The 57,671-nt window shown below is 45.9% G+C and carries 47 protein-coding genes; 25 read left to right on the top strand and 22 right to left on the bottom strand.

The window, feature by feature from the left end; translation table 11 throughout:
• The first annotated feature begins 262 nt into the window (after nucleotides 1-262).
• Nucleotides 263-6,103, top strand: coding sequence for a CARDB domain-containing protein (locus QT987_RS18515; protein ID WP_333242656.1), 5,841 nt, complete (start codon nucleotides 263-265; stop codon nucleotides 6,101-6,103).
• Nucleotides 6,104-6,350: 247 nt separating this feature from the next.
• On the opposite strand, the gene rlmN is transcribed toward QT987_RS18515, so the two are convergent.
• Complete coding sequence (gene rlmN / locus QT987_RS18510; RefSeq protein WP_333242653.1) at nucleotides 6,351-7,466, bottom strand: 23S rRNA (adenine(2503)-C(2))-methyltransferase RlmN; 1,116 nt, start codon at nucleotides 7,464-7,466, stop codon at nucleotides 6,351-6,353.
• Nucleotides 7,467-7,805: 339 nt separating this feature from the next.
• Here rlmN and lgt point away from each other — a divergent pair, with 339 nt between their 5' ends.
• The 4 genes from lgt to QT987_RS18490 all read left to right on the top strand — a co-directional run bounded on the left by lgt (nucleotide 7,806) and on the right by QT987_RS18490 (nucleotide 11,227).
• Nucleotides 7,806-8,699, top strand: a complete 894-nt coding sequence (lgt, locus tag QT987_RS18505) for a prolipoprotein diacylglyceryl transferase (RefSeq protein ID WP_333242650.1) — start codon at nucleotides 7,806-7,808, stop codon at nucleotides 8,697-8,699.
• 120 nt (nucleotides 8,700-8,819) lie between these two features.
• Nucleotides 8,820-9,599: a precorrin-4 C(11)-methyltransferase gene (gene cobM, locus QT987_RS18500; protein WP_333242647.1), complete on the top strand. Its 780-nt coding sequence runs from the start codon at nucleotides 8,820-8,822 to the stop codon at nucleotides 9,597-9,599.
• Between the two features lie 156 nt (nucleotides 9,600-9,755).
• On the top strand, nucleotides 9,756-10,592 hold the full coding sequence (locus QT987_RS18495; RefSeq protein WP_333242644.1) for a dienelactone hydrolase family protein: 837 nt from the start codon (nucleotides 9,756-9,758) through the stop codon (nucleotides 10,590-10,592).
• A 152-nt stretch (nucleotides 10,593-10,744) separates the two neighbouring features.
• On the top strand, nucleotides 10,745-11,227 hold the full coding sequence (locus QT987_RS18490; protein WP_333225004.1) for a flavin reductase family protein: 483 nt from the start codon (nucleotides 10,745-10,747) through the stop codon (nucleotides 11,225-11,227).
• A 49-nt stretch (nucleotides 11,228-11,276) separates the two neighbouring features.
• Here QT987_RS18490 and QT987_RS18485 read toward each other — a convergent pair whose 3' ends face one another.
• On the bottom strand, nucleotides 11,277-11,783 hold the full coding sequence (locus QT987_RS18485; RefSeq protein ID WP_333242639.1) for a pyroglutamyl-peptidase I family protein: 507 nt from the start codon (nucleotides 11,781-11,783) through the stop codon (nucleotides 11,277-11,279).
• A gap of 46 nt (nucleotides 11,784-11,829) precedes the next feature.
• On the opposite strand from QT987_RS18485, the gene hisH reads away from it, so the two are divergent.
• The 7 genes from hisH (at nucleotide 11,830) to QT987_RS18450 (ending at nucleotide 17,916) form a co-directional block, all read left to right on the top strand.
• Nucleotides 11,830-12,465, top strand: coding sequence for an imidazole glycerol phosphate synthase subunit HisH (gene hisH, locus QT987_RS18480; protein WP_333242636.1), 636 nt, complete (start codon nucleotides 11,830-11,832; stop codon nucleotides 12,463-12,465).
• 264 nt (nucleotides 12,466-12,729) lie between these two features.
• Complete coding sequence (gene rsmD / locus QT987_RS18475; RefSeq protein ID WP_333242633.1) at nucleotides 12,730-13,272, top strand: 16S rRNA (guanine(966)-N(2))-methyltransferase RsmD; 543 nt, start codon at nucleotides 12,730-12,732, stop codon at nucleotides 13,270-13,272.
• A gap of 256 nt (nucleotides 13,273-13,528) precedes the next feature.
• Nucleotides 13,529-14,989: a phosphoglucosamine mutase gene (gene glmM / locus QT987_RS18470; RefSeq protein WP_333242674.1), complete on the top strand. Its 1,461-nt coding sequence runs from the start codon at nucleotides 13,529-13,531 to the stop codon at nucleotides 14,987-14,989.
• Nucleotides 14,990-15,175: 186 nt separating this feature from the next.
• A complete protein-coding gene (gene hpsN, locus QT987_RS18465; RefSeq protein WP_333242630.1) occupies nucleotides 15,176-16,150 on the top strand; it encodes a hormogonium polysaccharide biosynthesis glycosyltransferase HpsN in 975 nt (324 codons plus the stop codon).
• Nucleotides 16,151-16,181: 31 nt separating this feature from the next.
• Nucleotides 16,182-17,351 (top strand): hormogonium polysaccharide biosynthesis glycosyltransferase HpsO, encoded by a 1,170-nt coding sequence (gene hpsO, locus QT987_RS18460; protein ID WP_333242626.1) that lies wholly within the window; start codon nucleotides 16,182-16,184, stop codon nucleotides 17,349-17,351.
• 41 nt (nucleotides 17,352-17,392) lie between these two features.
• A complete protein-coding gene (locus QT987_RS18455; protein ID WP_333242623.1) occupies nucleotides 17,393-17,740 on the top strand; it encodes a hypothetical protein in 348 nt (115 codons plus the stop codon).
• Nucleotides 17,737-17,916: a hypothetical protein gene (locus QT987_RS18450; RefSeq protein WP_333242621.1), complete on the top strand. Its 180-nt coding sequence runs from the start codon at nucleotides 17,737-17,739 to the stop codon at nucleotides 17,914-17,916. Before QT987_RS18455 ends, QT987_RS18450 begins: the two co-directional genes overlap by 4 nt.
• A 155-nt stretch (nucleotides 17,917-18,071) precedes the next feature.
• Here the strand turns inward: QT987_RS18450 and QT987_RS18445 are convergent, their stop codons facing one another.
• On the bottom strand, nucleotides 18,072-18,704 hold the full coding sequence (locus tag QT987_RS18445; protein WP_333242618.1) for an RloB family protein: 633 nt from the start codon (nucleotides 18,702-18,704) through the stop codon (nucleotides 18,072-18,074).
• Entirely contained in the window at nucleotides 18,697-20,088 is a 1,392-nt protein-coding gene (locus QT987_RS18440; protein ID WP_333242615.1) for an ATP-binding protein, read from the bottom strand. The genes QT987_RS18445 and QT987_RS18440 overlap by 8 nt, the downstream gene beginning before the upstream one ends.
• 12 nt (nucleotides 20,089-20,100) lie before the next feature.
• Here QT987_RS18440 and QT987_RS18435 point away from each other — a divergent pair, with 12 nt between their 5' ends.
• Complete coding sequence (locus tag QT987_RS18435; RefSeq protein WP_333242612.1) at nucleotides 20,101-21,459, top strand: glycosyltransferase; 1,359 nt, start codon at nucleotides 20,101-20,103, stop codon at nucleotides 21,457-21,459.
• Between the two features lie 12 nt (nucleotides 21,460-21,471).
• Here QT987_RS18435 and QT987_RS18430 read toward each other — a convergent pair whose 3' ends face one another.
• The 4 genes from QT987_RS18430 to QT987_RS18415 form a co-directional block, all read right to left on the bottom strand.
• The gene (locus QT987_RS18430; RefSeq protein WP_333242609.1) at nucleotides 21,472-23,448 is read right to left on the bottom strand and encodes a TerD family protein; all 1,977 of its coding nucleotides are present in this window, start codon (nucleotides 23,446-23,448) and stop codon (nucleotides 21,472-21,474) included.
• 408 nt (nucleotides 23,449-23,856) lie between these two features.
• Entirely contained in the window at nucleotides 23,857-24,417 is a 561-nt protein-coding gene (locus QT987_RS18425; protein WP_333242605.1) for a TerD family protein, read from the bottom strand.
• 232 nt (nucleotides 24,418-24,649) lie between these two features.
• The gene (locus QT987_RS18420; protein ID WP_333242602.1) at nucleotides 24,650-25,075 is read right to left on the bottom strand and encodes a DUF4359 domain-containing protein; all 426 of its coding nucleotides are present in this window, start codon (nucleotides 25,073-25,075) and stop codon (nucleotides 24,650-24,652) included.
• Nucleotides 25,076-25,397: 322 nt separating this feature from the next.
• Nucleotides 25,398-26,363, bottom strand: a complete 966-nt coding sequence (locus tag QT987_RS18415) for a M48 family metallopeptidase (RefSeq protein WP_333242599.1) — start codon at nucleotides 26,361-26,363, stop codon at nucleotides 25,398-25,400.
• 225 nt (nucleotides 26,364-26,588) lie between these two features.
• Between QT987_RS18415 and QT987_RS18410 the strand changes: the two genes are divergently transcribed.
• Nucleotides 26,589-27,140: an acireductone dioxygenase gene (locus tag QT987_RS18410; RefSeq protein ID WP_333242671.1), complete on the top strand. Its 552-nt coding sequence runs from the start codon at nucleotides 26,589-26,591 to the stop codon at nucleotides 27,138-27,140.
• A gap of 76 nt (nucleotides 27,141-27,216) precedes the next feature.
• Here QT987_RS18410 and QT987_RS18405 read toward each other — a convergent pair whose 3' ends face one another.
• On the bottom strand, nucleotides 27,217-28,836 hold the full coding sequence (locus tag QT987_RS18405; protein ID WP_333242596.1) for an NAD(P)/FAD-dependent oxidoreductase: 1,620 nt from the start codon (nucleotides 28,834-28,836) through the stop codon (nucleotides 27,217-27,219).
• A 305-nt stretch (nucleotides 28,837-29,141) separates the two neighbouring features.
• Between QT987_RS18405 and QT987_RS18400 the strand changes: the two genes are divergently transcribed.
• A complete protein-coding gene (locus tag QT987_RS18400; protein ID WP_333242593.1) occupies nucleotides 29,142-29,747 on the top strand; it encodes a chorismate lyase in 606 nt (201 codons plus the stop codon).
• A 143-nt stretch (nucleotides 29,748-29,890) separates the two neighbouring features.
• Here QT987_RS18400 and QT987_RS18395 read toward each other — a convergent pair whose 3' ends face one another.
• The 5 genes from QT987_RS18395 to QT987_RS29980 form a co-directional block, all read right to left on the bottom strand.
• Nucleotides 29,891-31,189, bottom strand: coding sequence for a cytochrome P450 (locus tag QT987_RS18395; protein WP_333242589.1), 1,299 nt, complete (start codon nucleotides 31,187-31,189; stop codon nucleotides 29,891-29,893).
• A gap of 336 nt (nucleotides 31,190-31,525) precedes the next feature.
• On the bottom strand, nucleotides 31,526-35,476 hold the full coding sequence (locus QT987_RS18390) for a GAF domain-containing protein (RefSeq protein WP_333242586.1): 3,951 nt from the start codon (nucleotides 35,474-35,476) through the stop codon (nucleotides 31,526-31,528).
• A 635-nt stretch (nucleotides 35,477-36,111) separates the two neighbouring features.
• Nucleotides 36,112-38,118, bottom strand: a complete 2,007-nt coding sequence (locus tag QT987_RS18385) for an ABC transporter ATP-binding protein (protein WP_333242583.1) — start codon at nucleotides 38,116-38,118, stop codon at nucleotides 36,112-36,114.
• Between the two features lie 29 nt (nucleotides 38,119-38,147).
• Nucleotides 38,148-38,450 (bottom strand): zinc ribbon domain-containing protein, encoded by a 303-nt coding sequence (locus tag QT987_RS29985; protein WP_445299613.1) that lies wholly within the window; start codon nucleotides 38,448-38,450, stop codon nucleotides 38,148-38,150.
• Nucleotides 38,434-38,661: an IS200/IS605 family accessory protein TnpB-related protein gene (locus QT987_RS29980; protein WP_445299612.1), complete on the bottom strand. Its 228-nt coding sequence runs from the start codon at nucleotides 38,659-38,661 to the stop codon at nucleotides 38,434-38,436. The genes QT987_RS29985 and QT987_RS29980 overlap by 17 nt, the downstream gene beginning before the upstream one ends.
• 933 nt (nucleotides 38,662-39,594) lie before the next feature.
• Between QT987_RS29980 and QT987_RS18380 the strand changes: the two genes are divergently transcribed.
• A complete protein-coding gene (locus tag QT987_RS18380) occupies nucleotides 39,595-40,413 on the top strand; it encodes a tetratricopeptide repeat protein (RefSeq protein ID WP_333242580.1) in 819 nt (272 codons plus the stop codon).
• A 201-nt stretch (nucleotides 40,414-40,614) separates the two neighbouring features.
• Here QT987_RS18380 and QT987_RS18375 read toward each other — a convergent pair whose 3' ends face one another.
• Together QT987_RS18375 and QT987_RS18370 are read right to left on the bottom strand one after the other, a co-directional pair.
• Nucleotides 40,615-40,851, bottom strand: a complete 237-nt coding sequence (locus QT987_RS18375) for a hypothetical protein (protein ID WP_333242578.1) — start codon at nucleotides 40,849-40,851, stop codon at nucleotides 40,615-40,617.
• Between the two features lie 326 nt (nucleotides 40,852-41,177).
• Complete coding sequence (locus tag QT987_RS18370) at nucleotides 41,178-41,963, bottom strand: TIGR01548 family HAD-type hydrolase (RefSeq protein ID WP_333242575.1); 786 nt, start codon at nucleotides 41,961-41,963, stop codon at nucleotides 41,178-41,180.
• A 177-nt stretch (nucleotides 41,964-42,140) separates the two neighbouring features.
• Here QT987_RS18370 and QT987_RS18365 point away from each other — a divergent pair, with 177 nt between their 5' ends.
• The 4 genes from QT987_RS18365 (at nucleotide 42,141) to obgE (ending at nucleotide 47,484) form a co-directional block, all read left to right on the top strand.
• Nucleotides 42,141-42,452 carry a 30S ribosomal protein PSRP-3 gene (locus tag QT987_RS18365; RefSeq protein WP_333056906.1) on the top strand — a complete coding sequence of 104 codons (312 nt, stop codon included), beginning with the start codon at nucleotides 42,141-42,143 and terminating at the stop codon, nucleotides 42,450-42,452.
• A gap of 1,067 nt (nucleotides 42,453-43,519) precedes the next feature.
• Nucleotides 43,520-44,452 (top strand): class I SAM-dependent methyltransferase, encoded by a 933-nt coding sequence (locus QT987_RS18360; RefSeq protein ID WP_445299614.1) that lies wholly within the window; start codon nucleotides 43,520-43,522, stop codon nucleotides 44,450-44,452.
• A gap of 418 nt (nucleotides 44,453-44,870) precedes the next feature.
• Complete coding sequence (locus QT987_RS18355) at nucleotides 44,871-45,767, top strand: Mo-dependent nitrogenase C-terminal domain-containing protein (protein ID WP_333242569.1); 897 nt, start codon at nucleotides 44,871-44,873, stop codon at nucleotides 45,765-45,767.
• A gap of 676 nt (nucleotides 45,768-46,443) precedes the next feature.
• The gene (gene obgE / locus QT987_RS18350; protein WP_333242566.1) at nucleotides 46,444-47,484 is read left to right on the top strand and encodes a GTPase ObgE; all 1,041 of its coding nucleotides are present in this window, start codon (nucleotides 46,444-46,446) and stop codon (nucleotides 47,482-47,484) included.
• A 552-nt stretch (nucleotides 47,485-48,036) separates the two neighbouring features.
• On the opposite strand, the gene QT987_RS18345 is transcribed toward obgE, so the two are convergent.
• From QT987_RS18345 to QT987_RS18330, 4 genes are all read right to left on the bottom strand, one after another.
• Nucleotides 48,037-48,510 carry a hypothetical protein gene (locus QT987_RS18345; protein WP_333242563.1) on the bottom strand — a complete coding sequence of 158 codons (474 nt, stop codon included), beginning with the start codon at nucleotides 48,508-48,510 and terminating at the stop codon, nucleotides 48,037-48,039.
• Nucleotides 48,507-48,902 carry a hypothetical protein gene (locus QT987_RS18340; protein WP_333242561.1) on the bottom strand — a complete coding sequence of 132 codons (396 nt, stop codon included), beginning with the start codon at nucleotides 48,900-48,902 and terminating at the stop codon, nucleotides 48,507-48,509. Before QT987_RS18340 ends, QT987_RS18345 begins: the two co-directional genes overlap by 4 nt.
• Before the next feature lie 65 nt (nucleotides 48,903-48,967).
• Nucleotides 48,968-50,593: a serine hydrolase gene (locus QT987_RS18335; RefSeq protein ID WP_333242558.1), complete on the bottom strand. Its 1,626-nt coding sequence runs from the start codon at nucleotides 50,591-50,593 to the stop codon at nucleotides 48,968-48,970.
• A gap of 262 nt (nucleotides 50,594-50,855) precedes the next feature.
• Nucleotides 50,856-51,812 (bottom strand): RNA methyltransferase, encoded by a 957-nt coding sequence (locus tag QT987_RS18330; protein ID WP_333242555.1) that lies wholly within the window; start codon nucleotides 51,810-51,812, stop codon nucleotides 50,856-50,858.
• 163 nt (nucleotides 51,813-51,975) lie between these two features.
• On the opposite strand from QT987_RS18330, the gene QT987_RS18325 reads away from it, so the two are divergent.
• Nucleotides 51,976-52,131: a DUF2256 domain-containing protein gene (locus QT987_RS18325; RefSeq protein WP_006631540.1), complete on the top strand. Its 156-nt coding sequence runs from the start codon at nucleotides 51,976-51,978 to the stop codon at nucleotides 52,129-52,131.
• 72 nt (nucleotides 52,132-52,203) lie between these two features.
• On the top strand, nucleotides 52,204-53,139 hold the full coding sequence (locus tag QT987_RS18320) for an isoaspartyl peptidase/L-asparaginase (RefSeq protein WP_333056878.1): 936 nt from the start codon (nucleotides 52,204-52,206) through the stop codon (nucleotides 53,137-53,139).
• A 218-nt stretch (nucleotides 53,140-53,357) separates the two neighbouring features.
• Here QT987_RS18320 and QT987_RS18315 read toward each other — a convergent pair whose 3' ends face one another.
• Both QT987_RS18315 and QT987_RS18310 read right to left on the bottom strand, forming a co-directional pair.
• Nucleotides 53,358-53,531: a hypothetical protein gene (locus QT987_RS18315; RefSeq protein ID WP_333242552.1), complete on the bottom strand. Its 174-nt coding sequence runs from the start codon at nucleotides 53,529-53,531 to the stop codon at nucleotides 53,358-53,360.
• Nucleotides 53,532-53,600: 69 nt separating this feature from the next.
• On the bottom strand, nucleotides 53,601-54,857 hold the full coding sequence (locus tag QT987_RS18310; protein ID WP_333242549.1) for a WD40 repeat domain-containing protein: 1,257 nt from the start codon (nucleotides 54,855-54,857) through the stop codon (nucleotides 53,601-53,603).
• Between the two features lie 187 nt (nucleotides 54,858-55,044).
• Between QT987_RS18310 and QT987_RS18305 the strand changes: the two genes are divergently transcribed.
• From QT987_RS18305 to QT987_RS18295, 3 genes are all read left to right on the top strand, one after another.
• Nucleotides 55,045-55,665, top strand: coding sequence for a hypothetical protein (locus QT987_RS18305; protein WP_333242546.1), 621 nt, complete (start codon nucleotides 55,045-55,047; stop codon nucleotides 55,663-55,665).
• 76 nt (nucleotides 55,666-55,741) lie between these two features.
• The gene (locus QT987_RS18300) at nucleotides 55,742-56,230 is read left to right on the top strand and encodes a hypothetical protein (RefSeq protein WP_333242544.1); all 489 of its coding nucleotides are present in this window, start codon (nucleotides 55,742-55,744) and stop codon (nucleotides 56,228-56,230) included.
• A 372-nt stretch (nucleotides 56,231-56,602) separates the two neighbouring features.
• The gene (locus QT987_RS18295; RefSeq protein WP_333056884.1) at nucleotides 56,603-57,355 is read left to right on the top strand and encodes a hypothetical protein; all 753 of its coding nucleotides are present in this window, start codon (nucleotides 56,603-56,605) and stop codon (nucleotides 57,353-57,355) included.
• Nucleotides 57,356-57,671 lie beyond the last annotated feature (316 nt).

Genomic DNA, 57,671 nt, shown 5'->3' with positions numbered 1-57,671 from the left:
CTTCAGAGGTTGGAATGGATGCGTCAATCTAGCGGGTTAAGTCGTTATGTCAACAAAGATTACCTCTATCTGGTTATCAAGCAGACCCAAGCGGTGCTGGTAGCCTTGGCGAATATTTGCAAGTAACTGCTGCGGAGGAGTTAGCTTTTTAGCGTCTCTACGCACCTAGCTTTAGGCTGAAATTTTCAATTTGACTAAATCCTATTAGCCCTGCTTAGGGCAATAGGCTTAGGTAATTTTAAAGTAATTAGGAATAGTAGCAATGCCAGTTAATTTTGCCGGATCGTACACTCAAAATTTTGACTCTTTAGCAAACACAGGTACACCTACTTGGACTAACGATACTACGCTTCCTGGATGGTTTCTTTACCGTCAACCTGCTACTCCTGCTGCTACGGCTATTACCGCCTACACCGCAAATAATGGAGCTATTGGTACCGGAAATTTTTATAGTTATGGCTCAACAAGCTCCACCGATCGCGCATTGGGGGGACTTGGTTCAGGAGGCGCTTATTTTGGTAGTCCGACATCAGGAAATATTGCAGGATGGATTGCTTTTTCTGCAACAAATACGACTGGTTCAACAATCAATAGCCTAAATGTTTCCTTTAATGGTGAACAATGGCGCAACAATGGGAATGCTACTGCCCAACCAATGGTTTTAGAGTATGGATTAGGAGCAACGTTTGATAGCGTAACTTGGACTGTACCCGGTGGAAACTTTGATTGGACTTCTCCCGTTGCAACTACTACCGCTGCTGCGGTTGATGGTAATGTGGCCGGTCAAGTAGCTGGTCGAGGTGGAGCGCTCACTGGCTTAAACTGGGCAAATAACAACACATTGTGGTTTCGTTGGGTTGAGCGTAACGACTCAGGTAACGATCACGGCTTGGCGATCGATGATTTTTCCCTCTCCCTACCTGCTCAGCCAGACTTAACCATCACGAGCAGCGCCCCTGCTAACGCCACCGTCAGCACTCCCTTCGACTACACGCTGACATTAACCAACAGCGGCACCGGCAACGCTACAGGAGTTAGCGCTCAATTCACTTTACCTGGGGGCGTTACTTACAATTCGGCCAGCGGTACGGGTTTTACTGCGACTCAAGCTGCTGGAGTCGTTACTTTTTCAGGAGGTGCGATCGCGGCTGGCGGCACCGTTCCCCTTACAATTAACGTTACTCCGACTGTTGCGGGTACTCTTACCAGTGCGGCGGGTGCGGCGGTTGCAGATCCGGCGAATGCGATCGCAGAAACCAGCGAAACTAATAACTCTTCTTCTACGATCGTCAATACAATTGTTGCAGCTACCTCTGAGCCAGACTTAACCATCACTAGCAGTGCCCCTGCTAACGCCACCGTCAACACTCCATTCGACTACACGCTGACGCTCAACAACGCCGGCACCGGCAACGCTACAGGAGTTAGCGCTCAATTCACTTTACCTGCGGGCGTTACTTACAATTCGGCCAGCGGTACGGGTTTTACTGCGACTCAAGCTGGGGGAGTTGTTACCTTTACAGGCACAGGTGCGATCGCGGCTGGCGGCAGCGTTCCCCTTACAATTAACGTTACTCCGACTGTTGCGGGTACTCTTACCAGTGCGGCGGGTGCGGCGGTTGCAGATCCGGGAAATGCGATCGCAGAAACCAGCGAAACTAATAACTCTTCTTCTACGATCGTCAATACAATTGTTGCAGCTACCTCTGAGCCAGACTTAACCATCACTAGCAGTGCCCCTGCTAACGCCACCGTCAACACTCCATTCGACTACACGCTAACATTAACCAACAGCGGTACTGCTGCTACTCCAGCAGGAGTTACCGCCAACTTCACTTTACCTGCGAACGTTACTTACAATTCGGCTAGCGGTACGGGTTATACAGTCACTCAAGCTGGGGGAGTTGTTACCTTTACAGGCACAGGTGCGATCGCGGCTGGCGGCAGCGTTCCCCTTACCGTTAACGTTACTCCGACTGTTGCGGGTACTCTTACCAGTGCGACAGGTGCGGCGGTTGCAGATCCGGCGAATGCGATCGCAGAAACCAGCGAAACTAATAACTCTTCTACTGCCGTTACTACAACTGTTGCACCTCCTCCTCAGCCAGACTTAACCATCACTAGCAGTGCCCCTGCTAACGCCACCGTCAACACTCCATTCGACTACACGCTAACATTAACCAACAGCGGTACTGCTGCTACTCCAGCAGGAGTTACCGCCAACTTCACTTTACCTGCGGGCGTTACTTACAATTCGGCCAGCGGTACGGGTTTTACTGCGACTCAAGCTGCTGGAGTCGTTACTTTTTCAGGAGGTGCGATCGCGGCTGGCGGCAGCGTTCCCCTTACAATTAACGTTACTCCGACTGTTGCGGGTACTCTTACCAGTGCGGCGGGTGCGGCGGTTGCAGATCCCGGCAGCGCGATTCCAGAAAGCAACGAAACTAATAACTCTTCTACTGCTGCCGTCTCAACGACAGTCAGTGCCGCACCTGCCATTATTCGCATTCGCGATATTCAAGCAGCCAGTCACCGATCGCCGCTGGTAAGTACAACTGTCACCAATGTTCCCGGTGTAGTGACGGGACTGATAACTGGCAGCGGTCGCGGTTTTTATATGCAAGACCCGACTCCCGACACCGGGCCTAATCCAAATTCTACATCGGAAGCGGTTTTTGTGTTCCTGGGAAGTTCGACAATACCCAATCCTACTGTCGGACAATCGGTACAGGTAACTGGTCGAGTTGACGAATTCCGCCCCGCTAACAACGCCACCAATCTTACTACTACCCAAATTAACGCTACGGTTTCTGGGGCTGCTTTAGGGGCGATCGCACCTTTAGGAACAATTACTCCAACTATTATCGGCAACGGCGGCCGCATTCAACCGACAACCTCCATTCAAAACGATTTCACTGCTGCTGGAAATGTCGAAACAGGAGGCGATTTCGACCCGACAACGGAAGGCATTGACTTCTACGAAAGTTTAGAAGGAATGCTCGTGCAAGTCAACAATCCGGTTGTTGTCGGCCCCACAAACAACTTTGGCGAATTCTACGTTTTGGCGGATAACGGTGCGAATGCTACCGGCCGAACAAGTCGCGGCGGGATTGCCGTTTCTGCTACCGATTTTAACCCAGAACGCATTCAAATTGACGATACTCTGCTCAATCCTCCCAGCAATACAAGTCTCTCGCCTCTGACTGATGTTGGGGACAAATTGGGTACTGTCTCAGGCGTTATCGGTTACAGTTTCAGCAATTACGAGCTTTTAAATACTGCTCAAATTCCTCAATCCAGCGTCATTTCCGGCGGACTGACCAAGGAAGTGACAAACTTAACTGGAAATGCCAATCAACTGACAGTCGGCAACTTCAACGTCGAGAATTTAGACCCCGGCGATACCGCCAAATTCCCTGCACTAGCGAGTCGAATTGTCACTAACCTCAAAAGTCCTGACATTATCAATATCGAGGAAATTCAAGACAACAACGGCGCGACTAATGACGGTGTAGTTGCGGCGGATACAACTTACAACACCTTAATTTCCGCAATTCAAGCTGCGGGCGGCCCGACTTATGAATTCCGGCAAATTAACCCGGTAAACAACCAAGACGGCGGCGAACCGGGCGGCAATATTCGCGTCGGATTTTTGTTCAATCCCAGCCGCGTTACTTTTGTCGATCGCCCGGGCGGCACTTCCACAACCGCAACTACAGTTAACACCGTCAGCGGCGCCCCGGCACTGTCAGCAAGTCCCGGCAGAATTGACCCGACCAATGCAGCATTTAACAGCAGCCGCAAGCCTCTAGTCGGGGAATTTCTATTCAACGGCCAGTCAGTATTTGTGATTGTCAATCACTTCAACTCAAAAGGCGGCGACCAACCGCTTTACGGCCCCACTCAACCACCTGTTCTCACCAGCGAAACTCAGCGCCTGCAACAAGCACAAATTGTCAACAATTTTGTCGATAGCATTTTGGCAGTAGATGCCAATGCGAATGTAATTGTTGCCGGAGATTTGAACGATTTCCAATTTTCCGAACCGCTGAATGTTGTCCGGGGAATTCCGGGCGGTAGCGGCACTGCTGTGCTGCAAAATTTAATCGAAACTTTGCCGGAAAATGAGCGCTATACTTACAATTTCCAAGGCAACGCGCAGGTTCTCGACCACATCTTAGCTAGCAATAACTTAGCCACCAATTTAGCCGGATTTGATGTAGTTCACATCAACTCAGAATTTGCCGACCAAGATAGCGACCACGATCCGAGTGTCGCCCGGTTTAACATTCCATTGCCGACGGTAACTATTACTGCTACAGACGCAGCTGCAGCCGAATCTGGAAATCCGGGTATTTTCCGCATCGCGCGATCGGGCAGTACCAGCCTGCCGCTGACAGTGAATTATACTACTGCTAGCGGTACCGGGTTTGCCACAAGCGATGATTTCACGCCGAATTTAACGGGCAGCATTATCATTCCGGCGGGTCAATCTTTTGCAGATGTTACTATTACTCCAGTTGACGACACAATTGTTGAAAGCAGCGAGGCTGTGAAGCTGACTTTAGTCGCTGCGGCTGGTTACAATTTGGGGACTGCTGGTACTGAAACGGCTTCAGTGGCGATCGCAGACAACGATGTATTCGCGCCGGGAACATTTAATTTCAGCAGCGGCACTTACAGCGTTAATGAAAACGGCGCAACCCAAACAATTACGGTTAATCGTACAGGCGGCAGCAATGTTTCCGCCTCTGTCAGTTACAGCACTTCTGACGGTAGCGCCACCGCCGGAAGCGACTACACTGCAACGTCGGGTACGTTCAACTTTCTCTCTGGCGAAACCACCAAAACTTTCAGTATTCTCATTACTGACGACACGTTATTAGAAGGGAATGAAACGCTCAATCTCAGCTTGAGCAATCCCACAAATGGTGCGAGTTTGGGAACTCAGAATACGGCGAGTTTGACTATTGTAGATACGACGCCGACAGGTACGCCGACACCCGATCCCAGTCCCTCGCCGACGCCGACAGGTACACCAACACCCGATCCCAGTCCCTCGCCGACGCCGACAGGTACACCAACTCCGACGCCTACAGGTACGCCAACTCCGACACCTACAGGTACGCCAACTCCGACGCCGACAGGTACGCCAACTCCGACGCCGACAGGTACGCCAACTCCGACGCCGACAGGTACGCCGACGCCCGATCCAAACTGCATTGGCGATCGCATTGAAAGGCCAAATCTCGATCGACCAAATCCAGTTGATAATATTATCAACGGCAATTCCGGCATCCTAATCGGTACTCCCAGAAATGACGGTTACTTTGGCAACAGTCCCAATATATTCAATGCCAAAGCAGGTAACGACAACCTAATTGGTGGCAACAGCCCAGACATTTTCAACGGCAACGAAGGCAACGACTTCATCAATGGAAATCGCGGAAATGATATCCTACTTGGCGGCAAAGGTAACGACATCATTATCGGCGGTGAAGACGAGGATCTCATCTTCGGAGATAAGGGGAATGATTCGATTAACGGTAAAGAGGGCAATGACTTCATTTATGGCAATGCAGGCGTCAACTTTATCGATGGTGGTAAAGGAAACGATATCCTAATTGGCGGCAAAGATAGCGATGCGATTGTCGGAAGTCAAGGCAGTGATTCTATCTTCGGACAATTTGGAGATGACACTCTGTGCGGGGATGCTGGCAACGATTTACTCTGTGGCAACGAGAATAATGACCTCATAGATGGCGGAGCTGGAAATGATACCATTTATGGCGGTGAAAACAGCGACACCCTCCTCGGTTGTACTGGCAGCGATTTATTGTTCGGAGATTTAGGAGATGACAGCTTGATTGGCGGGCTGGGCAATGACACGTTTGCGATCGGCAACAATCTCGGAATCGATATTATTTCCGACTTTGTTAAAGGCGAAGATGTGTTGGGATTGTCTCGCGGCTTGAGTTTCAACCAATTGGAAATTAGTCAGAGTAATAACAGCGCTTTGATTAAGGTGAATGGAATTGCGATCGCCTCTTTAACTGGAGTCAATGCTTCGCTAATTGATGTTAACGATTTCCGAACAGTTTAACCACAGTAATAGGATGCCCCGGATCGTAGTTTCTCAATCATTGAGAAAATAACGCACTCCGGGGCATCCTACGACAATAATTTTTGGCGGTTAAAAACCAATACGGTTCAGTTAACACTGCTAATTCCCCGGAGATCCCTTGCAGCATCCCCCGAATCGTTGCGGGGACTTTCACCCCCCCTTTTCCCCCCTTTTTTAGGGTGGCTAGGGGGGATTTGTTTTATCTGAACCGTATTGGGTTAAAAACCTAAGCCTCCACCTCGGATGCCCGCAATTGTCCGCAGGCTGCATCTGCTTCTAAGCCGCGAGAATACCGCACGCTAACTGCAATTTTCTTTTCCTTCAAAGTCGCAACGAAACTGTTAATTCGATTGGGAGTCGGTCGCTTATATTCAGCTTCCTGAATCGGATTGTAAGGAATCAAATTGACGTGACACTGAAAACCGCGCAACTGACTAGCCAACTCGGCTGCGTGTTCCGGCAAGTCATTCACACCTGCTAAAAGTACGTATTCAAAACTTAATCTGCGTCCAGTCGATCGCACATATTCCCGACATTCGGCGATTAACTCACCCAAAGGATAAGGGCGGGCGCTAGGAATTAACTCTTCGCGCAATCTTTGATTAGAAGCGTGGAGGCTGACGGCGAGGGTAACTTGCAGTTGATGTTCGGCTAGTTGGCTGATGCGATTGCGAATTCCTACTGTAGAAATGGTGATGTTTCGCTGTCCAATTCCTACATCTTGATTCAAACACTTGACAGCAGCTACAACATTATCGAAATTCAGCAGGGGTTCGCCCATTCCCATAAATACGATGTGGCTGACTCTGCGGCCGAAATCTTGCTGTACAGTCAAAACTTGATCGACGATTTCGTGTTTTTCTAAATTGCGCTTGAAACCGCCTTTTCCCGTAGCGCAAAAGTCGCAGCCCATCGCGCAGCCAACTTGGGCTGAGACGCACACAGTCAGCCGTTTATCGGTGGGAATGCCGACTGTTTCAATGATTTGACCGTCTGCCAATTTTAATAGATACTTTACCGTGGCGTCTGGTGCGACCGATCGATAATGAATAGTCGATCGCCCGATCGGAATTTTAGCAACAGTCTCGCGCCACTGTTTCGAGAATACAGAAATATCAGAGATCGATCGCGCGCCTCTCTCATAAATCCACTGGTACAACTGCTTTCCGCGATAAGCAGGCTGCCCGTTTTGCTGCACCCACTCCGTTAACTCAGCCAAACTCGCCCCCAACAGAGGCGGAATTTTATGCGACTCAACAGCCAAAGCAGCAGTCTTGCGAGACTGATTCGCACCCTTGGAATTACCAGAAGAGTACACTTGAGAAACGGAAGTAGGAGACATAGGTCATCAGAAAATTTAAAGCCACCTTCTATATTAAAACTTCTCGACCCAAGCTGCAGTTAATCGTCAAAAAGGAGAAGTCTCGATCCCCCTAAATCCCCCTTAATCAGGCGAACTTTCAGAATAATCCGGTTCCCCCCTAAAAAAAGGGGGGTTAGGGGGCATCTTATTGTGGACTCACAAAGAAAACTCCAGACATCAATGTCCGCAACAAAGTTAATATTTGGTAAAATTCCACAAAAATTGCATTTAAATGACGGCAGCCACCTAAAATAAACTCTGTAGTTTGTTCAAGGGTATGCAATCTGACTGCTTTCCATCACAATTAATGCAACTTTTATGGTGCTAAATATTCTTGCGTTGCCCTTAGCGTTTCAATTTACATCGCCGGGCCCAATTATCTTTCAACTTGGCCCCGTAGCCATTCGCTGGTACGGGCTGTTGATAGCTTCTGCCGTCTTGATTGGGGTCAGTCTGTCCCAATACTTGGCCCAAAAACGCCGCGTCAACCCAGAATTATTGGGTGATTTGGCAATTTGGCTGGTTTTGGGCGCTATTCCCTGCGCTCGAATTTACTATGTAGCTTTTGAGTGGCCGCAATACGCCCAGAGGCCTGAAGATATTATTGCGATTTGGAAAGGCGGAATTGCCATTCACGGGGCGATTTTGGGTGGCACGATCGCAGCTTTAATTTTTGCGAAAATTCAGCGAGTTTCTTTTTGGCAATTGGCAGATTTAATCGCGCCTGCGGCAATTCTCGGTCAGGCGATCGGACGCTGGGGAAATTTCTTTAACTCGGAAGCTTTTGGCAGTCCTACGGATTTGCCTTGGAAACTCTATATTCCGCCAAACAGCCGCCCGCCCGCCTACGCTAATTTTGAATACTTCCACCCCACATTTCTCTACGAATCCCTGTGGAATCTGACAGTATTTGGCTTGCTTCTGACTTTGTTTTTCCGCGATTTGCAGGGCAAAATTCGCTTGAAAATTGGTGCTTTATTTTTGGTTTATATCGCAGCTTACAGTTCCGGTCGAGTATGGATTGAAGGGTTGCGGACTGATAGTTTGATGTTCGGGCCGCTGCGGACGGCACAGATGGTAAGCTTGACTGGGATTGTGTTAGGGTTGGGCGGGTTAGCTTGGCTTTATCTGCTCGATCGACCTTTACCTGATGTTGTCTCCCCGAATAGCGATCGGGCAAAGATCACTCCGAAATTGCCAGAGGATCAATAAAAAACCCCAGAGAGGTTAGTCTCTAGGGTTCAAAACCAGGGTGCATCTACCATCTATTACTTCCAACCAAAATAGGTACATCCGGAAGCGTCCGTAAATTTAGCAAATTTTTTAGCAGCCATGAGTTTGACAGAGATTGAAGCCCTAATTCCAGGGGTATACATTGTAGGTGCAGGCCCGGGAGACCCGGATTTGTTGACTGTTAAGGCTCAAAAATTACTGGCTGCAGCCGATGTCATATTATTTGCTGATTCGTTAGTTCCAGAGCAAATTTTGCAGGGAGTACGCGCGGATGCTGAAGTGATCCAAACTGCGGATAAGACCCTGGAAGAGATTGTACCTTTGATGGTGGAACGAGTGCGCGAGGGTAAAAGCGTCGTCCGCCTCCATTCCGGCGATCCCTGTCTCTACGGGGCTGTGGGCGAACAAATGCAAGCTTTGGCCTCCGAGGGAATTGCTTTTGAGGTAATTCCGGGAATTAGCGCTTTCCAACTTGCGGCGGCTAAACTTAAAATTGAGTTGACAGTTCCGGGAGTTGTGCAGACAATTATTTTGACGCGAATTAGCGGCAGAACCGAAGTGCCCGATCGCGAAGAATTGGCGAGTTTAGCGGCTCATCAAGCGAGTTTGTGCCTGTATTTGAGCGCCCGCCATGTCGAAAAAGCTCAAGCTAAATTGATGGAACATTACCCATCTGATTTGCCTGTAGCGATTTGTTATCGGTTGGGCTGGCCCGATGAAAAAATTGTGCTAGTTCCCCTTGACAAAATGGCAGTTGCTACCCGCGAAAATAATTTGATCAGAACGACAATGTATGTTATTAGTCCGGCGTTGGGAAAATCGGCAGAAGGGCGATCGCGCTTGTACCATCCAGAGCACGATCGGCTTTTCCGTCAGTAGTCAGTTGGCAGTTGACAGTAGTCAGTCAGTAGTAGTCAGTAGTAGGTTGGGTTGAGGGACGAAACCCAACATCCAATTCATGAGTGTTGGGTTTCGTTCCTCAACCCAACCTACAGAATAAAAACTAATAATCAATAACCAATAACCAAATCACAAATGAAAGACTTAACTCGCAGACAATTTATCACTGTCACCGCATTAAGCGCCGGATTTACTTTAGCAGTTCATCCTCTGGCGGCTGCCGTCATCAATACGGATGCTGCTGGTTTAGTTGCCGGTGAGGTAAAAATTCCCGTAAAAGACGGCTCAATTCCAGCCTACAGAGCAATGCCAGCCAGCGGCAGCAATTTTCCAGTAATTTTAGTAATCCAAGAAATCTTCGGAGTTCACGCGCACCTTCAAGATATTTGCCGCCGTTTGGCAAAATTAGGTTATTTAGCGATCGCCCCTGAAATGTTTGCCCGTCAAGGTGATGTTTCTAAAATCACCGACATTCAAGAAATTAGGAGTAAAGTTGTCTCGAAAGTTCCTGACGAGCAAGTTATGTCCGATTTAGATGCAACCGTAGAGTGGGCACAAAAGTCAGGAAAAGGCAATATTAATAAGTTGGGAATTACAGGATTTTGCTGGGGTGGCAGAATTGTTTGGCTGTACTCTTCTCACAACCCGAAAGTCAAAGCAGGAGTGGCTTGGTACGGGCGTGTAGTTGGCGATTCTACGGCTTTAACTCCCAAACAGCCGATCGACATTGCAGCAACTTTGAAAGTGCCTGTCTTGGGGCTTTACGGCGGCAAAGACGAGGGAATTCCCAACGATACAGTCGAGAAAATGCAGGAAGTTCTCAAAACTGGTAGCAGCGGTTCCGAAATTGTGCTTTATCCAGATGCGCCCCACGCTTTTAACGCCGACTATCGCCCCAGTTACCGGAAAAAAGAAGCTGAGGATGGTTGGAAACGGATGCAAGATTGGTTTAAAAAGTATGGAGTTTCATAATAGTTGTGAGTTGTTAATTTTCACTTAAAACTGGTGTCAAGTTTGGGATCGAAAAAGGCAATATTAGCGAATAGCCCTTAAGACAGGTGGGTTTGTGGGCCCGACATTGGTAAACTGAGCGGTGTAGAATTATCGATCGAACAGGTAAGCCCGTGCTAGACGAACAAGCTAAAAAGACCATCTTGCGGAAAATCCCTCACGGATTGTACATCTGCGGTGTCAAAGACGGGGAGGAAGTCAACGGTTTCACCGCTAGCTGGGTGATGCAATCTTCCTTTACCCCTCCCTTAGTTGTCAACTGCGTCAAGCAAGACTCCAAATCCCACGCCATGATCAAAGCCAGCGGTGTCTTTGCTTTGAGTTTCCTAGAAGCAGGGCAAAAAGAGTTAGCCCAGAAATTCTTCAAGCAGCAGCGCCGCGTTGGCAATAAATTTGAGGATGTAGAATTTTATCCGGGCGCGGAAACTGGTTGTCCGATTATCTCGGATTCTCTGGGTTACATCGAGTGTAAAGTTGTCGGTTCTGTGGAACACGGAGACCACACAGTTTATGTGGGAGAAGTTTTGGCAGCCGGCGTCCACCGAGAAGGAAATCCGTTGCTGCTAGAAAGCACCGGTTGGAATTACGGCGGTTAGAAAGTTGGCAATTGGCAATTGGCAGTTGTCAGTTGTCAGTTGTCAGTTGTTAAGGGATGCGAGTTAAAATTAATAAAAAATCGGCGACAATTTTGTCGGCATTTTCTTCTGTCAAAATTGGTACGTGTACGAAAATACATTTGGTGCTAAGTTGAGAATCTGCAAGGTGTTTTAAAACTGCATAATAGAGGGCTTCGCATACAAATTTTCCGGCTTCGTGGCTGATTTCTGTTGCAGCTAAATCAGCGACTAGCGGTTCGAGATTAACTGCGGTTTTCCGAATGTCGCTATCGCAGCAAGCGCAAGATTCCACGGTTAATTTTTGCCGGCTTTCGGCCATGCCACAGCAGATAATAGTGTCGGGTTGGAGTTGGTTGATTTGGGCGATCGCCAAATTTGGTGCTAGCTGAAAATCTACGGGCAGTTTCCTCAAAAAAGTCAGGGAATCAGGCAAAGATTTCATCTGGGAAATCTTGGCTAATAAGTCGTCCGAAGAGTTGGATTGCTGATGGGGAAGCCAAGTATCAAATGAGGTTAGCAGGATTTTCGCTGTCATATTTGTGCAATAATACTGATATTGATAATATAAGGCAAGTAAGTCAATGTCTGTCATTGCAGTAGTAGACTATGACATGGGCAATCTGCACTCAGTCTGTAAAGGCTTGGAAAATGTGGGTGCAGTGCCAAAAATTACAGATTCTCCTGCTATAATCGAGCAGGCTGATGCGGTGGTTTTGCCGGGAGTGGGTTCGTTTGACCCGGCAATGCAGAATTTACGATCGCGCAATTTGATAGAACCGATAAAAAGGGCGATCGCCTCTGGAAAACCTTTTTTAGGCATTTGTTTGGGTTTGCAAATTCTGTTTGAAAGTTCCGAAGAAGGCGTAGAACCGGGATTGGGCGTTATTGCCGGAAAAGTGCGCCGATTTCGCTCGGAACCTGGTTTGACAATTCCCCACATGGGATGGAATCAATTGGAATTTCCTGGGCCGGATTTGCCGCTGTGGGAAAATTTACCGTCTGATCCTTGGGTTTATTTCGTGCATTCTTATTATGTCGATCCAGTTGATTTGGAAGTGCGATCGGCAATCGTGAGTCACGGTAGTCAAAACGTGACGGCAGCTATAGCTAAAGACAATCTGATGGCCGTGCAATTTCACCCCGAAAAGTCTTCGAGTACGGGATTGCAAATGCTGTCAAATTTTGTCAGTCTGGTGAGGGAAAAAGTACCCGCTTAGGTGGAATGAATCTTTAAAAACCCGGTAGATTGCCGAAACCGGGTTTGACATTTTTAAAAGTATTCTTTCTTCCTGACATCCGTTACATCTGAGATGTTGCACCATTCTCAATTACTTGTTTAGGAACAGGCAAGATGCCTGTTCCACAAGAAAATTCACTCTTTGTGGAACGGGCATCTTGCCTGTTCTTGAGAATGGTGCAAGATGTGAGTTACATCCGTTACATCCGTTACAGAATCCGTTGCCGAACTTCCTTCTTCCTAAATGAGTTTAAGAATCTGTGGCAATCGCCAAATAAAAACCCTGCCGGGACTCGCAACTCGCCCTACACCTTCGCGAGTCAGAGAAGCTTTATTTAATATTTGGCAAGGGACGATCGCAGATTGCAGATGGCTTGACATTTGTACCGGCAGTGGTTCCATGGGTGCAGAAGCTTTGTGTCGGCAAGCCGCTAGTGTCACTGGCATCGAACAGTCGGCGAAAGCTTGTGCGATTATCCGCGAAAACTGGGAGCAAGTAGCAGACTCGTCCCAAACATTCCAAATACTGCGGGGAAACGCGACGGCGAAATTGGCAACACTAGCGGGGCAGCAGTTCGATCGCATTTACTTCGATCCGCCCTACGCCAGCGACTTGTACGAACCTGTGTTAAACACGATCGCCAGCCAAGAAATGCTAGCACCAAATGGCGAAATGGCCGTCGAACACAGCCCGGAGCGATCGACACAAGCGATTTCCGGCCTAGAAATTTGCCGCCACAAAGTATACGGCAATACAGCATTAACTTTCTATAGCCGCAGTTGCTGATCGGCTCAAACCGCAGCACCGTCACGCCTGGAGGCAGAAAGAAACCGGGTTTCCGGGCGTGGGCGCCCCCGGTACTAAAAGTTTTTCCCTTGAATACCATACAAATTTTTCCGATGAAGTTAAGCTTTGTGCGTAGGTTGTCAGAGCAAGTTGCCTCAGCAATTGACGAAATAAATGAAGTTTAGGCTGAAAATAAAGACTTTCAGTTGTAACATGAACCCAAAGTGTGAGTGTGAATATTCCTAAAGGAGTGAATATGGTTCAGACACCTTCGCGCCCTCGTGGCAGCGAGTTTCCGGCTGCTAACTCGGTACAGCCAGTCAAACGCGATACGATTCTGCTGGGAGATAGCCTCCCCCTGCCCAATACCAAACTCTTCGGCACAGACGGCATTCGCGGGAAAGTTGGAGAATTGCTGAATGCACCCCTAGCCCTGCAAGTGGGCTTCTGGGCTGGACAAGTTCTACGCCAAAATTCCCCCAACCAGGGCCCTGTGATTTTGGGGCAAGACAGCAGGAATTCCAGCGATATGCTGGCAATGGCACTGTCAGCGGGTTTGACGGCCGCCGGTTTGGAAGTGTGGAATTTGGGATTGTGTCCCACTCCCTGCGTTGCTTATCTGGCAAGCGTTTCGGAGTCGGTCGGCGGAGTGATGATTTCGGCTTCTCACAATCCCCCAGAAGACAACGGCATTAAATTTTTCGACTCAAACGGCTCCAAGCTGTCGCAGCAGTTGCAGGAACAAATCGAAGCGGGAATCCGGGGGGCAAAGGTTCCAATTGCTAGCTTAGGTTGGGGACACCACTACCATCGCTCTGAGTTGGTTAAAGATTATGCCACTTCGCTCTGTGATTCGCTGCAACAGATGAATTTGGAGGGAATGCGGATAGTTTTGGATTTGGCTTGGGGGGCTGCCGCAGGTTTGGCGCCGGCGGTGTTCGCGCAAATGGGGGCGGATGTGATCTGTTTGCACGACTCTCCTGATGGATCTCGTATTAATGTTAACTGCGGTTCTACTCATCTCGACAGTTTGCAAGCGGCGGTTTTGGAACACAATGCCGATTTGGGATTTGCTTTTGACGGCGATGCCGATCGAGTTTTGGGTGTTGACAACCAAGGGCGAACGATTGACGGCGATTACATTCTTTATCTGTGGGGCCGGCAGTTGCGCGAGTCCCAACAGTTACCATCCAATTTAATTATTTCTACTGTAATGGCTAACCTCGGCTTCGAGCGAGCTTGGGAAGAATTGGGCGGCAAACTAATTAGAACGAACGTCGGAGATCAGTACGTTCACGCTGAAATGCAGCGCACTGGTGCGATGTTGGGCGGCGAACAGTCGGGACACATTCTTTGTCCGCATTACGGTATCAGCGGCGACGGTTTGCTGACGGCTTTGCATTTGGCTTCGCTGGTGCGCCAGTCCGGGGAATCTTTGGCACAATTGGTAAGTGGCAGTTTCCAAACTTATCCGCAGTTGTTGCGAAATATTCGGGTGGACGATCGCGAAAAACGCCTGAAATGGCACGAGTGCGAGGCAATGCAAAGTGCGATCGATCGTGCTACAACAGCAATGGGAGAACAGGGACGGGTTTTGGTTCGCGCTTCTGGCACTGAACCGCTAATCCGAGTTATGGTGGAAGCGGCCAGCGCCGAATTGGCTAATTTCTGGACTGAAAATTTAGTTTTAGCCGTTCAGCAACACATCGCTATCTGATGGAAATGGGGAAGTGCTAGAACTTTTGAATTTTGAGTTTTGAGTTTTGAGTTGAAATCTTTTAATTCAAAATTCATAAATCAAAATTTCTAACTATTAATTTCGAGTTTTAATCAACTTCTCCAAAAATAACGAGGGGGGCAGGCATCCTGCCTACCCTTAACTTTATTTTCACTCAATTGTGTGATGATGATTTCTGTTGTGATACCTACCTACAACCGCGAGCAACCTCTGCGAGAGACATTGGCTGATGCGATTAGGCAAAATTACCCGAATTTTGAAGTGCTGGTAATTGATCAAACTCGCACCCACGAATCGGAAACTCAAGTTTATTTAGAGGAATTGGCAAATGCTGGCCAAATTCGCTGGTTTAGAGTAGATTGGGCGAGTTTACCGGCGGCTCGAAATTATGCAGTGCGGCGCGCAGTTGGAGAAATTATTTTATTTATTGATGATGATGTACAATTGCCAGATGGTTTTTTGGCGGCTCACGCTGACAATTATTTAGAAAAACCCGATGTGGGATGTGTGGCGGGCAGGGTTTTTGACAGAATGAAACTCGATAATTCTGGAGGCGATTTGGCGATCGAATATTTGCCCTCAGAAGCTATGGATCCAGGCATTGCCTGGTATTTTATGGATTTGGTGCATACAGTAAAACCGCAGCAGGTGCTCTCGGCTAGAGGCTGTAATATGTCATTTCGCCGACAGGTTTTTGCCGAGTGCGGGCTGAGGTTTGACGAGCGGTTTGCAGGGAGTGCGGTGCGGGAGGAGTCGGATTTTTGTTTGAGATTGCGATCGACTGGCATGAAAATTTGGTACGATCCCAATGCGTGTTTAGTTCACTTGGGGGAAGAGAGCGGCGGGTGTCACGATGTCAGTACGCGATCGATCGAGTATCAAGTCACATTTTATCACAACCATTTCCTCATGGGATTGAAAAATTTAACAGCCTTTCAATGCCTGCGATTTTTCGCCAAACTCTTTGACTGCCACGTTTTGGGAAATCCACCTTGTTATAAAAGCGCCTCGCCTATTAAAATTATAACTAGATTTGCTTTTTATATCCTGGGTTTTCTCAGTGCTATAAATACACTAATTCAATCTCTGTGGAATGATGGACAAAGTTATAGCCATCAAGACCAGATTAACGATCAATAATTACCTATTCTCCATTCGCCCTTCCCAATAAATGAGAATTCTCGTGGCTAGTCACACCTATATTGTGGACATTAATCGGGAAAAATTCAAGATATTAGCCAACCTAGAACCCGATATTGAAGTAACAGTTGTAGTGCCGCAGCGTTGGAAACCCGGAGGCATACAAAATAAAATTATAGAAACGAAATTTTATCAAAAAGGCTCATTTAAAGTAGTCCCAGTCTCCAACTTTAGTCAAAACAATCAAGGATTGCTAACTTTTGGTACAGATTTAATTGGAGTTCTGCAGAAAATTAAACCGCAGATAATTCAAGTTGAACAAGGTTCAAAATCTATTGCTTGCGCTCAGTTAATTTTACTAAATAAACTGCTAAAACTGGAAGCAAAAAATATATTATTTACTTGGTGGAATCTGCCTTATCAATTGAATTGGCCGGTTTCAGTCTTAGAAAATTACAATCTTCAGCACACCGACGGAATTATTGCAGGTAACTTAGATGGAGCTAAAATTTTGCGGCAGCGGGGCTATGAAGGTGCGGTAAAAGTAATGCCGCAACTCGGAGTAGATGAAACTTTGTTTCGCCCCACTGGTAAAGACGCTGATTTATCGCGCAGGTTCGGTATTAAACCGACCGATTTTGTGGTAGGATTTGTAGGGCGATTTGTCGAAGAAAAAGGACTGTTGACTTTAGCTGAAGCCTTGGCAGGGTTGAAAAAAAGCTCTTGGAAGTGGCTGTTAGTAGGACAAGGAAAATTGCGGACGCACCTCGCCGAAAAATGTATTGAATGGGGAATCAGCGATCGAATAATCTGGGTAGAAAGCGTTTCCCACGAAGAAATTCCCCCTTACATTAACTTAATGAACTGTTTGGTATTGCCTTCGCAAACCAGCTATAAATTCAAAACTTTGACCACGGTGGGCTGGAAAGAACAATTTGGTCACGTTTTAATTGAAGCGATGGCCTGTAAAATTCCGGTGATTGGTTCCGACTGCGGGGAAATTCCCCACGTCATCGGCGATGCGGGCTTATTATTCCCAGAAGGAAATGCAGGGGTTTTGCGAGAATGTTTGGAGAAATTGATGAAGCGGCGGGAGTTGGCGGCCGATTTGGGCGATCGGGGTTATCATAGAGCGATGAGCAATTATACCAATAAAGCTTTAGCTGAGCAGTTATTGGAATTCTACAAAGAATTGTTGTAACTTTTAGCTATAATGCAAGTGTTAAATAAAAACTGTAGTAAATGTCTATTCCTCCCGACATACGCTCTTTGGTTAACGAACTCTACCAGGTATTAGACGATAGCGAGCGCCAAGCAACGCAGGGACTTTTTGCACTTAGAAGAGCCATGTCTCTTTTTCCCCAGAATGAAATACTGATGCAATACTTTTCTTCCATCACCAATTTTCAATTCAACGTAGCAGGTACTCGCTTACAAGCAGAGCACATTGTGGGCAATGTATTGATGGCTGGTGTGCCCGATGAAGATGTTCAAAAAGCAGGAGATTATTTAGCAGCCTTGCTAAAGATGGCTCCAGAAACTAAAGTTATGATAAAAAACGTAGTTGAGAAATTAGAAGTATTGCCATGAAACAATTACCTGATGAAAGCCAACTCCTGGAAATCCTGGAAATTGTGAAAGCGGCGGAAGCCAAAGCCAGTGAGATGTATGAATTTTCCAAGAAAATGGCTCACAATACCCAGATTACAGCAACAAAGAGAGAGGAAGCTGAACAGCTAGAGGGGCAGCCTTTTGCAGATAGATAATTAAATTTGTAATGGGAAATGTTGATATGTTGATTTAAATAACTATCCCTGATGCGGATTCTCCAAATTATCCCCTCAATTTCTCTCGTCTACGAAAGTTGCAGGGCTTACGCATGGGGCGGCTATAAACCCGGTTTCTACGACTTTCTCCTTCATCAATCAGGAATAAAACTGTTAAGTTCTTCGACTAGCAAATGTACTGTTGTTGAAGGATTATCACTTTCAGGGTTGGGGCGGTCGTATTCAATTAAAAGCCGTTTTGCGTGTTTAATTGCATCTTGCTGTTTGTCTTTTAGTTCCTCATAAATCGTCTTGCTGTTTTTCTTATACTCGTGTCCCAATTTATTGGTTAGCATATTTTGATAACGCTGGCGAGAAATTCCCGTATTATAAAAATCGAAGTGCAGCAAATACCACAATTCAAAAGCATCATTTGAATAAGCTACGTCAATGCCGTTATTTCTTGCAAGAGTTATGGCTGAATTAAAATTTTGCGAGTCGTTAGGATTTTTAGGGTTTTTATCGCGATCGAACACGCACCAAAATCGGTCTTTTTCGTCGGATTCTGTGTCGTTTTTTAACTCAATAGCTTTTTCTACTAAACTCTTCGTATTTTTTCCTTCTCCTTTGATATCCAGCTTAATTACCTTTGTGTCTACCGGGAAACTTCTAAAATAGTTGGGTTCTGTTTTCTCACCTTCGCACACGATTAAAAACCATCTTCTAGTTTTAACCTTTCTATTGTAGTAATCAATATTTGTTTTTCTAGACGAACTTTTTTTATTCATGAAGTTCACCTATTAGTTCTTTGAAATTACCAATAAAAGGGATAGCTCCATACTTACCCATAATGTAATCGCGCTCAAGTGAGGCATCTTTTCCTACTTTATACTCTACCAAAGAATACAAATCAGTAGCGCCCTTGTTGTCCTTTTCGGTAAACCATATTTGATCCTTGCGAAAAGTCTTGCTGCTGAGTAAGTTTGTGTCGTGTGTCGTGAATATAAGCTGTGCGTTGTGCGGATTAGTCTCGTTAGAATTGAATAAGCAGATTAATTCGCGAGTAATCAGCGGATGCAGTCGGGCATCAAGTTCATCTATGAATAAAATCTTTCCTGTCCTCAAAGTATCGAGAAGCAGCCCTGCTAATGCAAACAGTTTGTTTGTTCCCTCGGATTCATGCTTTTCGATATCGAATAGTACCTTAGAAGTCTGCTTACCGTCAGCATCATATTTTGGGTGAAGTGTGTGCACGTGCACCGTAGTTTTGGTTTCAGAGTTAGGGTATAAATTACCGTAGGAGCCACCGTATTTTTCTGTATTATTAGAAATAAAAAATACAGGAGGTGGAATATTAATCTTGATCTCATCAATACCTAAAATACCTAAGTCTAATTTTTTGATAAATTCAATAATATCGTGTCTGTGCCCAGCATTCTCCAAAGACTCCAAGGTTTGCTTGCGGTATTCTCTATCTTCCAAGCCTGATATCAATTGCAAAGTTTTACTGAACCACCGCAATATTTTACCAGAAATTTTACCATTAAATTGTGCGACTACAGAAAGAAATAAAGCATTACTTCGGGTTTTATCGATAATTCCTTGTCCCTCTGGGAAATCATCTAATATATAATTATCAAAATCCCGTTCAAAAAGCATTTTTTCTTCACTGTCATCAGATTGAAATAGCCACTCAGAAACAACTTCCCGCGCGTTCACCTCAAAACCGTACCTAAAAGTTTTGTCTTCTAGTAGAAAAACGATTTCAAAGAAAGACGGCTCTTTTTCTGTCTCCGTACTTAGCCTAAATGCTTCAATATCGATCGCCTCTGAAACTTGCGTTTCTTTGGATGAGTTTAGGACAAACCATTTCATAAAGTTAATAGCAGCAACAATGTTGCTCTTACCACTGGCGTTAGCTCCATAAATAGCAGCACTTTTGAGTAAGCTTAACTTATCATTAATTGGGAATACATTATTTTCATCCAGCTCTTTGTCTTCCTCAGTAATTGACGAAGCTACCAGGCTGAGGGTGACAGTTTCTTTAAAAGATTTGTAGTTGCCGACGCTGAATCCAATCAGCATAACTTGCCTCCGATCGCCTAAATTAGTATAACGTGCAAATTTTGCAATTCTTTCTATAATAACACAACCAGCTACCTCAGCTAACACCAAGTGCTAACCATGCGAATTCTCCAAATTATCCCCTCAATTTCCCTCGTCTACGGCGGGCCGAGTCAAATGGTACTCGGACTTTCTGCGGCCCTCGCTTCCCAAGGCATCGATGTCACAATTATCACCACAGATTCTAACGGAGATATCGGTCAACTTCCTTTAGATGTTCCTTTAAATCAACCAATAAAACAAAGCGGTTATCAAATTATTTATTTCCGCTGTTCTCCGTTTCGTAGATATAAGTTTTCTCTCTCGTTATTGCAGTGGTTAAATGAAAACGCGCGACAGTTTGACTTGGCTCACATTCACGCTCTTTTCTCACCAGTAACTACCCTCGCGGCTACAATTGCAAGATATCATCATTTGCCATATATTATGCGTCCCTGCGGTATGCTTGACCCTGCCGATTTGCAGAAAAAAAAGCGCTTGAAACAGATTTATGCCACGCTTTTAGAACGCCCTAATTTAGCAGGTGCTGCTGCAATTCATTTCACAAGTAAAGAAGAGGCTAAAATCTCAGAAAGATTTGGTTTGGGTAGCACAGGCAAGATGCCTGTGCCACGGGATTTGGACTTCACAGGCAAGATGCCTGTGCCACGGGATTTGGACTTCACAGGCATCTTGCCTGTGCCACGGGATTTGGACTTCACAGGCAAGATGCCTGTGCCACGGGATTTGGATTTCACAGGCAAGATGCCTGTGCCACGGGATTTGGACTCCACAGGCAAGATGCCTGTGCCACGGGATTTGGTGATTCCATTGGGGGTGACAGCAGGTTTGTTTCCTAAGAGATTGCGGGAATCTGAAGTGCCAATTATCTTATTTATGTCGCGAATTGAACCTAAAAAAGGGCTTGATTTGTTAATTCCAGCCTTAGAAAGTATTTTGGCATTGGGCATAGAGTTTCACTTTATTTTAGCTGGTTCAAATCCCCAAGATGCTGAGTATGAAACACAAATTAAAGTACAAATTCAGAATTCAAGCTTAGCAAAATACACAACAATAACTGGCTTTGTGAGCGGTGATTTAAAAGTTGAACTATTGACAAAAGCCGACTTATTTGTATTGCCTTCTTATTACGAAAACTTTGGCATTGCTGTAGCCGAAGCGATGGCTGCGGGTGTACCTGTCGCCATTTCCGATCGCATACATATTGCGGAAGACATACAGCAAGCAGAAGCTGGCTGGGTAGAACCTTTGGAAATAGGGGCGATCGCCAATTCAATCAAATCAGCACTTCTCAATCCACAGGAGCGTCAACGGCGGGGATTGAACGGCCAAGAGTATGCCAAAAAGCATTATAACTGGGAGGCGATCGCCCAACAAACTATCGATGCTTACCAGCAAATTTTGTCATCTATTAACTAATGCAACAGCCGTTTACCTTTTACTTCTTCTCCTGCTGCGAGTTCTTGTGCTGCTGCTATCAGAATATGCAGGCGAGATTTTTTCAACGCTGCTATTGCTTTTAACAGCAGTAGACTCAGAGTTTGAGGTAGCAGTCGCGGATTTTCTTCTAATTATAATCGGAACATTAACAGAGCGACCGCAGGGTCTGCCGAAGGAATCTATGTTCCTTCGATAATCGCAGATTGCAGCCTCTGCACTCGGTTCTTGACAATCATTAATAAAGCTTTGTGCTAATTGGTAATTCTTGCCGTCTCCCTGCTTTAAGAAAAGTTCTCCCGCTTGTTGAAAGTCTGCTACTGCTGGCGATTTTGTTCCCAACATACAGCGAATAGCACCTCGTTCCAAATAAGCCAAACCATAATTAGGATTAACGCGAATAGCTTCTTCATAATCCCCGATCGCCTTTTGCTTGTTTCCCAATTCATAGTATGCTTGACCGCGACCGAAATAAGCTTCTGCCAAGTTAGGATTAAATTGCAGCGCTCGATCGTAATTGTAAATTGCCTGCTGCTTGTTTCCCTGTTGGCCAGTAGCAATTCCCAATCCGAGGTAAGCTTGAGGTATGTTCGGATTCAGCGCTAAAGCTTGAGTAAAATTGGCGATCGCCCCCGGAACATCTCCCTTTTGAACTTTCAAAGAACCTTGGTTGCTGAAATTTGCAGCTTTTTGAGCGATCGCAACTCTTTGACTGATCACAGCGTGATTGGCTCGGTAATTAGATAACTTATTTTGAGCTAGATTATAAACCGGTGTACGTGAATCTATCGCTTCTAAAAGTGCGATCGCCTGTTGCCATTTACTTTGCGACTGCTGCCAAACTTCCATCGGATGAGGCGGTTTTTGCACAACCACAGCAGCTTCCATCGCCAAATTTTGAGCCGTTGCTAGACTTTCTGCCGCCTGTAAGTTTTGGGCTATTGGAACCAAAATCGGGCGCAGTTGCAGCAAATCTGCTCTAGCTTGCTGATACCCAAAGCCGGGGAAGTTAGGAATTTTCTCTAAATTGGCGATCGTTTCTTTAAGTCGTTTATCCAAACTTCTGAGCAAATTGACATCGGTGGCTTTTCCTGCATTCTGCGTGTCAAGTGCCAGTATTTTCGCTTGGTTCAGCGTTTCATTTGCCGATCGCATAAAGGCGATCGTCCCTACACTTGTTCCCAACACCAAAACCCCTAAACCTGCTAATAAAGCTGCGGGTATTTTGCGGCTTCGCGAATTATTATTAACTTGATTGTTAATTCGTGATGGCTGTACCCTTCGAGTCTGACGAGACTGTTCCGCTTCCGGTTCTGAATCCACCTCCAAATCCCAAGCAGGCAACTGCAAATCATCTGCTGCTGTTCCCGCTGTCAACTCCCTACTAATGGGAGCAATATTATTGCTATTTCCGCTGTGATACTTGTCAACAAAACTCTGCAATCCTGCCTCATATCCTTGTCCTACCGCCTGAAATCTCCACTGTCCATTCTTTTTATACAAACGACCAAATTCTACAGCAGTCTCTCGCGAAAAATTCTCTTTTAATTCATAGCGAACCAGTTCGCTTCCCGTATCCAAATTGGTAATTTTGATAAAAGCATTTTTGATATTGCTAAAATTTGCCTTGATTTTATCTGCTTCGTGAATAGTGACAGCAAAAGTTATTTCCTCAATTTCAGGATTGATTTTCTCTAAAATAACGCCGTAAATACTCTTATTCTCTTGACCTCGGTTGTTTTTATCAGGAATCGATTGCAGTACCGAACCGTCACAGGATTGCAGATTATTGTAAAAGATAAAATATTTATCGTTAGGTAGTTTGCCGTCAGCACCTAGCATAAACGCAGAGACATCAATCTCGTAGCTTTGTCCTGCCTCTGTCACCTGCCAACCGAGGGCGATCGCCATTTTTTTTAAACCGGGCGCGTCTTTAGAAAGATTAAATCTCTCACCCTTACTTAATTGCATTACCATCTGCTTATTTGTTAAGCCTAAAATTTTATACTCCTAATTTTAATGTTAAGTGGCACAATAAGTTTTTTAATTAATGAAATTTAACAGAGTTTCTCTAATCGCGGGCTTGATTAAAAATATCTGCTGCCTGTATCTGAATTTATTGAGATTTACTTACAGAGAATTACCTAAGTGAAAACCGGGCTTTCTGCCCCAACCGGTTTCTACAATTGAACTTAATTTGACCCTACTTTTGAGCATTTTCAGAACTAGGTAACAAGGTAACAAATTTACCAAAAGCTCCAGACGAGACTGTTCCGCTTCCGGTTCTGACTCCACCTCCCACTCCCCAGCCGGAAACGGCCAATCATCGGTCGTTCCCGCTGCCAAGTCGTGAGTAATGGGAGAAATATTATTAATGTTTTAGCTGCAATACTTGTCAACAAAACTCTGCAATCCTGCCTGATATCCTGCTCCTACAGCCTGAAATCTCCACTCTCCATTCTTTCTATACAAACGACCAAATTCTACAGCAGTCTCTCGCGAAAAATTCTCTTTTAATTCATACCGAACAAGTTCGCTTTTTGTATCCAAATTGGAAACTTTGATAAAAGCATTTTTGATATTGCTAAAATTTGCATTAATTTTATCTGCTTCGTGAATAGTCACAACAAAAGTTATTTCCTCAATTTCAGGATTAACTCTTTCTAAGATAACGCCGTAAATAGTCTTATTTTCTTGACTTCGGTTGTTTTTGTCAGGAATCGATTGCAGTACCGAACTGTCAAAGGATTGCAAATTATTGTAAAAGATCAAATATTTATCGTTAGGTATTTTGCCGTCAGCACCTAGCATAAACGCAGAGACATCAATATCGTAGCTTTGTCCTGCCTCTGTCACCTGCCAACCGAGGGCGATCGCCATTTTTTTTAAACCGGGCGCTTCTTTAGAGATATTAAATCTCTCACCCTTACTTAATTGCATTGCCATCTGCTTATTTGTTAAACATCAAACTTTATAGCGTTAATGTTAATATTAAGTGGGACACTAACTTTTCTTCTTTAAGAAAACTTAATATTTTGCCTCTAATAGCGTGGCTCATTAAAAATATGTGCTGCGCTCTCCGAATTTATTGAGATTTACTGATAGAGAATTACCTAAGCAAAAACCGGGCTTTCTAAAAAACCCGGTTTCGGCAATTGAACTTAATTTGACTCTACTTTTGAGCATTTTCAGAACTAGGTGGCAGCGTCACAAAATTACCAAAAGCTCCAACCGTTTGATAGCTTTTTTTGCCCAGTTCAGTTGTATAAATGCTGACAACGCCTAAATTCTGACGCTGCGTTGTATTGTCGAGCAAGCTTTCGATCGTGCCCCGCTGCGAAGTCAGCAAATTCTTGCAACTGCCGATCAAAGTATCTGTAATGCCGCCCAAAGCTTTCGGCACGCGAGAATCTTTGCACACAGTGTTTTCCAACTCGTTTTGGAGTACGCCGGAAGCATAAGTTAGGTATTGATCTCTCCCAGGATTTGTAAATGCCATGCCGGCGGCTAGCAGAGTCAGGGCGATCGCGACTTTTCCCACATTGCCGAAAAAATTAGAAGTTGGCTTGTTAGTATTCATTGCGTTATCAATATTCATTTTTTTTAGCCCCGTTGATTTATAAGCTTCTCTTGATTTAAACTACACCTCCTTAGAAACAGATTTCCGAAACGAGGGGACAGTTTTTAGATTGGAGGCCAGTTGCGAGCAAGTCTCTCACTGGTTTACCTTCCTTTTACGTTTCCCCCTCCCTCAAATCCGGTAAATCTTCAACAAAACATTTAGCTGGTTTAGCTGGTTAGCTGGTTCCTAGGCTCTGCCTGGGAACCGAGATCCAGAGGCTCTGCCTCGCTGCTCCTGGCGAAGAAGAGGCAGAGCCTCTGGATCTGCATCCCCAGGCTCAGCCTGGGGACGAGGAAACTTAGTTTCGCTTTGATTTTTGCCGATCGATCTCCCGCTGCAACTCTTCAATCTGACGGCGCAAAGCCTCCGTCTCGCTGTTAGGCGTTTGGGACTTCACATCAACCGCACCCTCAGCTACAGCCCGCTTGTAGTTCCCCAGCTTAATTTGGCGGTATTCTTCGGAACTTGCCCAGTCTCGCAAATACCGCAGGCGTTCCACGGGGAAAGGGTGACTCAGCATCACACCTTGGCCGCCGTTGTAAAGTAAAAACTTATACACTTGGTTGAGATTGTCTCGATCGAGCTCTTGATAGTTGTCAGACTGGCGGATAAATTCTTGCAAACTGCATTGGTCAGCATATTTACTGCTAACTCCCGCAAGTTTCATCATCGTTTTCATCACACTGTTCAAGTCATCCGTCACCAACAAAGCCGCCCGATCTGCCGATAATTCAGCCTTGCGACGCCACTCATAAAAAGCGTAAATTAAACCGCTGCCGACCATATTTCCCAGCCCGAAAGTCATCTCGCCAATTGTCGAGGCAACGCTCATCGCCCACGTCGCCATTTGATTTAAAGTTGGATGACCGCATTTAATGTGTCCCAACTCGTGAGCCAATACTACCCGAATTTCTGGCTCTTCCAACAAGTCTAAAAGACCAGTGTTTAATACTACATAAGGCTGGTTTTTCCCCAGGGCATAGCTGTTAACTGAGGGATTCTGAGAAACAAACAAACCCGGTTCTGGAAAAACATCTAAAGCCTGCACGCACTCCCGAAATATATGATAAATGCTGGCATATTGCCTCGGCCCGACTTGAATGCTATTTCCCATTAGGTAAACGAATTGCGGTCGTTCGTAGACAAATTCTACAAATTTGCTGGCAATTAAGTCAAATCCAGGCACGCTGCGTAACGATTCCTCAGCTTGGCGATCGAGGGGATGCTGAAAAGCTTCGCTAGAAATTCCAGTATAAGTAGGCATAGTTGTTGCAAAAGTTACATTTAAGAAATCAGTAATGCCATCGCTGCTGGTGCTAGCTGGCGCCTGACTTATAATATTATCGCGACAAATATTCAACTGTTGTGGAACAGGCCGAAAAGCTTGTTCAAATTAGCGTTAAAATTGTGGTTCTGGTACAGGCGCGATCGACAAACATCTTTCACACTGCCTGTGTATCGCCTCACCCAAAAATTGGAACGTGCAAACATGGCTATCCTGCAACTCGAAAACGGTACAACCTACACTCAACAAAGCGACATTACCCGAGAACTCGCTTCCTTAAACATTCAACTCAACCGCTGGCCCGTGGGTGACAGCGCTGAAATTCAAAATTTGTTAGCTAAAGATGCTCTAGACGACAATCAAAAAGAGCAAGTGCTGCAAGCCCTCGACGGCTACTTTCAACAACTCAAGGAAACCGCAGGCTATCAATCGCGAGACTTAATTGTACTGCACCCAGACATTCCCAACCTCGACACCTTGCTGTCCAAATTCAACAAGTGCCACATCCACGCCGATGATGAAGTCCGCTATATCGTAGCAGGCGAGGGCATTTTCGGCTTCGTGCGGCCCGACGGCAGCCAAGTCGAACTCACAGTGCAGCCGGAAGAATTTATCAACGTGCCGGCGAATACAGAACACTGGTTTTATTTGACAGCAGCGCGGAAAATTAAAGCGGTGCGCTATTTTACCACGCAAGAAGGCTGGACGCCGGAGTATACCGATACGGAAATTCGATCGCGTTTAGCTGCTGTTTGAACACTTGACAGTTGACGGTTGACAGTTGACGGTTGAGGGCAATCTTCAAATCATCTAAAAATCCTCAAATCCAGCCTCAAATTTTGTGGTTTGAAGATTGCAAAATACTCAAAGCAACCGCCTCCGCCACCTTAATCCCATCAATACCCGCCGACAGGATTCCACCGGCATATCCTGCACCTTCCCCAGCAGGATAAAGACCTTCTGTATTCAAACTCTGATAATCTTCCTTGCGTTTAATCCGAATTGGTGAAGAAGTGCGCGTTTCCACCCCAGTCAAAACCGCATCATCCATCGCAAATCCTTTAATCTGTTTGTCAAAAGCCGGAAGTGCTTCGCGGATAGCTGCGATCGCATAATCGGGCAAACTTTCGCTCAAATCAGTCATCACAACTCCCGGCGTATAAGACGGCTGCACACTGCCTAGCGCCGTGGAAGGGCGATTCGCCAAAAAATCACCCACAAGCTGCCCAGGGGCGTTGTAAGTGCCACCTCCTAACTCAAATGCCCGTTCTTCTAGGCGACGCTGAAACTCAATTCCTGCTAAGGGATGACCCGGATAATCCTCCGGCGTGATACCGACAACAATTCCGCTGTTAGCATTGCGTTCATTGCGAGAATATTGACTCATCCCATTAGTGACAAGTCGCCCCGGTTCTGACGCAGCCGCCACTACCAAACCACCGGGACACATACAGAAACTGTACACAGAACGGCCGTTTTGGCAATGGTGAACCAGTTTGTAATCGGCGGCACCCAAAAGCTTATGGCCCGCGCGATCGCCAAAACGACAGCGATCGATAATAGTTTGGGGATGTTCCACCCGAAAACCAATAGAAAAAGGTTTAGCCTCGATGTAAACCCCGCGCGAAAACAACATTTCAAAAGTATCGCGGGCGCTGTGTCCCACCGCCAGAACTATATAATTACTAGCAATATATTCTCCGCTAGCGAGGGTAAGTCCCTGGACTTTTCCATTTTCGATGTGGATATCTTCTACACGAGTTTGAAACCGAATTTCTCCACCTAATGATTCAATTTGGGCGCGAAGACTTTGGACAATTCCCACCAGTTTGAACGTGCCAATATGCGGTTTATTAATATATAAAATTTCCGGTGAAGCTCCGGCATTCACAAGTTCCGTCAACACCTTCCGCCCATAATGTTGAGGATCTTTAACTTGGCTGTAGAGCTTGCCATCGGAAAAAGTACCCGCACCACCTTCGCCAAACTGGGCGTTAGATTCTGGGTTGAATTCTGTTTTTTTCTTCCAAAATCCAAAGGTGTCAACTGTGCGATCGCGCACAGCTTTTCCGCGTTCTAAAAGGATGGGGCGAAACCCCATTTGTGCCAGCATCAGACCGGCAAACATACCGCACGGCCCTGTACCAATCACAATGGGGCGAATCGTCAAATTGCTGGGGGCTTTGGCTACATAGCGATAACTCGTGTCTGGTGTTACCATCACATGAGGATCTTTTTTGAAGCGTTGGAGAAGTTGCTTTTCTTGTGTCGTCTCTACATCCACAATATAGACAAGGAGGATTTCTGCTTTTTTACGAGCATCGTAACTGCGCTTGAAGATGGAATAGCCGAGCAATTCTTCGGGGGGAATTTGCAGCTTTTTGAGGATTGCACTGGCGATCGCATCTTGAGGATGATCGAGGGGGAGTTTTATTTCGGTTATTCGTAACATATAGCAGATTTTGAAGTCAGTAGTCAGTAGTCAGTAGTCAGTAGAAAAATCCAATAAAATCAGTCGAATAAAAGTATTTAGGAATTACGCACGGGTAGCGAAAAAGCGTTTTTTTTACGAGAATAGGGGTTGCAACCCGCAGATTTCGCACAAAACCCGGTTATGAGAGTCGGAGTGCGATCGCGAACTGTATTATAACTAATTCACTCAAAATCATCTGGGCGATCGTCAGTCGATTTTTGATTTTTGATTCCATAATTCCAGAAGCGTTATAATAAACAAAAAATTAAGTTTTGTAAAGACCCTTGACTGCAACATTTACACCCAAAAACAGCCGCACCTGGCACGCTCTCAACCCCCTGTGGCAAGGAGCCGAAGACGCAGTACAGAAGGGTTTACCCCACACCAAGCTCGCACCGGCATGGCAAATACTGCTCCTGGGCGACGGTTCCCCCACTCGTCACCTGCAACTGCTGACAGGGGAACCAACAGAAGTAGATGTGATCGATATGTCCTTAGTCGGTGAAGACGCAGACGGCGCGCCCCAGCAAATTGTCGCCGTTCCGGGGCCGCGACTGCGCCGACAAGTGTGGCTGCGGACTGCTTCGGGACAGCGCTTGGCCTATGCGACTTCTTGGTGGGAAGCGAGTCATGTAGACGAATATTTACAAAATAAATCTTTGCCAATTTGGGCCAGTTTAGCGAGGCTGCGGACAGAATTGTATCGCGATGTGCAGGGCATTTATTGCGGTAATTCGGTGGCTTTGGAGTCAGCTTTTGAACAGTCGGGGCCTTTTTGGGGCCGACACTATTTGTTTTGGCATCACGGGAAGCCATTGACTCTGATTTATGAGGTTTTTTCTCCTTATTTAACTAAGTATTTGGGGCCGATGCAATTGGATGTTGATTGAGACTAAGCTCTTGCACGGGCGGGCTAGAAGCCCAACCCACAAGAAAATTTACCGATTGTGGAACAGGCATCTTGCCTGTTCTTAAGAATAGTTCCGCCCCACAAGAAAATTTACCGATTGTGGAACAGGCATCTTGCCTGTTCTTAAGAATAGTTTCGCCGAAATTTGACTCGCAAACCGTCGCGGGGATGCGGAGTCGGTACTCTGATTAAATTCAAATCTTGATCCGGTAAAAGTTCCCATTCAAACTCCCGAACAATCTTTGCCGCAAACAACTTCATCTCTAATCGCGCAAATTCTTTGCCCAAACATTCTCGCAAACCGCCGCCAAAGGGTACGTAGCTGAACGGTTTAGCCGATCGCTCGGAGTTAAATCGATCGGGATCGAAGCGATCGGGTTCGGGATAAACTGCGCTATCCTGATGCGTCTGATTGATTTGATAAAGTACCATCCAACCCTTGGGAATTTCGTAGCCGCCGAACTCGCAATCATTAATTACCTGCCGAAAACCGCCTCCCACTGGCGGAACAAACCGCAGCACTTCTCGCATAACCTGTTCTAAATAAGTCATTTCTTTGAGCTGTTCCAATGTTAGCGGTTCCGTAGCGGGGAACTGCTGCTGTTCGGCGCGGACTTTTGCCATCACATCGGGATTTTGAGCTAGGAGAAGACAAAAAGAGGCGATCGCCGAAGTTAAAGTTTCGTGTCCCGCAAACAGCAGCAACAGCACTTGATCTTTTAACTCATCCAAACTCAAACTATTTCCCTCGTCATCGCGAGCCGAAATCAGCAAACTCACAGCATCATTGTCACTAGGGGTTCCTTGCTGGCGATCGCGAATAATCTTTTCAAGTTCTGCCAACAGCAGCTTTCGGCACTTTTTAGCTTTACCAAACTGACTCCACGGCACATCTAAAGGAATCGAAAATAAACCATTGCACCAAGTTTCAAAATAATGTCCAAGCGCCGTTTCCGAACCATTTTCAATCCCTACTAACAACTTACCGGCCACATCAAAAGTATAATTTCTCAGTTCGGGATACCAAGTCAGCGTTTCCATTTTTGCCCATTTTTCCAAATAGCGCTGAGTGATATCTTCCATCCCGCCGATGTAGCCAGCTAAAGCTCGCGGCCCAAATGCTTGGTACAGCAACTTGCGCCGATTTTGGTGGTTAGCACCCGTTTGCAACGCTAAGGAAAGCGGCCCTAAAAGCGCTCTCGTGCTGGGAGGCCAAGTCACAACAAAATATTGGTTTTCATTGCTTAAAACAAACAAATTAGCCTCTTGGCCGCACATGAAAACTGTAGGCTGTCCGAAAATGCTGGTTTTGAAAATATTTCCGTACTGCTGCTGGCGTTTTTTCGCGAATTGGGCATCTTGCAAAAAGTTGATGGTATCGCCAATTAGGGGTAAACCGAAACTGCCGGGAGGTAAGGCCATTTTAGATTTTAGATTTTAGATTTTAGATTTTTAATATCATATCAATTTTCCTTGTAGGCGGCGCAATACGCAGCAGACAAATTTCTGGTAAAATAACTTTTCTCTGTGTGTAGCCTGTAGGGTGCGTCTTTAGATTTTAGATTTTAGATTTTAGATTTTAGATTTTTAATATCATATCAATTTTAGTTGGAGGGTGGGCAATACGCAGCAGACAAATTTCTGGTAAAATAACTTTTATCTGTGTGTAGCCTGTAGGGTGCGTCTGTCTTAAGGTTAGTACAAAAAAATCAGGTCTTTCCAAGTGATGCACCTTAGTATTTTGGCCGAAAAACCAATTTAATTTTCTGTTCTTTTAATCGGAATCTCGATTATAAATTCAGTACCTTTCCCTACCACAGAGAAACACTTAATTTCACCTTTATGTTTTTCTACAATAATTGAATGGGAAATCGCTAAACCCATCCCCGTTCCTGAACCGATCCGTTTGGTAGTATAGAACGGGTCAAATATCCGTTGCTTGACTTGATCTGTCATCCCTGCACCGTTATCAGCAATTCTAATCACAGCGAGAGTACCTTCTACCTCTGTACGAATGCGGATAATTCCCGGATTTTCGAGCGGTTCTTGTAACACGTCAATAGCGTTAGCAATAATATTCATAAACACCTGATTCAATAGTCCGGCGTAGCACTCCACCCGTGGCAATTGCCCGTATTCTTTAACAAGTTGAATTGCTGGGCGCTCCGGCTGAACTTTCAGACGGTGTTCTAAAATCATCAATGTGCTGTCGATGCCTTCGTGAATGTTAACTTTTTTCATGTCAGATTCATCGAGGCGAGAGAAATTTCGCAAACTTCGCACGATATCCCGGATGCGAGTGGCTCCCACCTGCATAGAAGACAGCATTTTCGGCAAGTCGTCTAGCACAAAATCCAGCTCTAAAACTTCTATTTCCTCCTGAATCGCTGGAGAAGGTTCCGGGTATTCATCTCGATACATTTGCACCAGTTTCATCAGGTTTCTGGCGTATTCTTCTGTGTAGGTAAGATTGCCGAAAATAAATGTGACCGGGTTATTGATTTCGTGGGCGATTCCTGCTACCATCTGACCGAGACTTGACATTTTTTCTGCTTGAATGAGCTGGGTTTGAGCAAGCTTAAGTTCGCACAGAGTTACTTCGAGTTTTGCAGCTTGTTCTTGCGCTATCCGAGCTGAATCGACGCTTTTAGTGTAGAGTTCGGATTGACTAATGGCGATCGACAATTGATCGCAAATTGCCGATAGCAACTCCACTTCGTCTTTTGTCCACCTGTGCACCTCGCGGCAAGAAGTGCAGCCAACAACTCCAGTTAAACCCCCTGCACTCTTAACCGGCAAATCCAAGACAGACTTGTAACCCACCTGCAAAAAGAATTCCCTTTCTACTGGATCGCTAAAAGTTGCAACATCATCTATTTGATAGATTTCCAAATTAGCTATCTTTTGCGCCAGTGTCCCCGTTACCTCAGCAGGGTAATAACCCAAAAGCGAGAGCAAGTCATCATTTTTAGCTTCGTGGACGACATCCCAAGCGGGCGTCTCGGCCTCGGGCGTATACCACATAAACAGACAGCGATCGAGTTGCAGCAAGTCGCGAATTTGCCGCACAGTTGTTGCCAAGATAGTATCTAAATCTAGAGAAGCGCGGATTTGACTGCCTAGCTGGTTGAGCAATTTTTGCTGCATTGCTGCTGCTTTTGATTCGGCGGCGGCGAGGCGAGATTTTTCGTAAAGTTCGGCTTGATTAATGGCGATCGCCAATTGAGTTCCTACTGCCATTAACAGTTCCACTTCTTCGTCTCTCCACAGCCGCACCCCGCTGCAAGCACCGCAGAGGAGCGTGCCAATTTGACCCGACTGTGTTTGAAGGGGAATGTCCAGCAGAGAATTGAGCCCTACAGACATTAAAAATTCCCGTTCGGCTGGATCGGTTAATGCCTCAACATCGTCGATCCGAATTATTTCCAAATTGGCAATCCGCTCACCGATAGAAGCAGTTGGCTCGACAGGATATAAACCCAAACGCGAGGGCAAATCGGCATTCTTTGCCTCGTATCTCACATCCCAAACCGGTGGCGAAGCGTCGGGTAAATACCAGATAAACTGACAGCGATCGAGCAGTAGCAACTCGCGAATTTGCTGCACAGTTGTCGCCAAAATAGTATCTAAATCCAGAGATTGGCGGATATTGCTAGCTAGCTGGTTCAGCAGCGCTTCCTGCTCAGCTAATTTGCGGAATCTCGCTTCCGACTTTTGCAACTGTCTTTGAGCTTCTTTTTGTTTTGTAACGTCCAAACCCAAACCAATTAAGCCGATCGCGTTACCAGAATCATCTTTAACCTTAGTTTTGATTGTCTCCAAATAATGTTCTTTACCATCAGCAAGCTGCAGCACTTCTTCAGCATAACAGGGAATATCTTGGCTCCACGCTTGCGCGTCAGATGCCATGCAGTTAGCAGATGCTTCTAATCCCAAAACTTCGGAATAGTGAGATGCTGCTAAAAATCTTGATTCAGGTATAGCCACATCTTCGCAGAAAGTTTTGTTAATTAATAACATCCGCCCGCTAGCATTTGTCAGCCATACCCAGATCGGAGCGTTGTCAATAATTGCCCTCAAAGTTTGCTGTTGTCTGGCGAGAGCTTCTTCTGTTTGTTTGCGCTTAATTCCCAGGGCGATCGTATCGGCACTTGATGCCAAAGCAATCAGCGTTGATTCGTTCAACTCCTGGCGAGCAAACATCGCTATTACTCCCAGCAACTGATTGTCAACAATTAGCGGATATCCAGCAAAAGCCACCATTCCTTGTCGTGAGGCCCATTTTTTGTCCTGGATTCGGGGATCTTCTTTCACAGAATTAGTGATGTGAGGTTGTCGCTCCAGGGCGATTAAACCAATCTTGAACTCGCCGACAGCAATGCGGCTGTGAGCGCCGTCAATATGAGTATATATCCCCGCGCTTGCTTGCATTTGCAATACATTTCCGTCTTCATTCAACGTCCAAATCCGAGCAAAGGCAACATCCAAATGGCGCACAACTGCATCGGCGCAATATTGCAAAGTTCTACGCAAACCCTGATTTTGAGTTAGAACAATTCCCACATCTGCTGTGAATAAAGAAAGTTTCAATTGTTCTGCTAAAGCTTGTTCTGCTATTTTTCGCTCTGTAATGTCCGTAGCAGAACCGAGACGCTGCTTAATTTTTCCCTCCTCTGTTCTGCTAAATACAATTTCCCGGCTGACTAGCCAGCGCCAACAGCCATTTTTGTCGCGCACCCGGTATTCGTACTCACCAACTTCGCCGTCGGGAGCAGTTTCCAATTGCTGCAAATATTCTGGAAATTTAGCTAAATCATCAGAGTGGATAATGGTAGGCAACAGACTGCTGCCCATTTTTTGAACTTCTTCTACGGTATAGCCCAGCGCGACATTGATTTCGCGGTTGTTGTACACATTTCGCTGCTCGATCTCGTCGTAGACATAGAGAATATTCGGAGTAGCATTGGCAATTTGTTCGAGAAAACGCTGGCTTTCTTGCAGCGCTGCTTCTGCTTGTTCTTGAGCGGTAATGTCGCGCCCGACACCATAGATCAATTCTTCCTCGCAGAAACCCGTAGCAGTCCAGGCTATCCACTTGTAAGAACCGTTGCGACGGCGCCAGCGGTTTTCAAACCCAACGGTATTATTCCCCGTAGCAACACTTTCAGCTTCTTTTAAAGCAGTTTCGCGATCGTCTGGATGCACGAATTCAATGAAGAGTTTGCCAATCATTTCTCCTGGGGAATAGCCGAGGATTTTTTCTGCTGCTGGGTTGATGAGTGTTATATAACCGTCAAAACTAATGACGCACAGCATATCTAGCGAGAGACTAAAAAAGCGATCGCCCCCGTTGGGTTCGCTGGATGGGCGATCGTTTTGGGCTGCGACAGCAGAAGCTTTTGAACCCGCCGATACCGCCCAAAAGACAATATTTGCTATTGCCAAAAATCCCAGGGCGAGTTGGCGGGCATAGAAATTATCGCCGCTGCCAGCTACGAGCCACCCGTTTAACACCAGCAGTACAATTATCAAAATTGAGAATAAACTCCCAGGGGCGATCGTCGCTACGCTGATTTTTTTTTCAGAATGCTTTCTAGATTCTGCTTTTTGTATTGTGGTGACTGCTGCCATAATTTTTGTCCACAACAATTGCAGGAATTTCACCAATTTAGTGCTTTTGGATTCTCCTACTTGAACTGAATGTTTCATTCTTTTACTCTATAGTTACTTTGAGTTGTGCTGATTTAAAAATTACAATAAAGATGTTTAAATATTATAAATATTTCCTACTTTGCGAGCTCTAATATTGGATCATTGGGTAAATGTACCCAAAACGAGGAGATAATTAAGTGTATTTACGGAAGTAGCCACCAATCTCTTTTTAGCTGGGGTACGCATTTGCTAATTTTTGCGACTCAGAGAGAGAGTTTACTTATAATACTACGCGATATATTGTTGTTAGTCATTGGACATTTGGCCTAATTTAGCTAGTCCTAGACGCAAACCCTAATTATCTAGGCTGCGCCTGAATCTGCTTACCGCCTTATAGTAGCCTGTTATACCGCACTTTTGGCCTGTAGAAATAACTTGGTTTGATGTAGAAAAATACTGCGTTTAGCGCCCTGGCTGTGGGTTAAACAGCCCGGAATATTAGTCAAGTTCAAACAGGTTGAATCTGAGCATAAATTATGAAGTTAAAATAAATATAAACTGCTGATTTGTGAAGATAAAAAGAAAAAAACCTTCATAGCAGTTTTTCCTTGCAGGAGATGTTCGCCCGTAATGGCTAATTAGTAATTGGTAACGGGCAATTGGTAATTGATACGAGTTTAAAACACTAGATATCAATTTTGTTCTGATTCATCCGCAGGCGATGGGGGCCAAGCAGCTTGGCGACCTAGTTGCTGTTGCCGAATTCGCTCCAAATTCCCCGCTGGAATAGAAGCTATGAGTTGCCGCGTGTAAGCTTGTTGCGGTTGGCGGTAAATGCGCTCGGCAGTGCCAATTTCTTCGATTTTACCTTTGTTCATCACGATCGCGCGATCGCTCATAAACTTGACCACGCTCAAATCGTGAGAAATAAAAATATAAGTCAGTCCAAACTCTGTTTGCAACTCCTTCAGCAAATTTAAAACTTGCGCCTGCACCGACACATCTAATGCCGAAACCGACTCATCGCAAATAATAAACTTAGGATTCAAAGCCAAAGCTCTAGCAATACAAATTCGCTGTCTCTGTCCACCCGAAAACTCGTGAGGGTAGCGCCGCATAAAATCGGGATTTAAACCCACTCTCTCCAACAAATAAGCCGCGCGATCGCGCTGTTCTTTCTGGTTCTTACCAAAGCGGTGAATCACCATCGGTTCCATCACCGCATCCCCAACATTTAGGCGCGGATCGAGAGAACTAAAAGGATCTTGAAAAATAATTTGCAGATCGCGCCGCAGCCACCGCAATTTGCGATCGTACTCTTTTTTCATCCGGTAATTAGCCATCCACTGCGATGCCGAACTACTTCTGGCAGGAGGCGTAATTTCTTGACCTTCAAAAAACACTTTACCGCTGGCGATCGGAATTAATTGCAGCAAAGCCCTCGCCAAAGTAGATTTGCCGCAGCCAGACTCGCCCACCAAACCCAAAGTCTCGCCGGGGTAAACCTCAAAAGAAATATCGTTTACCGCCATAAACAAGCGTTTAGTTTCGCCAAACATTCCCTGCACCGGAAAACCGACTCGCAAGTTATCAACAGCTAGCAAAGGGCCGGAAATATGCGGCAGCCGAGGCGGTTTTCCGGTTGCAAAAGCGGGATTTCCCCCACTGTTGTCGCCGTCTAAATCGGCATTTTTCTCGACAATTACTAATTCGCCGCTAGCATTTGTGGTGACATCCATAAAATCGGAAACTGTCGGCAAACGGCGCCTTTGCCGATCGAGAGTTGGGCGGCAAGCTAACAGACCTTTTGTGTAAGGATGTTGGGGATTGCTGAAAATTTGTTCGATCGCACCGCACTCAACAATCTTGCCTCGGTACATCACCGCCACCGTATCGCCAATTTCAGCAATGACGCCCAAATCGTGGGTAATAAAAATCATTGCCATGCCTCTAGAGTCCCGCAACTCGCGCAGCAAAGCTAAGATTGTTGCCTGCACGGTTACGTCCAAAGCCGTGGTAGGTTCATCAGCAATTAATAAAGTTGGATTGCAAGAAATGGCCATTGCAATCATCACGCGCTGGATTTGACCGCCTGATAGTTCGTGGGGATAGCGATCGAGCATAGCTTGTTTTTGGCCGTTGACGAGCTGCATCAAATCGCGATCGTCCTCCCGAACCGCTTCTTGCCGCAAAGCCAAACACCGCTGCCTGAGCTCATCGTCGCCCGGTAGCAGCTTCACTTCTTGCAGCAGAGAAGCAGCTTGGCGCCGCGCTTCTGTCTGCGACACCTGTTGGTGCAAACAAATGGCTTCTGTGAGTTGAAATCCGATCGTATAAACGGGATTTAGCGAACTCATCGGCTCTTGAAAAATCGTCGCAATCTGACTGCCCCGGTATGTTTGTTTTTCCCTGTCCGGCATTTCCAGCAGATTCACAGGCCCATTGCTAGCGCCGTCTTTTGTCGGAGAAAACCAAATTTCGCCCTCGATTTTCGTTGACGAACTCGACAGCAAACCCATAACAGCCAGGGATGTTACCGATTTTCCCGAACCCGACTCTCCCACGATGCCCAGAGTTTGCCCTCGCTTGACCTCAAACGAAATGCCGTCAACCGCTTTGACGGTTGCAGACGCATCGCCTGCGTCCGCAGATTGAAATTGAACCCGCAGGTTGCGAACTTCTAGGACGGTTTCACTCATGGAAGTCTATGGCAAAAATTAAAGGGAGACTAAGTGGATTGTAGCAGGGCCTGGTAAATTACCCAGCACGCTCCCTGAGTACAGGCACAGTGTGGGCTTTCAATCGCCCTGAAATAATCTTGCACATTGCAAAACAATCTCGAACCTTCGGGCTTATTTACGAAAGCCCCAATAGCAGCAATATTCTTACTGCCGTTTAAGTCGGCATCACCTTTCCAGCCACAATGGTCACAAGCGAACTTTTTACCAGTTCTATAAGATTCGCCCCGTCCAGGGTGAATATGATTGCACTTGTGGCACATTTTGCTAGTATATCTAGCTAGGCTCCCCAAACAAAATCTTTACGCTATGCTTTATAGCTTTGTAGATTAGGAATTGGCGCAACTGAAAGAATGCCCAGTTATTGAATCGTCTCCGCACTTTTTTCGAGCGTGGCTGGTGATTTGTGCGCTCCCTAATTCCCGTCAAATCTTCCAAAGCGACAACTTGATTTTTGTTCTTAGCCTTGGTTACGATACGGTGACTGATAGTGTGATTTACCAAAGTCTGAAAGCGCTTTTTTTTGCCCGACAACCGTTTCAACAATTCTCGACATCTACGCCGAGTGCAACGCGAGCCTTTCCTGGCTTTTCGCTGGATATTTGCTCTCAACTTGGCATAATGATTCCTAACTTTGGTAATTTATTTACCGCTAAATGTATCTGTGTCAGAAGTAACTGCAATATCACTCCTACCCAAATCACAGCAGTAAGTTTAAGGCTCTGGGAGCGAGAAAATTTTGTTTTTATAAATTATCGAACAATAGGGAACCAGAGGTTTTTAATATCGAGGCAAGATAATTTAATAAATCTTTGTATGCTGCAACGAAGACTCTCAAATAAAATGGGATAAGGCATCAAAGAAGCCAGCAACTCAATACTAACTTGTTTGTGGCATTGCAAAAGATATACCAAGATTTTAAGCGTCACGTATACGTCCGTTTTTAGTTGGTGTTGCAGGTGGATGTGGTAAAATTGAGGAAACATATTTAACAGATGGGCCTTGTTGACAAAAATTACCCCATCTTTTTTACCGCAACTTGCCGAAATCCGCAACAGGTAGGGCTTTTGACGAGGTTGTCACCCCGTCAGCTCGCGAACGCCTGAAGGGTTGCATCAATTTTGATGGACTGCTCAGGCGCTACTTGGAGCTTGCAAGGGGCGGGTAAACCTGCCAATATCTGCCAATAATTGACAATCTCAAAAACCCGCCCCGGCCGGGATATTATGGTCAATCGATCGGACATGATATCAGTTAAACCCCCAACTACCCAACCAAAGTCCGCCTATCCCGACGAAACAAAATCCAGAACCTGCGGAGGCAGGTTTTGTCCCTGTAGCTGCGACTTAAGTCGCCCAGACTTTTCAAACATCTTCTAACCAACGCTCGCCAATTCGGTTAATAATATGTTTAGTAAAGTTTAAACGACCAACAACGATGATTCGCTCAGTTTTCACATTTTTTACAGTATTAATTGTAACCGGATTAGTATGGTTGGGAAATATCGCCCCCGTTGCCGCACAAGTACAACCAACAGATATCGCCGATCCCCAACAGGAATTGGGAGAACTCGTTCAAAAAGCTTTTGAAGCTACAAATGAAGGCAAATTTCCCGCCGCTGAAACTTTTTGGACTCAAATCATTGACAAATTTCCCTCACAAGCGGCCGCTTGGAGCAACCGAGGCAATTCTAGAGTCAGCCAAAACAAACTACAAGCCGCTATTACCGACTACGAAAGAGCGATCGAACTAGCACCCGACGCCCCCGATCCCTACCTAAACCGCGGCACCGCCTTAGAAGGTTTAGGACGCTGGGAAGAGGCGATCGCCGACTACAATCATGTACTAGAATTAGACTCCCAAGATCCAGCCGCCTATAACAACCGAGGCAACGCCGAAGCAGGTTTAGGAAAATGGGAACAAGCAATTGCCGACTACAGCAAAGCCTTTGAACTAGCCCCCGAATACGCCTTTGCCCGCGCCAACCACGCCCTGGCACTTTATCAAAACGGGCAAACCAAAGAAGCAATTCGCAACATGAAAAACATCGTCCGCAGATACCCCCAATTTGCCGACATGAGAGCCGCCCTCAGCGCCTGTCTTTGGGAAGCTGGAAATCGCGGCGAAGCTGAGAGCAATTGGGTAGCAGCCATCGGCCTCGACTCCCGTTACAAAGACCTCGATTGGGTTGCCAATACCCGCCGCTGGCCACCACTTGCAGTCAGTGCATTAGACAAATTCTTGCACTTGAAATAATCTCAAAACGCCAATAAAAAATTGCGAGCATCCCGATGATTGTGGGGTATAGTTCCTAAAAGGGATGCTCCAAAAAATTGCCCAATCTCATCCTAAGCTAGCAGTAAATAAACTCTTGAAGAACAATTTAACTTCTTCTTCCTTGTTTCTTCTTTCCTCAACATTCATTCCTTAAATACCTTCCCTCCGTTGATTTTTTTCTCAAAACTCGTATTCCACATCTCCAGAAACAATCCTATCTGTCACCAACATTCTGTATAGTTCCAGTTCTTCAACAGTAACTTTTCCGTCAGCACAAATCGCTCTTCTGATGTCTTCCATTTCTTGCTTAGATATCTTGCCGTTAGCAACAGCTCGCTCGATTTGGACTTGGAGCTTTTGTAGTTGCCGAGTTTCTTCCGGCGTAGCTTGTTTAGCAGTCGATCGCGAAACTAACATATTGGCACTCTCCTAGAGATTGACCTCTACTCTGTACTAAGCCGCAGCAGCAGATATTGTCAACTCAAAGATGCAAAAATTGACAAATAAATGTAACAAAACTACATTTACTTGTCAATAGGATAAGGTGCACAGTTATTTAACAAAATTAGATTTGTTTGTCAATAATATCGATGTCAAATCCGCGCTTCAACGTCAGGCGCAAAATCGAATCAACCTGCCAACAAATAATTCGCGCAATTTTCATTTTTTTGACCCCTATTCAACAGTCAACAGCCAACAGTCAACATTCAACAGCCAACAGCCAACAGTCAACATTCAACAGCCTACTGAACTAATTCCCAAATCCGCGCAGCCGTCAACTCCTCGACATTCCTGAAAACCGCTGCTGCACCCGCATTTTCCAGCCCCGCAGCATAAGCCTCGCAGCGCCCAGCATCATCCAAAACATGAGGTGGCAAAATTCCAGCCCCCAGCCAAACCCGATTTGGTTGCACTTCCCGCGCCTTCACAACCGTGTAAATATCCGCAACAGTATCTCCCGCGTAAATCACGGGCAAATTTTCTTCTAAACCGTGCAGGTTTTCCAACTGTTCAATTGCCGCGAAAAGTCCAGCCGGATCGGGTTTTCCCGGTGCATCTTCCATCGCCACCAACACCGGGGAATTTAAACTCAGTTTCCCTGACAAAACATAAGCAGCTTCATCCCGCATCGCCCCGCTAAAAAAGCCCCAAACAACTCCCCCAACAGTTAAATTTTCCAGGTAAGCCGGACTTAACAACAACGGTTCGTCGCAAATGTAACCAGTCCAATTTTTCTCATCGGGCCCGCGATAGCGACTTTGGAAAAAAGCCACTAATTCGTCATAGTTGAGAGCGAGTTCGTTTCTCGATCGCCCAATTCCCTCAAAATAACGGCAAACTAACTCGAAAGACGCCTGCCAGTCATTATTCCACACTCCCTCAGACTTCAGAGAGTCGATATCGAGAGAATTCGGGCGAAAAGCACCCGCCGTGAAATGTTCCACCGCATCCGCGATCGCCCGCCGATAGGAACCCGACACATCCCGCACCACACCATCAATGTCAAAAACTACAATAACTCTGTTCACAATTTAACCATCCTTGTACCTAGGGCGGGTGAGAACCCAAATTTTATCGGTTTCCAGCCCCTGAGTGGCGCTAAAAGCAGTCGCGCCACAAAACTTTTTATGGCCGATGACCAATTATCGAACAGAGTGTGCTACGCTTAGCGATTGTAGAAATTTTTAACAAGTTCGATCGGAACCCTGGAGGTTTGCTTGTCCAAGTTCATCTTAAAAGTTCTCTGGCTAGAAGAGAATGTTGCCCTCGCCGTTGACCAAGTTGTCGGCAAAGGAACTAGCCCGCTGACATCCTACTTTTTCTGGCCACGCAAAGATGCGTGGGAAGACCTCAAAAACGAACTCGAAGCCAAACACTGGATTGCTGACAACGATCGCGTCGAAATCCTCAACCAAGCCACAGAAGTAATCAACTACTGGCAAGAGGAAGGCAGACGGCGCCCGATGACTGAAGCTCAGTCAAAGTTCCCCCTAGTGACTTTTACCGGCAGCAACTAAGCCCCGCTTTTAGTTGCTACCCATATACATTGCCTGTTATGGCTGACAAGGGGAAGGAGAGAGGGGAGAAGGCGAGAGGATTTGACGCTTTTTCCACCTCGCCGTGAAAAATACAATGTGAAATACCTAACACTAACCTTGCGGTGAGCGTGTAGGCTTCGTGTCTCATTTGCCGTTGCTCTGTTGGGGATATCCATTGCTGAATATTCGTCACTCAAGACGATCCAAGTCTTACACAGCATCTCTGGCGTTGCAGCCTTTATCCCTTCGTAGGGAACCCACGCAGAAACCCTGTTTCCCAAGGCAAAAAACTATTCCGTATGACAAACTTGGATTGTATTTCACATTAGGAGGTATCCCAATAACCAGCGGTCTGTCTTTTCCCCCTTTCTCTCGCAGTTATCCTTGGTAAGCATACTACTGCTACTGTGACCTGTTGTTTGCAGCCGAGTGGGTGGGTCGCAACCACTTATATCATACCATCTTTTTGTGACAAATCAGGAAAATTTGGATTATTTCATACACCTTACTTGGCTTATATCCCAACGCCCAATTGAGTACAATTACAGCGTGGGACTTACGCCAATTGAGTTAAATCCGCTACAGATGATCTTGATACTAACTCCGATTTTGGAACCTACTCGCGTTTTGGGCTTGGTCGATTTGATATTTATTGAAAATAAAGCTTTAAAATCCGCGTTTTTTTGATAATTAATACTTACGCTAAAAGTGCTTTGACGCGCGGCTTATAGCTTTTTATGAACAGGCATCTTGCCTGTTCCACAATAAAATTCCCTCTTTGTGGAACAGGCAAGATGCCTGTTATTGAAAAGGGTGCAAAATGTGAGTTATAACAAATAACAAATAACTAACAGCTAACAACTAACAGCTAACAACTAACAGCTAATCACCTCTTCGCGGAATCTATGGGCGCCGAAAGTACAATCAACCAGACCGAACAGCTACCGCTGGTAGTAAATCCCGACATTCTCCAGCAAGCTATCCTCTACAAAATTAATACCCGCGTAAACGCTCGCGGAGAATTAATTTTCCCCTGCGTACCGGGAATGCTAAGCCACTATCTCAAGTCGATAGAAAAGCTATTTAGCACTCTCGACAGACCCCTGCCCGAAGACCGCAGAGACGAACTCAGCAAGCTTTTAGCCACCAAATTAGAACAAGGCTACCGCACCTCCACAGCATCGATGCTGATTCTGCAATACGAATCTGTGCAGCCGCCACAAACTGGTTTAGCTTGCAAAGTCATTGTTACTAGCTCAACAGTAGGAGAACAGTACAAAAGCTGGGTAGACACCAGAGAACCTCCGCTTTTCGGCTCTCATCCAGACGCAAAATTGATGGCAACGGCTGCTAAATTGGGCACACCCGATCGAGTGCGGATTTTGGACGTGGGCGCTGGTACCGGCCGCAATACCTTGCCCCTGGCGAGATTGGGCTATTCTGTAGATGCGATCGAACTAGCCCCAGCTTTTGCAGAACAATTGAAAGCAGCAGTAACAGCCGAAAACCTTCCCGTGACAGTGACTGAAGGCGATGTGCTCGACCCCTTAATGCGGATGAAACCGGCCCGCTACCAGTTGGCAGTTGCCGCCGAAGTCATCTCACATTTTCGAGACAGCGATCAAGTACGGCTTTTCCTCGCTAAAATGTGCGATTCCCTGTCTCCTGGAGGTCTGTTGCTGTTCAGCACGTTTTTAACCGTCGGTGACTACCAGCCTGATGCCCTCGTGCGACAAGTTGCCCAACTCTCCTGGTCTACTTTATTTACGCCCCAAGAACTCGCCACTGCAATGGAAGGGTTGCCCTTAGTCCAAATATCCGACGAATTGGTGTTTGAATATGAACGCCACCACCTGCCGGAAGCAGCCTGGCCCCCGACGCCCTGGTTTCCCAGTTGGGCCACCGGTCGAGATGTCTTCCCGATGGCAAACGCACGCCCGCCAATGGAATTGCGCTGGATTTTGTGCCGCCGAAGTTAAAAAAAATCGGTCATTTATAGACGGACACAGCAATCAAAAGCTTTTATCGGCGGTCAAATTTTTCTCATATATTTTTATTTCAACAGCTTAAACCCTGCTCGCTGTTAATATTGTGCTGCCAGTACAGAAAAATTCACAAAAATATATATTAAAATGTAAAGAGAGCGAAGTTCGATCGCCCCTGGGTAAGAAACCCAGTGTCTGATTAGATCCCGCGCTTGCCAACCTTTTATTTTTGGCGAAAAATTGGGTTGCTAATGGCAATCCGGCTGGAATAAAAGTCGATCCCCATCTCAATGGGTGCAACTAAAGTTAAGATGAATTCAACCAACCTATTCCTCCCGATAGATGACTTTTTAGGGAATAGGATTAGCCAAAAGATTAGCTCGCTAGTCAGCGATGCTGCACAGAAACAAATATGCTTTTAACACATCCACTACAAGCGTTTGGAGCAATCTTCGGCCACAAACCTTCCACAAATAGATCATCCATCGACCAAAAAACCAGTAAAAATTATTGGGAGGGGAATATTGATCCCGCTGTAAACGAACAAATTGACTGGTACATCCAAGTGGAAATGCTAATGAGTAACGCTAAATCTTCCTGCACCAATGAAGAGATTACTGCTTGGCTGCGGGGATTGCTGACAATTGCTTGGGCAGACGGCAACTTTGACGAAGACGAGCAAAAAATGATTGCAAATCTAACTCAGGATGAACTACACCCGGTATCTTTTGAGGAGGGTTTTGAACCTATTGCCCCAGAGGAATTAGCCACTGTGTTAGGGAAAGACACCGCCAAAGGCGAGGATTTTTTAAGGACAGCAGTCATGGTAGCTTTGGCAGACGGTACCTACTCGCTCAGCGAAGACGAGGTAATCTATAAGTTTTGCACAGCTTTGGGGCAAAATGTAGAGGCGCTCGAAGCTCTGCGACACACCATCGAAGACAGCAAGTGCGATGATCCGCAGGGGCCCAGCAGCCAAATCGTCTTTGATGCGAATGTCGCCCCCGTCGCCGGAACACCCCTTTCATCTCGGCTACCTAAACCTCACCACAAAGATGTCCTGCAACCCGTCAAAGACTGGCTTGACGGCTGGGAAATTCACGATCCAAAATTGGCACACTTTGTCTGTAAAATTATTCCGCCCCAGTGTCCGTTTGAGCGAGATGTCGTTTTATTTGGTCGCAAAATCGTCCACATTCCGGCGATGTGCCAGATTAACCCGCTTTACGAACAGTTAGTCGGGATGCGCTTTCGAGCTCTCTGCTATTTGGCAGATGAATGTAAGGAAGATGTATCGTCATATTGTTAGTAGTTAGTAGTCATTAGTCAGTAGTCAGTAGTCAGTAGTCATTCTTGTAAAATCTTGGATTAATGACTGTAACTATTAACCAATGACTACTAATTAGTCCTGAACGCAAAAACCAGGTTTTTCTACGAAAAAACATCATTACACCCATCCGCCCCATTAGAAAAACCAGGTTTTTGCAGTTTTTGTGCGTAAGTCCTGCTAATATCAAATCTGCTTTGATAATACTACTTCAATAAAAGTTTTGGTACAATCCTCAAGCTTATACAAATTATTAAAAATCGCCGATTTAGGAGCCGGAAACGGCATTGCCGTTTCCCTACAAATGCTCACGTACAATCTCTGGCTCTGAACTACTTTTAAAAATTGGTAAAATTATAATTTTACCGCAACTGTAAATCGCGACTAAACTTGGCTGTCGTACGCCGACGCGGACTAAAGGAAAAGGGGAATATGGTACTTGCATCTGGTATAATAACTAATGACTAATCACAACTAACAATTGACAATTGACCAATGACAAGTGATATCATGTCCGGTCGATTACCCCTAATAAGGTAGGGGCGGGTTTACGAAAAATATTTGCCAATAATTGACAATCTCAAAAACCCGCCCTCTTAATCGCTCGATTGGACATGATATGACAACTGACAACTGACAACTGACAACTGACTAAATTATGCAATTTATCGATCGAGCAGATATTCAAGTCGCAGCCGGCAAAGGCGGCGACGGTATGGTAGCTTTTCGCAGAGAAAAGTATGTACCAGCGGGTGGCCCCTCTGGCGGGACGGGCGGCAAAGGCGGTTCCGTGTATATGGTGGCGGTGGAAAGCCTGCAAACGCTGCTAGATTTTCAGTACAACCGGATTTTTAAAGCCGATGACGGGAAGCGGGGCGCGCCGAAAAATATGACCGGTGCCGGTGGGGACGATCGCACGATCGAAGTTCCCTGCGGTACAGTAGTTTACGACGCGGAAACTCAGGCAATCTTAGCAGATTTAGTAACGCCCGGACAGACTTTTTGCGTAGCCAAAGGTGGCAAAGGCGGTTTGGGAAACAAGTGTTTTCTAACCAATTCTAACCGCGCTCCAGATTATGCGATGCCGGGAAAAGAAGGAGAACACAAATTTTTGCGTTTGGAATTGAAGCTATTAGCTGAAGTGGGAATTCTGGGGATGCCCAATGCTGGCAAATCCACCTTAATTTCAGCTTTATCTGCAGCCCGCCCCAAAATAGCAGATTATCCGTTTACAACTTTAGTCCCGAATTTGGGCGTAGTCAGAAAACCCAGCGGCGACGGTACTGTTTTTGCTGATATTCCGGGATTAATTGAGGGGGCTCACGAAGGTGCTGGTTTGGGTTACGAGTTTTTGCGGCACATCGAACGAACTCGGTTGTTGCTGCATCTGATCGATATTACGGATGAAGATCCGATCGCCAATTATGTCACAATTCAGGAAGAATTGAAGGCTTACAGGCGTGGTTTAGCCGATAAACCGCAGATTTTGGCTTTTAATAAAGTAGATGCGATCGACCTCGAAAGCGAAGAAATTCGTAATTTAATCAGCCGACTTAAAGAAATTAGTGGGGCTCCTGTTTTGTTGATTTCCGCCGTTAGTAGAGTTGGATTGGATGAATTGATGCAGCAAGTTTGGCAGAAACTCGACGAGATGAACGAGAAAGAGGCGGCGGAACAGTTAGCAGTCGCGAGTGTTTAATCGCTTTCCGGTTCTGGGAATTTCCCTGAATGGGTAGCTGTTTTTTTGAGGGGGTCAAATCTTTCGGCTGTATGGCTGGTGCGGCAAGGGTTTGAGCCTCTATGCTGAAAAAAACGATTCACGGAAAGGCTGAAATTATTGCTGTGTATAGCTTTGATGGTTGTTGAAAATTTTGCCTCTTGACAGGTCGGTGCCTGAAATGATATTTTTTGGATGCTTGACGGAACAGTACCTTGAAAACTAAATACTGTAATGCTTCTGGAGCGATCGGCCGCAATTAACCTAAACCCCTATCAGGGATTGATATTTTGCACAAAGTTATAATTTAATTGACTGATTGTGCCGCAATTAACCTAAACCCCTATCAGGGATTGATATAAAAAATTATTCAGCTTTTCTTGATTGCTCAAGAATGCCGCAATTAACCTAAACCCCTATCAGGGATTGATATCGTTTCCAGTTGGATTGGAATTTTTAACCGCAGAGGACGCAGAGAACACAGAGAGAGATAAGAGAGATGAATAATTTCAATGCTAACGCATTTGATATAGCTCATGCTGCTGTCTGTAAGCGTTTGTAGGCGTGAGCTTTGGCTAAACGCACCCAATGTTCTAACAGCAAATAGCGATCGAGTTCGACTTCCTCTCTGGCTGAAATAGTGCCGGATTTATTGCGATCGAGCAGTTCGCTCATACGGGCTTGCAACGCAGGTGTGGGGCGGATTGCGAGGATTTCTTCTGGGCTGGGTTGACTGGCTAGCAGTTCGACGATTTGGCGATCGTCTTGGTAGGGGATGGTTTCTGCGGGGGCGAGTTCCCGAAGTGCGCGATCCAGGGCTTCCGGGAGACGATCGCCCAATTGTTGCAGTTTTTCGCCAAGGATCTCGGGAACTTCTAGGATAATTTGCATTAGTGCTGATGTGAGGATGGGAATTCCCTTGATTGTAACAAACGGAAAAAATGCCGTTAACTTAAATCCCGATCGAGGATTGAAACTGCATAGCCCGATATTTGCACAGTTGTTCACAAAGGAGATAACTCGCGAATTCGCCCGTTGTAATCGACTCTCACCCTCCCATCTTGAGAAACCGTAACAACCGTCTCTACCGTATAGACAGACGAACCAGGCTTGTTACCCTTAAAAGTAAAAGTCCAAGTTCCATCGCCATTGTCTACAAAAGGCGATTCCCTAGAAATACCGTGCATAGAAGCTTCAGCTCGATAGTTGCCTAAACCACCATTAGCCCTTTCTGCCGCTTGACGGGCTAAGTTTTTCGCCCGATTGAGTTCGATATTATTGTTAATCACTCTCACGCCGTCGGTCTCATATTCAGGAGCAGGATTGCTCAAGGCGGGGGAGACTCCAACAGCTAAAGTTGAAAGCGCTACCAGACAAGCAAGTCGAATGTTTAGTTTCATAATACAAACTGATTTATAGTTTGATAAAGTCTACAACACTTGCCCGAAAAAACCCGGTTAAATTTTCAATTTTTAATTTTCACTTTTGAATCGGCGGGCGTTTCCCCACCGTACAAATAGCGGTAACTCATCCGAGAAATCTCCCGAATCAATGTTTGAGCTGGCTTCTCAGTTTCCGGTGAATGCTTCACCATCACCGCCACCAAATAACGCTTACCATTCGGCAAATCCACCATACCTGCATCCGCAAGAATTGTATCAATGTTGCCGGTTTTGTGAGCAATAATTGAACCTTCGCCTAAACCTTTCGGCAGCAAAGAATCATTTCTAGTTTGTCGCATGATTTGCAAAATACGATCGCGCGATTTCACCGATACCAAATTACCCCGATCGATCTGGGCGATGATATTAATCAAATCCTTCGGACTGGTAGTATTAGTCCCCTCCAAATCTGGCAAATTATTACGCAGAACCGTGGTACTCAAACCCCAATTTGCAAAATGCTGATTCAAAACCTCAGCACCTCCCAACAACTCAATCATCATATTTGTCGCCGTATTGTCACTGACAACAATCATCTTTTGGGCAACTTCCAAAGCCGAATACTTCTTCCCAGGAGCCTGGTCTTGCATATCCCCAGAACCGCCGACAATGTGTTCGGACTTCAGCGTCAGCACCTGATCTAACTGCACTTTGCCCTCATCTACTGCTTGGAAAAAAGCCACTAAAATTGGTACTTTAATTGTGCTAGCTGAAGCAAAAGCAGTATCGCCATTAAAATTTAGGTAGCTTCCAGTATCTAAATCGACTAGAAATATTCCGGCTGTCAAACTAGGATTTTCTGTTGCTAAAACCTGAACTTGGGTTTTCAAAGCTCCTAATTCTTGATTCAGTTGCAGCACTTCTGGGGTTGCGGAGGCAGCAGATGCGCTATCGGCTGGGTTTTTCTGCCCTGCGGTAGTTTGTTCTTCTGTCGCTACAGTCGATGCTCGACTCACAGCATTTACCACCGACAGCAGCGTACCGCAAATCACCGCTATCCCAACTCCCAAAATCAGCAAGCGAGTAGCATACACCAACGGCGGCACGCTCCGAGGTGCAGAGCGTTTGCCCGGTTTCTGGCTCGCTTGCGGACGCGGTTTAGGCACGGGGGGTTTTTTGACATCTGGGGGGATTACCGTGTCTGGAATGCGAACTGGGGGCGAAGTGGGAAGACTTCCACGGGTGGTAGGGGGAGTGGCAGTTGGGGGCTGGGTGTTGGGATTGCTGGCGATCGAACTCACATTTTCCCGCTCCAGAGTCGGATCTGGAAACTGGAACATATCGACAGCAGCGAGGCCTTTTTTCCCTGGTTGGCGAGTCTTCGACTGCGGAGTTTTGCTGGTTCTGGGTTTTCTGGGGTTAATTGCCGATCGAGGATCGGATAAAAAGTCTTGTGTAGTAAATTCTTCCGAAGATGTGGGAGAATTGGCTCCAATTCTGCTGCCGCGGCTTTGTTGCGGTGGCAAAGTTGCAGGTTCGGGCGATCGAATTTCTGGATTGCCGTTTTGCGGTTGCGGAGGACGGCGGCGGCCCGATTTGCCAGACTGACTTGCTTTGCCGGACTTAGGCTGCTTTGAGCCGGAGTTGGGAGAGGATATCGACGAGGATATCACCGATAATATCGATCCTTTGGGAAACCGCTCTGCCACGTCTTACTCCTTCATCACTAATGTAAAGTTCAAGTTTAAGATTTTTCAGCTTGTCAGCCAATCAATTTTAGATTTTAGATTTTAGATTTTAGATTTATCCCAGACGCTGCATGGTATCAGCCACCTGGTTTATTGCTCGCAAATTATCGCAAAGCTTTGGTTTTTAGTCAAGAAACCCTGTTATGAAAGTGACAAGTGGGTGAAGAAAAGTTCTCTGTGAAAAAAATCCTCAATATCACATCCCCAATTATCAGCATTTCTCCTAGCTATCCGTTGGATTTTCCGGTAACGCCCTATCCAGAGTATCAGAATTTGCCTCTCGTGGGTAAGTTTTGATTGCCCATTCTGTTTGGCGGAGGACGCCCCGCAGCATGGCGACTTCATCCACTGTCGGATAGGCCCTGGTGTACAAACGCCGAAATTTTTCCATCCGGCTTGCTGCTGTGTGCTGCTGCAAATATCCTATTTTGAGTAAAAGCGTTTCTAGTTGCTGGTAATATCCCTCTAAATTTTCCAAGGGAGCACTGGCGAGGGGAATTGAGAGATTTTCTGTCTGGCGGGTGGCAAGTTGTTCTTGGTAACAAGTTGATAAATTATCTGTGGCATGGGGTATTGAAGAGGCAGAGCCTCTGGATATGCGTTCCCCGGCTGAGCCGGGGAACGAGGCATCTTCTTCTTCCTTCCCTGTTCCTTCTTCCCTCTTCCCTCTTCCTTCTTCCTTCTTCCTTCTTCCTTCTTCCCGGTATAGTTCGTAACAGCAGATAGCGACGGCTTGGGCGAGATTTAGAGATGTGTAGGCATCGCTGCTGGGAATGCGGATCAGGCGTTGAGCGCGGTTTAATTCGGCATTGGTCAAGCCGCAGTCTTCTCGGCCGAAAATGAGGGCGCTGGGGGCTTCTAGGAGCCAAGGCAAGGCCTCTGCGGGTTCTTCTAGTTGTGTTGGCAACGATCGACTATCATCCCCTGTAGTTGCGATCGCTCTGACACACCCAACCAAAGCAGCGGGCAAACTCTCGACTACTTTCGCCGTTTCCAATATGTCGGCGGCGCGAACTGCCATCAGTCGGGCTTCTTCCCCTAAATGATCGCAGTGGGGATTTACCAAAACTAATTGGTGCAAACCCATATTTTTCATGACGCGGGCAACAGAACCGACATTCAATGGGCCTGCAGGTTCGACTAAAACTATTCGGATGTTGGCGTCGGCCGTTTCGAGCATTTAATTTAGGGAGATTTTTAGCTGAAAGTGGTTGGTTTCGTTTCCTCAGCAACAGGCAAGATGCCTGTTCCACAAGAATTGAATTTTGTTGTGGAACAGGCATCTTGCCTGTTCATAAAAATGGTACAAGATGGGAATTAGTTAATCTATTGTCAAAATTAGCATGGCTAAGCAACGATCGAAATCTGATTTACCGACAAAAATGTGCCCGGTATGCGATCGACCTTTTACTTGGCGCAAAAAATGGGCCGACTGCTGGGATGAGGTCAAATACTGCTCCGAACGTTGTCGTCGCCGCCGTTTGGCGGCTCAAGATTAAGAATTTAGGGTAAGTTGCTCGATCAAAGCTAAGATTGCAAAGGAAAAATTTTAGGTTATTAGGTTATAAATTATGGCATCGCAACAAGTGCAACCAAAGCTAGTTATTCACGGCGGTGCCGGCAGTTCTCTACACAGTAAAGGCGGAATTGAGGCGGTGCGGAAATCGCTTTACGATGTTTTGGAGGAAGTTTATCCGCTGCTGAAAGACGGTGCAAGTGCCGTAGATGCAGTGGTGCGGGGGTGCCAATTGTTGGAAGATGACCCGCGATTCAATGCCGGTACTGGTTCTGTGGTGCAGTCGGACGGTCAAATTCGGATGAGTGCTTCGCTGATGGACGGTTTGATGCAGCGTTTCAGCGGGGCGATAAATGTTTCTCGCGTTCAAAATCCGATCGAACTTGCTAAATTTTTGCAGACTTCGGACGATCGGGTTCTCTCTGATTTTGGTTCGGCAGAATTGTTGCGAGAACTTCACTTGCCGATTTACGATCCGATGACGGATTTGCGTTTGCACGAGTGGATGCAGGAACGCCAAGGCAATTTTAGCAAAGCAATGGCTGACGTGGTTGCCGAACCGGCCGGTGTGGGTACGATCGGAGTCGTAGCTTTGGATGTTCATGGACGCTTGGCTGCTGGGACTTCTACTGGTGGCAAGGGTTTTGAGCGCATCGGGCGGGTTAGCGACTCGGCGATGCCGGCGGGTAATTACGCGGCAGGGAGTGCGGCGGTAAGCTGTACGGGGATTGGCGAGCACATTATGGACGAGTGTTTGGCCGCGCGAATTGTGATTCGGGTAACGGATGGTTTGAGTTTGAAAGCTGCTTTTGAGCGTTCTTTTGCTGAAGCTGACGAACGTCAACGGGATTTTGGCGCAATTGGAATTGATGCTAGCGGGGCGATCGCTTTCGGCAAAACTAGCGAGGTGATTTTGGGTGCTTTTCACAACGGTATGCAAATGGGCGATACTTTGGAAATGAGCAAGGGAACGTTGATTTTTATTGCTTAAAAATGGTTCTTAATCGGTGATTCCGAGCCTCGACTTCTCCAAGAAGTCGGGGCTCTTGATGTCGTTAGCTTTATATAAATCGGGTCACATCCGAATTGATATTACCCACACTCAGGACACGACGCGATGCCGTTTCCCTAAAATCAATCGGGCGATGCTTACATAAAAAGCGAGGAAGATTGATTATTTTGGGCGAGGGAAACGGCATTGCCGTATCCTCATTCCTTAGAATCAGAAATTAAGCGAATTTTTCCCTGCAATCTGGTAAAAATTAATTCACCATCAGTTACTTTCCCCTGAGCAATTTGCTCGGTGCCACTAGCAATTTTCTGTTTGAGTTCTGCCAGACGCTTCTGTTTCAATGCAATATTTCTTTTTTCTGGCAGTTGCATTGTCTGGCCCCCTCTAAAAAAACTTAAATCAATTATAGTCTAATAATTTAATCATCGCCCCTAACCTCTCTAATCTTCAATCCGCAGTTGCCAAAGTTTAACAGTACCATTCTCCCCGCCGCTGACGAGAGTTTCGCCCAAAAGCCCGATCGCCACCGCAGACACAGGGCTAGAATGTCCATCTAAAGTGTGCAGCAATTCGCCGCGAAAATTCCAAAGTCTAACAGTACCGTCAAAACACCCCACTGCAAAGTATTTCCCGTCGGGGCTAATTGCGGCGGCGGAAGTGATGCGAATTCCTGTTTGCAGTGAGTTCAATAATTCGCCTGTTTGCAAATTCCACAGTTTGATATTTTGGCCACCATGATTGACAAGAATTTGGCTATCGGAAGAAATTGCCACATAATTTTCGCTGCCAAATGTTCGCCTCACTTCGCCTCCCGGCAGTTCCCACAAAGTGACTGTGGCGCGACAGAAACCGCTGGCTGCATTGAGGCCGCTGGCTACTAGCATTTTGCCGTTGGGACTCAGGGCGATCGCACTTATGTCATCCCCTTGATAGCCTGCCAAAACTTGCAGCAGTTGGCCGCTGTTGAGGTGCTGAAGCTTGACAGTGCTGCGGGTGGTGCCGATCGCCAAAATTTGCCAGTCGGGGCTTACGGCGACGGATTCGTGGCGGTGCACGTCTGCCAAACGCTTCAGCAGTTGGCCGTTTTGCAGGTTCCAGAGTTTGACTGTACCCGCGCGCGATCGTGTCAGCAGCGTTTTGCTGGCGGGACTGAAAGCCACTAGCAATACGGCTGTTGAATGTCCGAAAATTGTCTGCTGCAGTTCCCCGCTGTGCAAACTCCAAATTTTCACTGTACTATCCTCTGAGCCCGTTGCGAGGAATTGTCCGTCGGGACTGATAGCTGCAGACAAAATCCTGTCTGAATGGTGGAGAGTGGCTTTTAAGATGGCGCCGGTTGAGGTTTTTGGCTGCGTTTTATACCCGGCTATTTCCAGCCAGTCGATCGCATCTCTCCAATTTTTGAGAGCATTCCGGGGCCGATTTGTCAATAACTCTATGTATCGGTACAAAGTTTTTGACAAATCAACTTCGACACCTTTGATTTGTTTGTTGAGAACAACCGCAATTTCGGCTGGGCTGTAGCCGCACAACAAGCCGCAGAGGTGCCGCTTTTCTACAGGTGTCAGCCCTCTTCTGGTGTGGGGGGCGAATTGTTGTTTGGCATTTGCTAAGTCGGTGTAAAGCTTTTGGATGTCCCAGCCTTTGCTTGCCCGTGCAAATGGTTCTTCGGGTCGATCGAGGGTTGAGAGTATCATTTGCGGCAGTCGCGATCGAGTTCCTAGTCAAATTCCTAACCTAAATCCTAACATTCGCTGTGCGCGATCGAACTGTTGTCACCGCTAATCTATTTTTAACACAGCAAACAGGGGAAAGAGTTTCAGGTTGAAAATCCGCTCTTTTACAGTTGTCAAAATAAGTATACATCTACTGGAGAAATAGAAAATGCCGGGAATTGCGATCGCCTTATTTTTTATCCTAGGTTTAGTTTTAAGTCTTGTTGGCTATTTTTGGGGATTAGTTCAAGCTTTTGGAGAGGAAACTATTTGGGGAGTGCTTTACTTGCTTGTCCCATTGGCATCATTGGTTTTTTATATCAAAAATTGGAGCAATGAAAAAATTAGAAAAACCTTCTTAATTCAATGTGCTGGATTGTTGATGTTTGTATTGGGAGGCATTACTACTTCAGTATTTTATGGCAAAAATTTTGTAAAAATCTCTGGCTCTGGATCTAATGTAGAGCAGGGGTATAACGAGCAATCGCCCTCTTCTTTTCCTTCTGGTTTCAACACTTCTCCATCACCCAATCAAGAGTTATCTCCTGCTTTAGAGCCATCTCCTACTTCTGCTGCACCTGTAACTAATCCTAATTCTGCACGTGTTGCTGATCAAAATTCTGACTTCAAACAATCGATGAAACTCGGCTATATTTACTACGGACAGCGAGACTATCAAACCGCTTTAATCAATTTTAACAGAGCTTTACATATACGTCCGGGCGACGCTTATGCTGTCAAGGCTGTTTACAACACCAAAAGTGCGATCGTCCAAAGCAGTGTCAAATAATAATCGGTGCAGTAAAAATTGCATACAGCGAATAGATAAGTGATTCACAGGGTTGTTAAAAATCTCACCTTAAATAATGAAAATCATCAAGCAAACGCCAAATAGATTAATAATTAAAACAGCGAGCTTTTGGGATGGTTTGCTATTAATTTCTCCATTTATCGTTATGGGATTATTGCAGATTATTTTAGTATCAAATTGGATAGGTGGAGGTATCTTTCTGTTGTTTTCGCTGTCTTTGTTGGACGGGGCGATAGATGAAACATATATTTTTGATAAAACTCTTAGCAAAATGACCATTAAACGACGGGGTGTATGGCTTCATGATGTTACCGAATGCTCAACTCGCGAGATTTCTGCGGTGGAATTAGAGGAAATAGGAGATAGCGAGGGAAATCGTAGCTATTATGTTAATTTGTGGATGTTCGGGGGCGATATCATCTGTTTAAGAAGCTATTCACTAACAGAACAATACAAAATGGCTGACTTGATTCGCAGCTATATCTCGATTAAGGATAATCGCACGCTTAGCAATGTATTTGCCCTACAAATCAGTGAACCCTAGCTATAGCAATCCTAAATGATTCAGATAAATTGGTAGGGGTAGTGCTAAGAGTGCCTACCCCCTATCTATCGGGTAACCGGGCGTGGGATTGCCCCTACAATAATTATGCAAATGATGCGAGGATTGCTATATCGCGTAGGCAATCGCCCAAGTCCATCACCAGGGAGAAATGACGGAAAGCTATCTCAAAGCCACCCGCACCTATACTCGCTACAGTTATTGTGCGCGAGACATTTTAGTGCTAATATCTTAGCAAGATCAAAAGGCTCAGGTCATAGGACAAACTTCAAATAACATATAAGTTAACAATAGGGCGCATCCCAGCAAAGATAGGGCCTCTAATATCCTTTGTTTAATCTCAGGGTAAAATAAATGAAAATAATCGAGCAAACAGCGACTGAATTAAAAATTCAGACTCGTGGCGTATTTGATTTTTGGCTACCTAGCTGTTTGTTAATGGTATTTGGACTGAAATTGGCGGCGTTTGATTACAATTTGGCAAGCCTGTATTGTCACAGAGTGCAAGGAACACAAGGGAATTGTCAGTTGGTGCGATCGAGCTTGCTGGGATCGAAGATTCAAGAAATTCAGCTTGCTTCTTTGCAGGGAGCAAAAGTTGTCAGAGCGGCCTACACCAGCAAAGTTGTACTTCGGACTGATGCTGGCTATGTTCCTTTCACTGCTAACTCCCCTAATTGGGGAACCCAAGACGCTATTGCTTCGGACATCAATTCTTTTGTTAAAAATGCGGAGCGCAGATTGCTGGAATTAAAGCTACTCGACAGTTGGTTTCTAGGGATAGGAGCCATATTTGTGACAGCAGGGATAGCAGTAATAGCCTTCGGAAAAAAGGAAATTTATAGCTTTGATACAACTTTAAATGCCCTGACTGTTAAACAGCAGGGTTTGTTGGGAACTAAGCTAATTCAATACTCTCTGTGCGAGATTTATGGCGTGGAAGTCGAGCGAACAAAAGATCGGGAGCATGACATTTGGTACGAAGTTAGACTGTTAGTTTGTGGAGGCTCTCGCATCTCCCTACCCCGCACTATGAACCCATACCAGCAAGCAAAAATCGCCAAAGCGATTAACAACTATCTGCACCAGCAAAATAACCAAAAATAGCTGCTCGCGATCGACCCGATTTCTCAAGGTTGGAGACTTACGCAGAAACCGGGTTTTTTAGCAAAATCTCTCCTAGAGTGCGATCGCTTCCGTTATAAAAACCCGGTTTCTTTGGTATCCAGTGCGAAACTCGCGATTGGGTGGAAACTCATCATCTAAAAAGTGAACAATCGTTCACTTTTTAGGTTCTTTCGGAGCGCGAATTAAATAACTGACAATTTTAATTTTTATTGTGGGATGGGCGTCCCGCCCGGCCTTTTTGGACGGGCGGGACGCCCATCCCACATTCAAGAGTGGAAGTTATTTAATTATCATT

The sequence above is a fragment of the Microcoleus sp. SVA1B4 genome (assembly GCF_036700545.1).
GTDB lineage: Bacteria > Cyanobacteriota > Cyanobacteriia > Cyanobacteriales > Microcoleaceae > Microcoleus.
Note: the sequence above shows the minus strand (reverse complement) of the source record. Positions and strands in the feature narration are given on the sequence as shown.

What these genes read in the sequence shown, in the direction of transcription:
- QT987_RS18515 (WP_333242656.1), top strand. Translation starts at nt 263, where the DNA reads ATGCCAGTTAATTTTGCCGGATCGTACACTCAAAATTTTGACTCTTTA.
- rlmN (WP_333242653.1), bottom strand. Translation starts at nt 7,466, where the DNA reads ATGTCTCCTACTTCCGTTTCTCAAGTGTACTCTTCTGGTAATTCCAAG.
- lgt (WP_333242650.1), top strand. Translation starts at nt 7,806, where the DNA reads ATGGTGCTAAATATTCTTGCGTTGCCCTTAGCGTTTCAATTTACATCG.
- cobM (WP_333242647.1), top strand. Translation starts at nt 8,820, where the DNA reads ATGAGTTTGACAGAGATTGAAGCCCTAATTCCAGGGGTATACATTGTA.
- QT987_RS18495 (WP_333242644.1), top strand. Translation starts at nt 9,756, where the DNA reads ATGAAAGACTTAACTCGCAGACAATTTATCACTGTCACCGCATTAAGC.
- QT987_RS18485 (WP_333242639.1), bottom strand. Translation starts at nt 11,783, where the DNA reads ATGACAGCGAAAATCCTGCTAACCTCATTTGATACTTGGCTTCCCCAT.
- hisH (WP_333242636.1), top strand. Translation starts at nt 11,830, where the DNA reads ATGTCTGTCATTGCAGTAGTAGACTATGACATGGGCAATCTGCACTCA.
- rsmD (WP_333242633.1), top strand. Translation starts at nt 12,730, where the DNA reads ATGAGTTTAAGAATCTGTGGCAATCGCCAAATAAAAACCCTGCCGGGA.
- glmM (WP_333242674.1), top strand. Translation starts at nt 13,529, where the DNA reads ATGGTTCAGACACCTTCGCGCCCTCGTGGCAGCGAGTTTCCGGCTGCT.
- hpsN (WP_333242630.1), top strand. Translation starts at nt 15,176, where the DNA reads ATGATGATTTCTGTTGTGATACCTACCTACAACCGCGAGCAACCTCTG.
- hpsO (WP_333242626.1), top strand. Translation starts at nt 16,182, where the DNA reads ATGAGAATTCTCGTGGCTAGTCACACCTATATTGTGGACATTAATCGG.
- QT987_RS18455 (WP_333242623.1), top strand. Translation starts at nt 17,393, where the DNA reads ATGTCTATTCCTCCCGACATACGCTCTTTGGTTAACGAACTCTACCAG.
- QT987_RS18450 (WP_333242621.1), top strand. Translation starts at nt 17,737, where the DNA reads ATGAAACAATTACCTGATGAAAGCCAACTCCTGGAAATCCTGGAAATT.
- QT987_RS18445 (WP_333242618.1), bottom strand. Translation starts at nt 18,704, where the DNA reads ATGAATAAAAAAAGTTCGTCTAGAAAAACAAATATTGATTACTACAAT.
- QT987_RS18435 (WP_333242612.1), top strand. Translation starts at nt 20,101, where the DNA reads ATGCGAATTCTCCAAATTATCCCCTCAATTTCCCTCGTCTACGGCGGG.
- QT987_RS18430 (WP_333242609.1), bottom strand. Translation starts at nt 23,448, where the DNA reads ATGCAATTAAGTAAGGGTGAGAGATTTAATCTTTCTAAAGACGCGCCC.
- QT987_RS18425 (WP_333242605.1), bottom strand. Translation starts at nt 24,417, where the DNA reads ATGCAATTAAGTAAGGGTGAGAGATTTAATATCTCTAAAGAAGCGCCC.
- QT987_RS18420 (WP_333242602.1), bottom strand. Translation starts at nt 25,075, where the DNA reads ATGAATATTGATAACGCAATGAATACTAACAAGCCAACTTCTAATTTT.
- QT987_RS18415 (WP_333242599.1), bottom strand. Translation starts at nt 26,363, where the DNA reads ATGCCTACTTATACTGGAATTTCTAGCGAAGCTTTTCAGCATCCCCTC.
- QT987_RS18410 (WP_333242671.1), top strand. Translation starts at nt 26,589, where the DNA reads ATGGCTATCCTGCAACTCGAAAACGGTACAACCTACACTCAACAAAGC.
- QT987_RS18405 (WP_333242596.1), bottom strand. Translation starts at nt 28,836, where the DNA reads ATGTTACGAATAACCGAAATAAAACTCCCCCTCGATCATCCTCAAGAT.
- QT987_RS18395 (WP_333242589.1), bottom strand. Translation starts at nt 31,189, where the DNA reads ATGGCCTTACCTCCCGGCAGTTTCGGTTTACCCCTAATTGGCGATACC.
- QT987_RS18390 (WP_333242586.1), bottom strand. Translation starts at nt 35,476, where the DNA reads ATGAAACATTCAGTTCAAGTAGGAGAATCCAAAAGCACTAAATTGGTG.
- QT987_RS18385 (WP_333242583.1), bottom strand. Translation starts at nt 38,118, where the DNA reads ATGAGTGAAACCGTCCTAGAAGTTCGCAACCTGCGGGTTCAATTTCAA.
- QT987_RS18380 (WP_333242580.1), top strand. Translation starts at nt 39,595, where the DNA reads ATGATTCGCTCAGTTTTCACATTTTTTACAGTATTAATTGTAACCGGA.
- QT987_RS18375 (WP_333242578.1), bottom strand. Translation starts at nt 40,851, where the DNA reads ATGTTAGTTTCGCGATCGACTGCTAAACAAGCTACGCCGGAAGAAACT.
- QT987_RS18360 (WP_445299614.1), top strand. Translation starts at nt 43,520, where the DNA reads ATGCTAAGCCACTATCTCAAGTCGATAGAAAAGCTATTTAGCACTCTC.
- QT987_RS18355 (WP_333242569.1), top strand. Translation starts at nt 44,871, where the DNA reads ATGCTTTTAACACATCCACTACAAGCGTTTGGAGCAATCTTCGGCCAC.
- obgE (WP_333242566.1), top strand. Translation starts at nt 46,444, where the DNA reads ATGCAATTTATCGATCGAGCAGATATTCAAGTCGCAGCCGGCAAAGGC.
- QT987_RS18340 (WP_333242561.1), bottom strand. Translation starts at nt 48,902, where the DNA reads ATGAAACTAAACATTCGACTTGCTTGTCTGGTAGCGCTTTCAACTTTA.
- QT987_RS18330 (WP_333242555.1), bottom strand. Translation starts at nt 51,812, where the DNA reads ATGCTCGAAACGGCCGACGCCAACATCCGAATAGTTTTAGTCGAACCT.
- QT987_RS18325 (WP_006631540.1), top strand. Translation starts at nt 51,976, where the DNA reads ATGGCTAAGCAACGATCGAAATCTGATTTACCGACAAAAATGTGCCCG.
- QT987_RS18320 (WP_333056878.1), top strand. Translation starts at nt 52,204, where the DNA reads ATGGCATCGCAACAAGTGCAACCAAAGCTAGTTATTCACGGCGGTGCC.
- QT987_RS18315 (WP_333242552.1), bottom strand. Translation starts at nt 53,531, where the DNA reads ATGCAACTGCCAGAAAAAAGAAATATTGCATTGAAACAGAAGCGTCTG.
- QT987_RS18310 (WP_333242549.1), bottom strand. Translation starts at nt 54,857, where the DNA reads ATGATACTCTCAACCCTCGATCGACCCGAAGAACCATTTGCACGGGCA.
- QT987_RS18305 (WP_333242546.1), top strand. Translation starts at nt 55,045, where the DNA reads ATGCCGGGAATTGCGATCGCCTTATTTTTTATCCTAGGTTTAGTTTTA.
- QT987_RS18300 (WP_333242544.1), top strand. Translation starts at nt 55,742, where the DNA reads ATGAAAATCATCAAGCAAACGCCAAATAGATTAATAATTAAAACAGCG.
- QT987_RS18295 (WP_333056884.1), top strand. Translation starts at nt 56,603, where the DNA reads ATGAAAATAATCGAGCAAACAGCGACTGAATTAAAAATTCAGACTCGT.